55 protein-coding genes and 1 tRNA gene (1 of these 56 only partly in view) are annotated in these 56,733 nt (G+C 58.5%); 32 read left to right on the top strand and 24 right to left on the bottom strand.

Features of this window, described 5'->3' with window-relative positions; all coding sequences use genetic code 11:
- The 7 genes from FHW68_RS14800 to FHW68_RS14770 all read left to right on the top strand — a co-directional run.
- On the top strand, window positions 1-603 hold the 3' portion of the coding sequence (locus FHW68_RS14800; protein ID WP_095634192.1) for an ABC transporter ATP-binding protein. Its footprint begins 171 nt before the window's first position; 603 of the gene's 774 nt are visible here — the last part of the coding sequence; the start codon falls outside the window, past its left edge; it ends in the stop codon at window positions 601-603.
- 13 nt (window positions 604-616) lie between these two features.
- Entirely contained in the window at window positions 617-1,363 is a 747-nt protein-coding gene (locus FHW68_RS14795) for an ABC transporter substrate-binding protein (protein ID WP_095634191.1), read from the top strand.
- Between the two features lie 78 nt (window positions 1,364-1,441).
- Window positions 1,442-2,134: an ABC transporter permease gene (locus FHW68_RS14790; RefSeq protein WP_095634190.1), complete on the top strand. Its 693-nt coding sequence runs from the start codon at window positions 1,442-1,444 to the stop codon at window positions 2,132-2,134.
- Window positions 2,134-2,823 (top strand): ABC transporter permease, encoded by a 690-nt coding sequence (locus FHW68_RS14785; protein ID WP_095634189.1) that lies wholly within the window; start codon window positions 2,134-2,136, stop codon window positions 2,821-2,823. Before FHW68_RS14790 ends, FHW68_RS14785 begins: the two co-directional genes overlap by 1 nt.
- Window positions 2,804-4,033 (top strand): methyltransferase, encoded by a 1,230-nt coding sequence (locus FHW68_RS14780; RefSeq protein WP_183681041.1) that lies wholly within the window; start codon window positions 2,804-2,806, stop codon window positions 4,031-4,033. Before FHW68_RS14785 ends, FHW68_RS14780 begins: the two co-directional genes overlap by 20 nt.
- Before the next feature lie 343 nt (window positions 4,034-4,376).
- Complete coding sequence (locus FHW68_RS14775) at window positions 4,377-5,201, top strand: FkbM family methyltransferase (RefSeq protein ID WP_183681039.1); 825 nt, start codon at window positions 4,377-4,379, stop codon at window positions 5,199-5,201.
- 78 nt (window positions 5,202-5,279) lie between these two features.
- Window positions 5,280-5,355: transfer RNA gene (locus FHW68_RS14770), tRNA-Thr, on the top strand.
- A gap of 182 nt (window positions 5,356-5,537) precedes the next feature.
- Here the strand turns inward: FHW68_RS14770 and FHW68_RS14765 are convergent.
- A complete protein-coding gene (locus tag FHW68_RS14765; RefSeq protein ID WP_095634186.1) occupies window positions 5,538-6,431 on the bottom strand; it encodes an NAD(P)/FAD-dependent oxidoreductase in 894 nt (297 codons plus the stop codon).
- A gap of 108 nt (window positions 6,432-6,539) precedes the next feature.
- On the opposite strand from FHW68_RS14765, the gene FHW68_RS14760 reads away from it, so the two are divergent.
- Both FHW68_RS14760 and FHW68_RS14755 read left to right on the top strand, forming a co-directional pair.
- Window positions 6,540-7,187: a TetR/AcrR family transcriptional regulator gene (locus tag FHW68_RS14760; RefSeq protein ID WP_183681037.1), complete on the top strand. Its 648-nt coding sequence runs from the start codon at window positions 6,540-6,542 to the stop codon at window positions 7,185-7,187.
- Window positions 7,188-7,599: 412 nt separating this feature from the next.
- The gene (locus FHW68_RS14755; RefSeq protein ID WP_063341871.1) at window positions 7,600-7,923 is read left to right on the top strand and encodes a hypothetical protein; all 324 of its coding nucleotides are present in this window, start codon (window positions 7,600-7,602) and stop codon (window positions 7,921-7,923) included.
- A gap of 66 nt (window positions 7,924-7,989) precedes the next feature.
- Here FHW68_RS14755 and FHW68_RS14750 read toward each other — a convergent pair whose 3' ends face one another.
- Window positions 7,990-8,700: an SDR family NAD(P)-dependent oxidoreductase gene (locus FHW68_RS14750; RefSeq protein ID WP_095634184.1), complete on the bottom strand. Its 711-nt coding sequence runs from the start codon at window positions 8,698-8,700 to the stop codon at window positions 7,990-7,992.
- Between the two features lie 40 nt (window positions 8,701-8,740).
- Window positions 8,741-8,962, bottom strand: a complete 222-nt coding sequence (locus FHW68_RS14745) for a 4-oxalocrotonate tautomerase family protein (protein WP_007897514.1) — start codon at window positions 8,960-8,962, stop codon at window positions 8,741-8,743.
- Window positions 8,963-9,603: 641 nt separating this feature from the next.
- Here FHW68_RS14745 and FHW68_RS14740 point away from each other — a divergent pair.
- Entirely contained in the window at window positions 9,604-10,530 is a 927-nt protein-coding gene (locus FHW68_RS14740; RefSeq protein ID WP_183681035.1) for a LysR family transcriptional regulator, read from the top strand.
- Here the strand turns inward: FHW68_RS14740 and FHW68_RS14735 are convergent.
- From FHW68_RS14735 to FHW68_RS14715, 5 genes are all read right to left on the bottom strand, one after another.
- Complete coding sequence (locus tag FHW68_RS14735) at window positions 10,447-10,764, bottom strand: AzlD domain-containing protein (RefSeq protein ID WP_183681033.1); 318 nt, start codon at window positions 10,762-10,764, stop codon at window positions 10,447-10,449. The genes FHW68_RS14740 and FHW68_RS14735 overlap by 84 nt on opposite strands.
- Window positions 10,743-11,459: an AzlC family ABC transporter permease gene (locus FHW68_RS14730; protein WP_095634181.1), complete on the bottom strand. Its 717-nt coding sequence runs from the start codon at window positions 11,457-11,459 to the stop codon at window positions 10,743-10,745. The genes FHW68_RS14735 and FHW68_RS14730 overlap by 22 nt, the downstream gene beginning before the upstream one ends.
- A complete protein-coding gene (locus tag FHW68_RS14725; protein ID WP_183681448.1) occupies window positions 11,456-11,869 on the bottom strand; it encodes a GNAT family N-acetyltransferase in 414 nt (137 codons plus the stop codon). Before FHW68_RS14725 ends, FHW68_RS14730 begins: the two co-directional genes overlap by 4 nt.
- A 46-nt stretch (window positions 11,870-11,915) precedes the next feature.
- Entirely contained in the window at window positions 11,916-12,662 is a 747-nt protein-coding gene (locus FHW68_RS14720; protein ID WP_183681031.1) for a 2OG-Fe dioxygenase family protein, read from the bottom strand.
- A 182-nt stretch (window positions 12,663-12,844) separates the two neighbouring features.
- Window positions 12,845-13,501, bottom strand: coding sequence for a DsbA family protein (locus FHW68_RS14715; RefSeq protein WP_183681028.1), 657 nt, complete (start codon window positions 13,499-13,501; stop codon window positions 12,845-12,847).
- Between the two features lie 254 nt (window positions 13,502-13,755).
- Here FHW68_RS14715 and FHW68_RS14710 point away from each other — a divergent pair, with 254 nt between their 5' ends.
- The gene (locus tag FHW68_RS14710; protein ID WP_183681026.1) at window positions 13,756-15,843 is read left to right on the top strand and encodes a TonB-dependent siderophore receptor; all 2,088 of its coding nucleotides are present in this window, start codon (window positions 13,756-13,758) and stop codon (window positions 15,841-15,843) included.
- A 191-nt stretch (window positions 15,844-16,034) separates the two neighbouring features.
- Here FHW68_RS14710 and FHW68_RS14705 read toward each other — a convergent pair whose 3' ends face one another.
- From FHW68_RS14705 to FHW68_RS14690, 4 genes are all read right to left on the bottom strand, one after another.
- Complete coding sequence (locus FHW68_RS14705; protein ID WP_030129326.1) at window positions 16,035-16,247, bottom strand: hypothetical protein; 213 nt, start codon at window positions 16,245-16,247, stop codon at window positions 16,035-16,037.
- Window positions 16,248-16,493: 246 nt separating this feature from the next.
- Window positions 16,494-17,600, bottom strand: coding sequence for an agmatine deiminase (aguA, locus tag FHW68_RS14700; protein WP_095634177.1), 1,107 nt, complete (start codon window positions 17,598-17,600; stop codon window positions 16,494-16,496).
- Between the two features lie 3 nt (window positions 17,601-17,603).
- Window positions 17,604-18,482: an N-carbamoylputrescine amidase gene (gene aguB, locus FHW68_RS14695; RefSeq protein ID WP_095634176.1), complete on the bottom strand. Its 879-nt coding sequence runs from the start codon at window positions 18,480-18,482 to the stop codon at window positions 17,604-17,606.
- A gap of 314 nt (window positions 18,483-18,796) precedes the next feature.
- Window positions 18,797-21,709 carry an aminotransferase gene (locus tag FHW68_RS14690; RefSeq protein ID WP_183681023.1) on the bottom strand — a complete coding sequence of 971 codons (2,913 nt, stop codon included), beginning with the start codon at window positions 21,707-21,709 and terminating at the stop codon, window positions 18,797-18,799.
- 220 nt (window positions 21,710-21,929) lie between these two features.
- On the opposite strand from FHW68_RS14690, the gene FHW68_RS14685 reads away from it, so the two are divergent.
- The 5 genes from FHW68_RS14685 to FHW68_RS14665 all read left to right on the top strand — a co-directional run bounded on the left by FHW68_RS14685 (window position 21,930) and on the right by FHW68_RS14665 (window position 26,923).
- On the top strand, window positions 21,930-22,454 hold the full coding sequence (locus FHW68_RS14685) for a DUF3916 domain-containing protein (RefSeq protein ID WP_095634174.1): 525 nt from the start codon (window positions 21,930-21,932) through the stop codon (window positions 22,452-22,454).
- 119 nt (window positions 22,455-22,573) lie between these two features.
- Window positions 22,574-23,119, top strand: coding sequence for a dTDP-4-dehydrorhamnose 3,5-epimerase (gene rfbC / locus FHW68_RS14680; protein WP_183681022.1), 546 nt, complete (start codon window positions 22,574-22,576; stop codon window positions 23,117-23,119).
- A gap of 105 nt (window positions 23,120-23,224) precedes the next feature.
- A complete protein-coding gene (locus tag FHW68_RS14675; protein ID WP_183681020.1) occupies window positions 23,225-25,033 on the top strand; it encodes an ATP-binding protein in 1,809 nt (602 codons plus the stop codon).
- A complete protein-coding gene (locus FHW68_RS14670; protein WP_183681018.1) occupies window positions 25,030-26,424 on the top strand; it encodes a sigma-54 dependent transcriptional regulator in 1,395 nt (464 codons plus the stop codon). The genes FHW68_RS14675 and FHW68_RS14670 overlap by 4 nt, the downstream gene beginning before the upstream one ends.
- Window positions 26,425-26,464: 40 nt before the next feature.
- Window positions 26,465-26,923 (top strand): YiiD C-terminal domain-containing protein, encoded by a 459-nt coding sequence (locus FHW68_RS14665; protein WP_095634171.1) that lies wholly within the window; start codon window positions 26,465-26,467, stop codon window positions 26,921-26,923.
- A 99-nt stretch (window positions 26,924-27,022) separates the two neighbouring features.
- Here FHW68_RS14665 and cysQ read toward each other — a convergent pair whose 3' ends face one another.
- A complete protein-coding gene (gene cysQ / locus FHW68_RS14660) occupies window positions 27,023-27,856 on the bottom strand; it encodes a 3'(2'),5'-bisphosphate nucleotidase CysQ (RefSeq protein ID WP_095634170.1) in 834 nt (277 codons plus the stop codon).
- A complete protein-coding gene (gene nudE, locus FHW68_RS14655) occupies window positions 27,853-28,419 on the bottom strand; it encodes an ADP compounds hydrolase NudE (RefSeq protein WP_095634169.1) in 567 nt (188 codons plus the stop codon). The genes cysQ and nudE overlap by 4 nt, the downstream gene beginning before the upstream one ends.
- Before the next feature lie 233 nt (window positions 28,420-28,652).
- On the opposite strand from nudE, the gene yrfG reads away from it, so the two are divergent.
- On the top strand, window positions 28,653-29,315 hold the full coding sequence (yrfG, locus tag FHW68_RS14650; protein ID WP_095634168.1) for a GMP/IMP nucleotidase: 663 nt from the start codon (window positions 28,653-28,655) through the stop codon (window positions 29,313-29,315).
- 129 nt (window positions 29,316-29,444) lie between these two features.
- On the opposite strand, the gene lysM is transcribed toward yrfG, so the two are convergent.
- Window positions 29,445-29,885, bottom strand: coding sequence for a peptidoglycan-binding protein LysM (gene lysM / locus FHW68_RS14645; protein WP_183681016.1), 441 nt, complete (start codon window positions 29,883-29,885; stop codon window positions 29,445-29,447).
- A gap of 137 nt (window positions 29,886-30,022) precedes the next feature.
- Between lysM and FHW68_RS14640 the strand changes: the two genes are divergently transcribed.
- The 4 genes from FHW68_RS14640 to FHW68_RS14625 all read left to right on the top strand — a co-directional run bounded on the left by FHW68_RS14640 (window position 30,023) and on the right by FHW68_RS14625 (window position 35,083).
- Window positions 30,023-30,910: a LysR family transcriptional regulator gene (locus tag FHW68_RS14640; RefSeq protein ID WP_095634166.1), complete on the top strand. Its 888-nt coding sequence runs from the start codon at window positions 30,023-30,025 to the stop codon at window positions 30,908-30,910.
- Window positions 30,911-31,063: 153 nt separating this feature from the next.
- A complete protein-coding gene (gene fdhD / locus FHW68_RS14635) occupies window positions 31,064-31,903 on the top strand; it encodes a formate dehydrogenase accessory sulfurtransferase FdhD (RefSeq protein ID WP_183681014.1) in 840 nt (279 codons plus the stop codon).
- Window positions 31,900-34,248 (top strand): FdhF/YdeP family oxidoreductase, encoded by a 2,349-nt coding sequence (locus tag FHW68_RS14630; RefSeq protein ID WP_183681012.1) that lies wholly within the window; start codon window positions 31,900-31,902, stop codon window positions 34,246-34,248. Before fdhD ends, FHW68_RS14630 begins: the two co-directional genes overlap by 4 nt.
- A 346-nt stretch (window positions 34,249-34,594) precedes the next feature.
- The gene (locus FHW68_RS14625) at window positions 34,595-35,083 is read left to right on the top strand and encodes a glycine zipper domain-containing protein (RefSeq protein ID WP_095634163.1); all 489 of its coding nucleotides are present in this window, start codon (window positions 34,595-34,597) and stop codon (window positions 35,081-35,083) included.
- A 69-nt stretch (window positions 35,084-35,152) separates the two neighbouring features.
- Here the strand turns inward: FHW68_RS14625 and FHW68_RS14620 are convergent, their stop codons facing one another.
- From FHW68_RS14620 to FHW68_RS14610, 3 genes are all read right to left on the bottom strand, one after another.
- On the bottom strand, window positions 35,153-35,584 hold the full coding sequence (locus tag FHW68_RS14620) for a thioesterase family protein (protein WP_095634162.1): 432 nt from the start codon (window positions 35,582-35,584) through the stop codon (window positions 35,153-35,155).
- A gap of 77 nt (window positions 35,585-35,661) precedes the next feature.
- Window positions 35,662-36,888: a 3-hydroxyacyl-CoA dehydrogenase gene (locus FHW68_RS14615; RefSeq protein ID WP_183681010.1), complete on the bottom strand. Its 1,227-nt coding sequence runs from the start codon at window positions 36,886-36,888 to the stop codon at window positions 35,662-35,664.
- Window positions 36,889-37,006: 118 nt separating this feature from the next.
- Entirely contained in the window at window positions 37,007-38,935 is a 1,929-nt protein-coding gene (locus FHW68_RS14610) for an ATP-dependent DNA helicase RecQ (protein WP_183681008.1), read from the bottom strand.
- A 266-nt stretch (window positions 38,936-39,201) separates the two neighbouring features.
- On the opposite strand from FHW68_RS14610, the gene FHW68_RS14605 reads away from it, so the two are divergent.
- The gene (locus FHW68_RS14605; protein WP_183681005.1) at window positions 39,202-40,233 is read left to right on the top strand and encodes a S8 family peptidase; all 1,032 of its coding nucleotides are present in this window, start codon (window positions 39,202-39,204) and stop codon (window positions 40,231-40,233) included.
- A 73-nt stretch (window positions 40,234-40,306) separates the two neighbouring features.
- Here FHW68_RS14605 and FHW68_RS14600 read toward each other — a convergent pair whose 3' ends face one another.
- Window positions 40,307-40,810, bottom strand: a complete 504-nt coding sequence (locus FHW68_RS14600) for a polysaccharide deacetylase (RefSeq protein WP_183681003.1) — start codon at window positions 40,808-40,810, stop codon at window positions 40,307-40,309.
- Between the two features lie 311 nt (window positions 40,811-41,121).
- On the opposite strand from FHW68_RS14600, the gene FHW68_RS14595 reads away from it, so the two are divergent.
- From FHW68_RS14595 to FHW68_RS14575, 5 genes are all read left to right on the top strand, one after another.
- Window positions 41,122-41,382, top strand: coding sequence for a hypothetical protein (locus tag FHW68_RS14595; protein WP_095634157.1), 261 nt, complete (start codon window positions 41,122-41,124; stop codon window positions 41,380-41,382).
- A gap of 114 nt (window positions 41,383-41,496) precedes the next feature.
- Window positions 41,497-42,624 carry a hypothetical protein gene (locus FHW68_RS14590; protein ID WP_183681001.1) on the top strand — a complete coding sequence of 376 codons (1,128 nt, stop codon included), beginning with the start codon at window positions 41,497-41,499 and terminating at the stop codon, window positions 42,622-42,624.
- Window positions 42,625-42,968: 344 nt separating this feature from the next.
- A complete protein-coding gene (locus FHW68_RS14585) occupies window positions 42,969-43,268 on the top strand; it encodes a hypothetical protein (RefSeq protein ID WP_183680999.1) in 300 nt (99 codons plus the stop codon).
- Between the two features lie 98 nt (window positions 43,269-43,366).
- Window positions 43,367-43,870, top strand: coding sequence for a hypothetical protein (locus FHW68_RS14580; protein WP_409258747.1), 504 nt, complete (start codon window positions 43,367-43,369; stop codon window positions 43,868-43,870).
- A 204-nt stretch (window positions 43,871-44,074) separates the two neighbouring features.
- Entirely contained in the window at window positions 44,075-44,440 is a 366-nt protein-coding gene (locus tag FHW68_RS14575; RefSeq protein WP_183680997.1) for a DUF1493 family protein, read from the top strand.
- Window positions 44,441-44,569: 129 nt separating this feature from the next.
- Here FHW68_RS14575 and FHW68_RS14570 read toward each other — a convergent pair whose 3' ends face one another.
- The 3 genes from FHW68_RS14570 to FHW68_RS14560 form a co-directional block, all read right to left on the bottom strand.
- Window positions 44,570-46,111, bottom strand: coding sequence for a phosphoenolpyruvate carboxykinase (locus tag FHW68_RS14570; RefSeq protein WP_095634152.1), 1,542 nt, complete (start codon window positions 46,109-46,111; stop codon window positions 44,570-44,572).
- A 179-nt stretch (window positions 46,112-46,290) separates the two neighbouring features.
- Complete coding sequence (hslO, locus tag FHW68_RS14565; protein ID WP_095634151.1) at window positions 46,291-47,193, bottom strand: Hsp33 family molecular chaperone HslO; 903 nt, start codon at window positions 47,191-47,193, stop codon at window positions 46,291-46,293.
- A 225-nt stretch (window positions 47,194-47,418) separates the two neighbouring features.
- Complete coding sequence (locus FHW68_RS14560; protein ID WP_183680995.1) at window positions 47,419-47,826, bottom strand: RNA-binding S4 domain-containing protein; 408 nt, start codon at window positions 47,824-47,826, stop codon at window positions 47,419-47,421.
- A 232-nt stretch (window positions 47,827-48,058) separates the two neighbouring features.
- Here FHW68_RS14560 and FHW68_RS14555 point away from each other — a divergent pair, with 232 nt between their 5' ends.
- A complete protein-coding gene (locus FHW68_RS14555) occupies window positions 48,059-48,520 on the top strand; it encodes an ATP-dependent zinc protease (RefSeq protein WP_173667533.1) in 462 nt (153 codons plus the stop codon).
- The gene (gene rimK / locus FHW68_RS14550) at window positions 48,517-49,422 is read left to right on the top strand and encodes a 30S ribosomal protein S6--L-glutamate ligase (protein WP_095634149.1); all 906 of its coding nucleotides are present in this window, start codon (window positions 48,517-48,519) and stop codon (window positions 49,420-49,422) included. The genes FHW68_RS14555 and rimK overlap by 4 nt, the downstream gene beginning before the upstream one ends.
- Before the next feature lie 46 nt (window positions 49,423-49,468).
- Here rimK and FHW68_RS14545 read toward each other — a convergent pair whose 3' ends face one another.
- Together FHW68_RS14545 and ompR are read right to left on the bottom strand one after the other, a co-directional pair.
- The gene (locus tag FHW68_RS14545) at window positions 49,469-50,782 is read right to left on the bottom strand and encodes an ATP-binding protein (protein WP_095634148.1); all 1,314 of its coding nucleotides are present in this window, start codon (window positions 50,780-50,782) and stop codon (window positions 49,469-49,471) included.
- A gap of 114 nt (window positions 50,783-50,896) precedes the next feature.
- On the bottom strand, window positions 50,897-51,637 hold the full coding sequence (gene ompR, locus FHW68_RS14540; RefSeq protein ID WP_007903084.1) for a two-component system response regulator OmpR: 741 nt from the start codon (window positions 51,635-51,637) through the stop codon (window positions 50,897-50,899).
- A 360-nt stretch (window positions 51,638-51,997) separates the two neighbouring features.
- Between ompR and FHW68_RS14535 the strand changes: the two genes are divergently transcribed.
- The 3 genes from FHW68_RS14535 (at window position 51,998) to gshA (ending at window position 56,607) form a co-directional block, all read left to right on the top strand.
- On the top strand, window positions 51,998-54,322 hold the full coding sequence (locus tag FHW68_RS14535; protein ID WP_095634147.1) for a Tex family protein: 2,325 nt from the start codon (window positions 51,998-52,000) through the stop codon (window positions 54,320-54,322).
- The gene (locus tag FHW68_RS14530) at window positions 54,322-54,705 is read left to right on the top strand and encodes a PaaI family thioesterase (protein ID WP_007903088.1); all 384 of its coding nucleotides are present in this window, start codon (window positions 54,322-54,324) and stop codon (window positions 54,703-54,705) included. Before FHW68_RS14535 ends, FHW68_RS14530 begins: the two co-directional genes overlap by 1 nt.
- A 318-nt stretch (window positions 54,706-55,023) precedes the next feature.
- A complete protein-coding gene (gene gshA / locus FHW68_RS14525; protein WP_095634145.1) occupies window positions 55,024-56,607 on the top strand; it encodes a glutamate--cysteine ligase in 1,584 nt (527 codons plus the stop codon).
- Window positions 56,608-56,733 lie beyond the last annotated feature (126 nt).

The raw sequence follows: 56,733 nt of genomic DNA, 5'->3' as shown, positions 1-56,733 counted from the left end.
AACCCGCACCAGGGCCAGATCCTGGTCGCCGGCGAAGAACTCAAGCTCAAAGCCGCCAAGAACGGCGAACTGGTCGCTGCCGATGGCAAACAGATCAATCGCCTGCGCAGCGAGATTGGTTTTGTATTTCAGAACTTTAATCTCTGGCCGCACATGAGCGTGCTCGACAACATCATCGAAGCCCCGCGCCGCGTGCTCGGCCAAAGTAAGGCCGAAGCCATTGAAGTCGCCGAAGCCTTGCTGGCCAAGGTCGGTATCGCTGACAAGCGCCACGCCTACCCGTCGCAACTCTCCGGCGGCCAGCAGCAACGCGCGGCCATCGCCCGCACCTTGGCGATGCAGCCCAAAGTCATTCTGTTCGACGAACCCACCTCCGCCCTTGACCCGGAAATGGTCCAGGAAGTACTTAATGTCATCCGCGCATTGGCCGAAGAAGGCCGCACCATGCTGCTTGTGACCCATGAAATGGGCTTTGCCCGTCAGGTGTCCAGCGAAGTGGTGTTCCTTCACCAAGGCCTGGTCGAAGAACAAGGATCGCCGCAGCAGGTGTTTGAAAACCCGCTTTCGGCACGCTGCAAACAATTCATGTCCAGCAACCGCTAACGGAGCTACCCGCATGCAGAACTACAAAAAAATCTTCCTGGCCGCTGCTGTCACCCTGGCCTTCAGCGCCGGTGCCGCCGCCGAGACCTTGAAGATGGGCATCGAAGCGGCCTACCCGCCGTTCAATAACAAAGATGCCAGTGGCAATGTCGTCGGCTTCGACAAAGAAATCGGTGACGCCCTGTGCGCCAAGATGAAAGTCGAGTGCACCGTGGTCACGTCCGATTGGGACGGCATCATCCCGGCCCTGAACGCCAAGAAGTTCGACTTCCTGATCTCCTCGATGTCGATCACTGACGAACGCAAGCAAGCGGTGGACTTCACCGCCCCGTACTACTCCAACAAGCTGCAGTTCATCGCACCGAAAAACGTCGACTTCAAAACCGACAAGGAGTCGTTGCAGGGCAAAGTGATCGGCGCCCAACGCGCGACCCTGGCCGGCACCTGGCTGGAAGACAACATGGAAGGTGTCGAAATCAAACTCTACGACACCCAGGAAAACGCCTACCTGGACCTGACTTCGGGACGTCTGGACGCCATCCTCGCCGACAAGTACGTCAACTACGAATGGCTCAAAAGCGACGCCGGCCGGGCTTACGAATTCAAGGGCGACCCGGTTGAAGAAAGCGACAAGATCGGTATCGCTGTGCGCAAGAACGACCCGATTCGCGAAAAGCTGGACAATGCGCTGAAAGAAATCGTCGCTGATGGCACCTACAAAAAGATCAACGACAAGTACTTCCCGTTCAGCATCTATTGATGCTGACCTGCCTGGCCGGCGCCGTCCTGTGACGGTGTCGGTCCTTCGCCTTGCCTGCCGCGATTTGAATAGAAATCCATGATTATCGACCTCTACGGATTCGGCCCGGCGCTCGCCGCTGGCGCGCTGATGACTGTGAAACTGGCACTCTCGGCCTTGTGCCTGGGGCTGGTGCTCGGTCTGCTCGGCGCCTTGGCCAAGACCTCCCCCTACAAGCCGCTGCAATGGCTTGGCGGTACTTATTCCACGCTGGTTCGCGGTATCCCGGAGTTACTCTGGGTGCTGTTGATCTACTTCGGCACAGTCAACCTGATGCGTGCCTTGGGTGAGTTTTTCGGCAACCCCGACCTCGAACTCAACGCCTTCGCCGCTGGCGTCATTGCGCTGGGACTATGCTTCGGCGCCTACGCCACGGAAGTGTTTCGCGGTGCGATCCTGGCAATTCCAAAGGGTCACCGTGAAGCCGGCGTTGCCCTGGGCTTGTCGAAATTTCGCATCTTTACCCGACTGATCATGCCGCAAATGTGGCGCATCGCCCTGCCGGGCCTGGGCAACCTGTTCATGATCCTGATGAAAGACACCGCGTTGGTCTCTGTCATCGGCCTGGAAGAAATCATGCGTCACACACAAATCGGCGTGACCATCTCCAAGCAACCGTTCACCTTCTACATGGTGGCCGCCTTCATGTATCTGGGCCTGACCATTCTGGCCATGACCGGCATGCACTTTATGGAACGACGCGCCGCTCGCGGCTTCGCGAGGAACACTTAATGAACTGGGAAGTCATCATCAAGTGGCTGCCAAAACTGGCTCAGGGCGCGACGCTGACCCTGGAGCTGGTGGCTATCGCCGTGATCGCCGGGTTGCTGCTGGCGATTCCACTGGGCATCGCTCGCTCGTCACGACACTGGTACGTGCGGGCGTTCCCCTACGGCTATATCTTCTTTTTCCGGGGTACACCGTTGCTGGTTCAGCTGTTCCTGGTCTACTACGGCCTGGCGCAGTTCGACGCGGTGCGTAACAGTTCGATGTGGCCTTACCTGCGCAGTCCGTTCTGGTGCGCCACCGCGACCATGACCCTGCACACCGCGGCCTACATCGCCGAGATCCTGCGCGGCGCAATCCAGGCCATTCCACCGGGCGAGATTGAAGCGGCGCGGGCATTGGGCATGTCCCGGGCCAAAGCGCTGTTCTACATCATGTTGCCACGGGCGGCGCGCATCGGCCTGCCGGCCTACAGCAACGAAGTGATTCTGATGCTCAAGGCCAGTGCCCTGGCCAGTACCGTGACCTTGCTGGAATTGACCGGCATGGCCCGCACCATCATTGCCCGTACCTACCTGCCAGTGGAGATCTTCTTCGCCGCGGGCATGTTCTATCTGCTGATGGCTTACGTGCTGGTTCGTGGCTTCAAGCTGCTGGAGCGCTGGTTGCGCGTCGATGCCTGCCAAGGGCGTTGATGCCTGCGTGCTGACGGGCGAGGCCCTGCTCGCCCGTTTCACCGCGCTGGATGCTTTTCTGATCAAGCATCAGGCACTGTGGAAACCTCGACCGTTTACCCATCTGCAAATGCCTTGGGAAGCGTCCTGCCCGGAGTTGGCGTTTTGGCTACGCGGTCGGTCGCTGGAGGATGCGGAAAACACTCATAACCAACCTTGTTTGCTTGATGCGCCGGAGCCGTTTGCTTCATTGGCGGCGAAGTCTGCTGAACTGAGCGCGGTGGATGAATTACCGGCTCGTGAACTTGAAGCGGCAGGTCATCGCTTGAATGTGGATGTCCCGGGACGTAAATGGCAGCAGATTCAAGCGTTCGCCAGTCGCCTGCAGTTTGTTCATGCACCGACGCATTGGCTGGATTGGTGTTCGGGCAAGGGGCATTTGGGGCGGCGCCTGCTGCAAACGGGGCAACAACTGACGTGCCTGGAATTCGACCCGGCGCTGGTTGCCAGCGGCCAGGCACTCAGCCAGCGTCATCAATTGCATGCGCTGCACATCGAGCAAGATGTGCTCGCCCCTGACGCAGCCTCTTTGTTGAACGCCGAAAACACGACCGTAGCGCTGCACGCGTGCGGTGATCTGCATGTGCGACTGATCCAGCTCGCCAGTGCCGCCGGTTGCAAACAACTGGCCATCGCACCGTGCTGCTACAACCGGATCAATCTGGACACCTATCAGGCGCTTTCCTGTGCGGCTGAACGTTCCGAGCTGCGTCTGTCCCTTGATGATCTTGCCCTGCCGATGAGCGAAACCGTCACCGCCGGCGCTCGCGTCCGACGCCAGCGCGACACCTCCATGGCCCGGCGCCTGGCGTTCGACTTGCTGCAACGGCAACTGCGCGGCGTCGACGAATACCTGCCAACCCCTTCCCTGCCCAGCGCCTGGCTGGACAAACCTTTCGCCGATTACTGCCGCGACCTGGCAGCACTCAAAGACTTATCCACAGTCGGCGCACCAGACTGGACGACACTCGAAGCCGCCGGTTGGCGGCGATTGGCGCAAGTGCGCAATCTGGAACTGCTGCGAGGCCTTTTCCGACGGCCTCTGGAGCTGTGGCTGGTCCTCGATCGGGCACTTTTCCTCATCGAACAGGGTTACACCGTTCGCCTCGGCACCTTTTGTGAAACCCAACTCACACCGCGTAATTTCCTGCTCCTGGCAGAACGCCCTTAAACAACCCCAGCCTGTGGATAACTCTGTTGATGGAATTATCATGGATCCAATATCCACGCTGTTTTACGCCCCAAACACCACTGGTCATTTTTTGTTCATACCAATAAAAAACCGGTAAAACAGGCATTTGCAAACAAATGAGAACGAGTTCACAAAATCGTAAGGAACAGGCCATCGCCTCCAGGGCAATGTGCATAAACATTTAATCAAAACGACATAACCGCCGAACATCGGGACATCCATGGCGAAAAATTGCGCCTCGCAACGTCCCTTGCTATACACGCCTACAAGGACGCCGCCAATGCGGCCATGAACAAGAAAAATCTGACGACAGGATGCGACCGTGACGTTCATTTCTTACGCACAGAATTTCGAAGACATCCGCCTGTGGCGCGCCCTCAAATACGTCGAAAATGGCTTTTATATCGATATCGGGGCCAACGACCCCACCCAGGATTCCGTCACCAAAGCTTTCTATGACCGCGGCTGGACCGGCATCAACGTCGAACCCATGCCAAATTATTACCACGCCCTGTGCGAGCAACGCCCCAACGACATCAACCTGCAATGCGTGGCCGGCGAAAGTGCCGACGACCTGACCTTCTACGGCATCGCCGGCACCGGCCTGTCGACGCTCGACCCCGCCCTGGCCCAGCAACATAAAGACGCTGGCATGGACGTGCGCAGCCAAACCGTCAAATCCCGCACTTTGGCCTCCATCTGCGAACAACACGCCGGAAACCGCCCGATTCACTTCCTGAAAATCGACGTCGAAGGCCACGAAGAAACCGTCCTGCGCGGCATGGACTTCACCCGATGGCGACCGTGGATCATCCTCATCGAAACCCCATGGGAACGCGACCAGACCTGGGAAACCCTCGTCACCGGCGCCGGCTACCAGTCCATCCTGTTCGACGGCATCAACACTTACTACCTCGCCGAAGAACATCTGGCCCTCAAACCCGCCTTCGACATCCCGCCCTGCAACCTGGACGAATTTCAGTTCTGCCGCGGCCACAACTTCAGCCATCCCATCACCGACGCTGAAAACCACCTCGCCGCCGCCCTGCAACGCGCCGAACACGCCGAAGCGCAGTTGCGGGCGATGCAAAACAGTCGAGCCTGGCGCGCTCTGCAAAAACTCAAGAAAGTGCTGATTCGCGCCTGACCAAACGCCTGCGTAAAAATAGTCTGAATTCAGGGGTTTACAGAACCAATCCAATCGCTATAATCGTCGCCCTAACACGCCGGTATAGCTCAGTTGGTAGAGCAACTGACTTGTAATCAGTAGGTCCCGGGTTCGACTCCTGGTGCCGGCACCATACAAAACAAAGCCCTCGCAGAAATGCGAGGGCTTTGTTGTTTCCGGGTTTTGGAAACTCCCTGGAAGCTGCCTCATTGCCGCGATAAGACCAACAAAGCCTTATCTCCATCGACAGACCAAACGTTCATGGATCAGCAGGAACTAGAAGCCTGCGACAACCGAAGAAGGGAATCTGTGCTCTCAAACCAGCATCGACTGCTGGGCGAAGATACCCGCCATCGCGCCTTGCCATGATGCCGTGGTGACCGAGGGCATGAGGGGATTGGCGAGGTCGCCGGCGGCGTAGACGCCGGGCACGCTGGTTTCGCGACGCTCGTCAACCTTGAGGGCGATGCCCTGGGGCGTATCGACCGTGGCGAGGCCCAGCGATTCATGCAGACGTGCGGACGGCTTGTTGCGCGGATGCGCGAACAGGATGTCGACCGCGACAGCGGGGCCGGCGTCGAGCCTGACGGTGGTGTTATGGCTCTCGTCATGGTCGATTTCGGTGATCCGGCCATCGACGACAGGGATGCCGCGGCGCGCCAGATCGGCCCGGATGTCGGGTGGAATGTCGTGACCATTGGCGAAGACCGTCAAAGTGTCGGTCCAGTCGTGGTACAGCTTGACGTAGTTGTGCGACGGCGGGCCGGACCAGATGAGGCCCCAATGCCGACCGGCAACTTCAAAGCCGTCGCAATAGGGGCAGGGCACGATGGAGGTGCCCCAGCCTTCGGCGAAGCCGGGAACTTCAGGCATCTGGTCGGCGACGCCATAGCTCAGGATCAAGCGGCGCGCCCTGAGGCTTTCGCCATCGCCAGTAAGGACGGAGAAATCGTCGATGGCGCCGGAGATGCTCTCGGCCCGGGCAGTGACCAGCCTGACCATTGGATAGCGCGCCAGCTGCTGCCGCGCCTCGGCCAGGATCTCAAGCGGTGGTTTGTGGTCGTGGCCGAGCAGGCCATGCGAATGGTCGGCGAAGCGATTGCGCGGCAGGCCGGTATCGAGAACGGTGACCTTTCGGCGGGCACGGCCGAGCTGCAGGGCGGCGGCAAGCCCGGCGAAGCTGCCGCCGATGATGATGACGTCATTCATGGTGATGGGCTCCATGCATGGATGAAGGGAGATTGGCTTGTACTTTTAAGATACTTTGAAGTACCCTAATTCAAGAATTAGAATACTGTCAAGTACTGGAATTTTTTTATGACCGAAAATAGCCAGGGCCGGCGTGGCCGGCCCGCCAACGAGGCGCTTGGCCAAACGATAGTCGACGCCGCGTGCGAACTTTTTGTGGAATTGGGTTTTCAAGCGACGACAATGGACAAGGTCGCCCAGCGGGCGAAGATATCCAAGCTAAGCATCTATCGGCACTTCGAGAACAAGGAGGCGCTGTTCGGCGCGGCCATCGCGGCCCACTGCCATCAGTTTGCACCACAAGCCCTTATTGAAGGCGTCGACGGTTCGGCGGCAGATCAGCTCATGGCGGTGGGAACATTCCTGCTTCGCACGTTGTTGAGCCCGGACGTGCGCAGTGTCGAAGCCATGATCATGGTCGACAAGACGAATCAAAAGTCGTTAAGCAAGCTCCATTACGAAGCCGGCCCCGCCTATGTCATCGCCCAGATCGAGGCCCTGTTGCGTCAGTTGCACGCGAAGGCGGTGCTGAACGTGCCCGATCCTCTGGGGTCCGCCCGCTTGTTTGCCGCGCTTTTCAAAGGGTCCGATCTCCTGATGATCGCCCGCTTCGATGAGGCGAAAGCAGAGGACGACAATGAAGTCGAATCCTATTGCCGGTCGGCCGTCGCCATGTTCATCGCCGCGCACGGTGGCAACGACCACGCGGGCGAATAAGAATTTAATTGCTCCGGGCAGCTTGGCCGGGCGCCTCGTCATATTGGACTGGCGCGCGCCAATATGGCGACATTATCGAAATACTGCTTTGGTGGAGCACCTTCAGCATTTCACGAACTAGCAACTCCGTGACTGGGTCGAGCGCTCTGTCTCTGAAGGCACGAGTAACGAATTCGTCTGCTGCTGATCGGCGCGAAGAAGCCGCGCAACTTCTCTGGAGGCATCTGGAAGAAGTGGGCTGACTCAAGACCGTTTCATCCGCACAAGGTGCGCGCTGACAGCATAGCCTGAACAGCCAGCAGATCTCCCTCTGCTACGCTTCACAAGCCACTGCTTTCCTCAGTTGTGATTTCCGGTAAGTACGTGGCACCAAACGACCGAAAAGAAACACCAACGAGTAAGGAACACTCACATGACTCTTCACAAAATAACCCTGGCAGGTGCGCTGTTGTTCACTCTGGCGGGCTGCAACTCCATCGCCAGCAGTACCAACACGCTAACCGATGAGCAGATCAAATCTCAGAGCGCCGGCGCGTTGGGCTATTCACCTTCTGACTTGAGTATTGTCAGCCGTCGTACTGAAGGCACGAATACTTATGTCGCGCTGAAAACCAATGATAACCAGCAGTTCAATTGCATCATTAACGGCGGCAACCTGCTGACACTGGGTATGACCAATCCGCCGTCATGCGCGAAAAAGGGTGAACCGATCAAGGTAGCGCCGTTCGGAGGCTAATGACTCAAGGATGAGAGCGCTGGTCGTCGTCCTTGCTGTGAACAGCGCCCTACTCCTGAACCGCTCTTAGTGCCCCGCACTCTGCCCACCGTCAACATGCAGGATCTCGCCGGTGACAAAGTTGGCACTGTCCAGATACATCACAGCCTGAGTAATATCGCTGATCTCTCCCATGTGCCCGACCGGGTGCAAACTTCCCAGTGCTTCGTGGGTTTCTTCACCATGCATCGGCGTCTTGATGATGCCCGGGGAAACCGCATTCACCCGAATGCCACGCTTGGCGTACTCAATGGCCAGGGATTTGGTCGCCGCGTTCAAGCCACCTTTGCTCAACGAGGCCAATACCGACGGCACACCGTCAATCGCGTGGTCCACCAGGCTGGTGGTGATGTTGACGATGTGGCCGCTGCCCTGTTTTTCCATCTCGGTAATCGCGAGTTGGGTGATGTAGAAGAAACCATTCAGGTTCACCGACAGCACAGCGGCATAGTCCTCGGGGGTGTAGGCAGTGAATGGTTTGGCGATGAAGATCCCGGCGTTATTGACCAAGGTGTCGATACGGCCGAAACGTTCGATCGTTTCATGGATGACTCGCTGGGCGGTCGCCGGGTCGCCGATGTCACCGGCAACGGTAAGGATGTCCGGGTCGGTGGATGGCTGGATCGAACGCGAAGTGGCGACCACCCGGTAATCGAGATCACGGAAGGCTTTGACCATGCCTGCGCCCAGACCTTGAGAAGCGCCAGTAATAACGATGACTTTTTTCGAATTGCTCATGATGAACCCTCTACTGAATGATGGTTTTTGACCCACGCGGTCATGACTGCCCTTGCGCCTCGGCCAATTGCTTGCGGTATTGGGTAGTGGTGATTCCGGCATAGCCCCAGTTATCGGTGTCGACTTCTTCGATCACGATGTGGGTCAGATCCGGGCGTTTGTTGAGGACGCGTTCCAGGGTTTCAGTGATTTCGGCGATCACCTGAGCTTTCTGCTCTGAGGTAACGCCATCGCGTGTAATGCGAACGCTGACAAAAGGCATGATGAATTCTCCAGTGACCTTCTCATCGGAATGATGGGGAGGCGTTGGAGAGGACTGTATGAGGTTGGGTCAGGGGGATAAAGGTGGGGACGGGAACATCATTAGTGACGTGGTGTAATGAGTTTATTTTGCTGATGCCGTGAACAAAATCGCATCCACAGACAGCCAGGAAAGACGCGACATACGGTCAAACACACCCGTTGACAGCCGTCTCATGCGGACAGAAAATTTAATCGAGAGCGCGAAACCGACTGCCTTCAGGTGGCAATAGTCGACGTTAGGAACCCCGTTGATGACCTGGAAATCAGCGTTCGGGTAAACCTCTCCTCCCCTGCTTGAGGGAGCACAATATCAAGCACCTATTCACCGAAGCAGCCTGATCAGGCTGCTTTTTTTTGCCTTGGCAAAAGGTTTCCCGTCACTTGGGAAAACCCACGAGCGATTTTTCGCTCCTGATCATCCAGACGCCATCAAAAACCTTAATCCTGTGTAAGCCTTAAACCATCGGACGCAGAATCATTTCGCTACTAAACTCGGGACAAGCATGCTCAGGTGCAGGATCATAGCCAGCACGCGACCGACGCCCATCCGGCGGCCAGGTACACAACAATAGCCAGCCCACTTCAGAGGGCATTACCCAAATGGATAGCAGAACCTTACGTAACCTCATGCGCATTGTGCAGACCGGCTCATTGTCGGCGGCGGCAGAGCATTCCTGTTTGACCGTGCAGGCATTGGCCGCACAGTTGAACAAGGTTGAAGAGCAGTTCGGTTTTCGGTTGTTTCGTCGCTCCAACAAGGGGCTGACCCTGACAACGCAGGGCACGGAGCTCACGCCCTACATGGACAAGGTGTTGGTCGCCACGCGGCAACTGGAAGAGAAAGTCGCCGCGCTGAAGGTGCCTGGACAACGCACGCTCAAAGTTGCGCTTAACACCACTCTCTCAGTCGACTTCAACCGGCGAATGATCGGACGCCTCATTGAAGTGTTTCCTGATTATCAACTGGAATTCAGCTACGCCGAGTCGATGGAAAACCTCAGCAAATTGAAGAACGAGGATTTCGACCTGGCCGTGCTGATCGGCCCGCAACAACCGGGCTTACCCAGTATTGCCCTGCCCCACGTCCAGGTGCAGGTGGTCGGTGCTCATTGCGGTCAGGAAAACGATCCGCTGATGCTGCTCGGCAACAAGTTTCAGGTTCGACCTGCCGATGATTGTCCGTATTCCCACAGCTTCTTGCGTTTTCTCGACGCCGGCCTTGGTAATTACGAGTCAGGCAAACGGATGATCTATTCCTGCAGCGAGACCCTGACCCTGTCGTTGATCACGCAAATGGATGGCCTGGGCATGGTTTCCCGTGAGGCGGCCCTGCGTAATGGCCTGACCATTTTCCCCGGTTTCGAGGATTCCCTTGAAGTGCGGTTGGCGGTCAATAATTCCGAGTTATCGGGCCAGGCCTTGAACGACGTGGTCGCTCTGTCGCTACATGAACGACCCGAGCGCAATATACCCAGCCGTCCCAACCGCCACACTGAGAAAGAGGTTTTTGCTGAAATACGCACATAACAACGTCGGAATCGCTGCATAGAATTCCGGGCGATCGAGCTGCACTTGCTGATCCTTGATCAACAGCGGCGTGAGGCTGATGGCAGCGACGATCGCCACCGGCAAGTATTCCAGCGCCCTGGCGACGAACGGCGGCCAATGGTCGGTGTTCACTTGCAGCGGCAAGGCACGCGGCAGGAACGTCACGGCCATCATCAGCGCGACGACCAGGATCAGGAACGTTTGGTCAGGCATACACCCACTCCGCAGCCCACGAATGTGGCGATGAATACGTTGAAGGGTGAATTGCCGATCAGGCTCAGGACGCCCATGCAGGCGACCGCAGCCAGTGCGGCGATCAATTTATTGCGGGTGGTGCACAGCGATACCAGCACATAGAGCATCATCGCGGTCAGCGCATAGTCGAGCTGATATTGGATCAGGTGCGCCGCGTACTGCGCGCAGATTGCTCCCAGCAAACCACCCAGTACCCACGACGTGTGGCAATACAGATTGAAGCCAATCAGATAACGCACATTGACCGGCGTGCCCTTGCCCAGTTTGACGCTGTGGAAGGCGAACGATTCATCGGTGAGCCCGCCGGCATAACACCAGCGCTCGAGACGACTGAGCCCCATCGCCTGCAAGGCCTTGGCCATGTAGACCGACATCAGCATGTGCCGGGCATTGATCAGAAACGTCGTCAGGATGATGGTGGTCAGCGATGCACCGCTGGAGATCAGCGCCAGGGCGGCGAACTGCGAAGCACCGGCATAGACAAACAGGCACATCGCGACCGGCAGCCACACGGGCATTCCGGCATTGACGGCCATCAAACCGAACACAAACGACACGGTGAAGTAGCCCGCAATTACCGGGCTGGCTTCAGCAAATGTGCGCGAGGGCTGGGGCTCGACCATCAGCGGCTGGCTGCTGGACGTCTCATTCATAAGTCCCTCTCAAAGGTCGTTTCGCCACGCGGCTCGCAAAAGCCCTGGGCACTCCAAAAACGTTTGCCGGCAAGATTAGCATCGTCGACAAACAGGAACATCCGCAGCACACCGACACGTTTCATGTCTGCCGATGCCGCTTCGACCAGGCGCTGACCCACGCCCTGGCTGCGATACACCGGGCTTACCGCCAAATGATTGATGGTGCCACGGCTGCCGAGCATACCGCCCAATACCGCGCCGATCACTTCGCCACTGATATCGAGTGCAAGGAAAGCAGCGGTGGTTTTTTGCATCAACACACCGCGCAGGCATTTGGTGTCCTGCCATTCGCAGAACGACACTTCTTTGAATTGCCGAAAGAAGCGTTCCAGGCGCTGGGCATCCTTGGCTGTCGCGCGCTGCAGCATCACCGGTGCAGGGCACTCGGCGATATGCATCATGGGGTCTAGCTGTTCAGCGAACAATGTCGAAAGCGGTCCCGGGCCGCGAGAAAGAAATGGCCAGAATCTGCCGATAGGCCATTTCGTGAGCATGGGTGTTGCGTGCCGGTGTCACGTAGTGACGCATGTCGCGATCGAGGAAATAAGTGGTGTCGAGGATTTCCAGATAGGTCGTCGCCGCCAATTGTTCCTCTTGGGGCGAATACAAACGGCTCTCTGCCCCGTCCACGTTGTTGCGGCCCCAGAAATGCACACCGCTGAACGGATAACCGTCGCAGTGAATACCTTCAGGGGTGATTTCCAGTTGCTTGCCCGGCTTGATCTCGATGCGGATCTGATGGATCTGGCATTGCCAGATTTCGTCGTGCAACTCCGGCGGCAGTACGTGTTTGTACACCTCGAAATCCGCATCGATGAGGCTGCGCATCACCGGCGAATTGATCACTTCATTGGAGAAGTCCTGGAAGTGCCGCTCGAGTCCGCCAACATAGCTGTTGTTGGCCTTCGATTGCACATAAGCGCGGTGTTCCAGCTGCGTCAGGTCACGGGTGACCGGGTTGTACTCAAAATCGCTGTAACGACGAAAACGCATGCCCGCATCGGCCTGGCCGTAATAACTGTCCGGCTCCATGTTTTCCCAACTTTTGGTCAATCTGACGAAGTCGGAAAAATGACCGAACAGATTGAAGTCAGCGCCCTGGACGTTGACATACTTGTCGCGCCGTAGCGATTCACCAACTTCTCTGTTTAAAACGATCATTACTAGGTCTCCGCTGCATTTAGCGGCCTAATCTAGTAGTTGCAGGTTTTGCAGCCCATGAGAAAGAATTTCAGGCATATCAAGCGTTGATTGAAACGCGGTATGAAGTTGCTTTAATTCGACTTTTTGCGATCGGAAACAGCTATTTTTTGTCTTTTCCTACGGTCATGAGTCGAAAAAAGCTAACCAACCGGGGTTTTAAACACGGATGAAGACTCTTTTGCCATAACCGACTGGCTCAACCACTGGGCGAAGGCTTGCGGCTTGCCGAGCCAAGGGCCGATGTCGACCAGGGTGAACTGGCCACTCTGTTCCAGCGCAAAAGTCGGGAAACCCTGTCCACCGACCTTGGCCAGGAGTGCGCGACTGTCCTTGATATGGCGCTCGGTGTCGGCTTCATTGAATGCCTGTTGGAACGCCTCGGGTTCAAGGCCTGTTTGTGTGGCCAGTTCCAGCAGCACGACGTTATCAGCGATGCGTCGACCCTCCACGTAATGAGCCGTCTGCAAGCGCCCCAATAGTGCTAGCCCGCGGCCAGCGATCTGTTCGGCTGCCAGCACGGCGGCAATCGGCGGCGCTGAATCGAACACTGCCGTCTCATCGCGCAGCAAACCCTCAAAATAGGCATCACCAAACGGTTGGCCAGTGTATTCGGCGATGCGTCGATCATGAGGCATCACGTAGTTGCGCAGTTGTGGCGAAACTGTCTGGCGATTGGTGCCGCTCATCATGCCGCCACCATGGGCGATGACAGGCAACACAGCTTGGGCAGCCTGGACCAGCGGTTTGGCGCCGTAGCACCAGCCACATAAAGGGTCGTAAATGTAATGAAGGATCATGGGAAAACTCCGGCAACAAAGTAGGAAAACTCAATGCCGGCAGGTTAATCCCCCAGGCAGTTTCGGAAAAACGCTGGAATGGCTTTCAGTCTGTTTCATGAATCGGTCGAATGCGACCCAATGTTTCTGTAGCAATCACGACACAATTTGAAACAATCAAACAAAGACACCCTTCAAGAATAATTAACGAAAGTAAATAACAAGCATTACCATTCGCGCCCTCGAATATTTCTACCCTTCCGGATGCGCTTCAAATGCCTGCCCCTTCCCGCCTTACGCCCATCACCCTTGGGCTCTCTGCTTTCCTGTCTGCAGGTTTTACCTGTGCCGCCACGACCGTTTTACCCCAGACCTCGATCAGCGCCGACGCACAAGCTGACGATCCACGCGTACAGGAAACCAGCACCGCGACTCGCACGGCTACACCGGTACGTTACGTGCCGCAGGCCATCGATTCGGTAAAAACTGCAAACGTGGTGGATTACGGCACCAACGATCTGGGCACGGCACTCAGTGGCATCCCCAACGTCAGCAGTGGCGCCGACACCCGCTTCGACAGCCTGCGCATCCGTGGTTTCGACGCCAGCAACGACTTCTACCTCGATGGCATTCGTGATGACAGCCAGTACGTGCGCGACTTGCACAACATCGAACGCATCGAAGTCCTCAAAGGCCCGGCGGCGGTGTTGTATGGCCGTGGCAGCCAGGGCGGGATCGTCAACCGGGTCAGCAAGCTGCCGGAGTTCGGTCGCCGCTCGACTCTTGAAGCTCAAGGTGGCAGCGATGATCTGCGCAGCCTGTATGCCGACCTCAGCACCGACCCGAGCGAGAACATCAGCCTGCGCCTGAACATGGGCAACATGGATCAGAACAGCTTTCGCGATGGCGTCAGTGGCAATCGCCAACTGTTCGCGCCGTCCATGAACTGGCAACTGACGCCCGACCTCAACTGGCTGGTGCAGTACGAATACAGTCGCTACAACCGTACGCCGGATCGCGGCATTCCCGGGGTCAACGGGCGCCCGGCGGACGTAGGGCCGGAGACGACCTATGGCAGCGAGCACGATTTCATCGACGACAAGTCACAATCCTTGCGCTCGAAACTCAGCTATGAACTCAGCGACAACTGGCAGCTGCGTCATACCTTGGGCGTATTCAAGCTCAACAGCGATTTCGACAACACTTACCTGACCGGTTATACCCCCGCGACCAACAAGGTGACGCGCCAACACTGGCAGCAAGATCTGACCACCCGCAACGTCTATAACAACATTGAACTGGAAGGCGGCTTCGATACATTCGGCCTGGAGCATCGCCTGCTGACCGGTATCGAGATCGGCAGCCAACGGCGCGATCCGACGTTGTATAACGCAGCGACCTCGGGGCGCGGCAGTTCGCCGGTTCCGGCGCTAGACCTGTACAATCCCAATCGCGACTTGCGCCATACCGGACGCATGCAGGTGTCGAGCAGCACTCACACCGAAGTCGAAAGCCGTGCGGTGTACGTACAGGACCAACTGCGCCTGAACGACCAATGGCAATTGCTCGCCGGTTTGCGTTACGACACCTTTGATATCGAATCGACCAACAAGCTGCGGGACATTTCCGAAGATCGTGACAGCCACAGCACCAGCCCGCGTGTAGGCGTGGTCTGGACACCGTTGCACAATCACTCCTTCTACGCCTCCTGGACCAAGACCTTTTCCCCGGTCGGTGGCGGCTTGATCGGCATCACCCCAGGCGTGGCCAGCAACTACCTGAGCCCTGAGCTGACCAAACAGAAGGAAATCGGCGTGAAGAGCGACTGGCTCGACGATCGCCTGAGCACTACGCTGGCGATCTACGAACTGGAACTTTACAACCGTCGCACCAGCGACCCGAACGATCCGACCGTGACCTTGCTCACCGGCCTGCAACGCTCCCGCGGAATTGAATTGACCGGCACTGGCAAGCTCGCTGGCAACTGGTACGTGCGCGGTGGCGTCGGCGTGCAGGACGCAACAATCGAGAAGGACAACAATGGCTTCGAAGGCAAACGCATCAGCAATGTGGCCAAGCACAACGGCAGCCTGTTCCTGACCTGGAAACCGGAAATGGGCTGGTACGCCGAAACCGGTTTGACCCTGGTCGGTCAGCGTTACGCCGACAACCTCAACACCACTGTGCTGCCAGGCTACGGCCGTTGGGATGCATTGGCCGGGTTCCGGCAGAAAGATTGGGATTTGCGGGCGGCATTGAACAACATCACCGATCGCGAGTATTACTCGTCGGCCACCAGCGCGGCGCAGATTCAACCAGGCGCACCGCGGAGCCTGGTCGTCACCGGTACTTACAGCTTTTAAGAGCAAGATGATCGTAATGATCGTTCCCACGCTCTGCGTGGGAATGCAGCCAGGGACGCTCTGCGTCCCCTATGGACGCGGAGCGTCCGGTGAGGCATTCCCACGCAGAGCGTGGGAACGATCAGAACCTTCGCCCCAAAAAAAAGCGCCGCCTTCCCGGCAGCGCTTTTATCAATCCGTTGTTTTTCTTCTTATCCTTCCATTACATCCCACAGTGCTTCCAGTTCTGCCTCGCTGAATAAACCAGCGGGGTAGCGCTCGATCATCATCCGGCGCGGATCAGGCTCCCTGATCTGACGCGTTCCATTGGACTTCAACCATTGCGCCAAGACCTGGAGCGATTCGCTGTTAACTGCCAGAGGATGCAGTGCCCGCTCGCTCACGACGTTCATTTCGGCGTTCATCTCAGCGCTCTCTCCTGGTTTGTGAGCGGCTAACTTATCCAAGGTTTATGACAGAACATCGAAGTTCTCTCCCCTCCCCATGTTGCGCCATCGAAGATACAAGAGCTGTGCCAATACTTTCGAAGTGTCGATAAGTGGATACAAAAAAGCCCGCAGTCCTGATGGGCTGCGGGCTTGCTGTGAAACGACGAGATTAAATCGCTGCTCAATCGATTCTTCAATCAACTCAAGCTGTTACGACCTCACTCACTCCTTGTGCGGGGCGGGCTGTTGTTGGGTAAGGCAGTGGATATTACCGCCCCCCAGTAACAGTTCACGACCCGGCACCATGACCACTTCATGCTGCGGGAATACAGTCTGCAAAATCTCTTTGGCCGGACCGTCCAATGGATCGTCGAAGCTCGGGGCGATGATGCCGCCGTTGACGATCAGGAAGTTAACGTAAGAACCGGCCAGACGAACCGTTGGATTGCGCTCCTGAGTGCCATCCACCGGATCGACACCAGCGCACTCTTCTTCGGTCGCGTACAACGGCCCTGGAATCGGCATCTTGTGCACTGTGAACGGGCGCCCCTTGGCATCGGTGCTGTTTTGCAGCACGTTCATTGCCGCCTGGCAGCGCGGGTAGTTCGGGTCTTGCGGGTCATCAGTCCAGGCCAGCAGCACTTCGCCCGGACGCACGTAGCAGCAGAAGTTATCCACATGACCGTCAGTTTCGTCATTGAACAAACCGTCGGGCAGCCAAATGATCTTATCCACAGCCAGATTGGCGCTGAGTACCGCTTCGATCTGCGCACGGTCCATGTGCGGGTTGCGATTGCGGTTGAGCAAGCACTCTTCGGTGGTGATCAGGGTGCCTTCACCATCGACATGGATCGAGCCGCCTTCGAGCACAAAACCTTCGGTGCGGTAGCGCGGGCTGCGCTCGATTTCGAGGATTTTGCCCGCCACCTGCGAATCACGGTTCCACGGCGAATACAGACCACCGTCGAAACCGCCCCAGGCATTGAAGTCCCAATCCACACCTCGGACTTCTCCGCGGTTGTTGATGATGAACGTCGGGCCGGTATCCCGAACCCAGGCGTCATCGCTGGACATCTCTACCAAACGAATATTCGGCACGTCGAGGCGGGCACGAGCATTTTCGTACTGGCCAGCGGAGACGGCCACGGTCACCGGTTCGAAACGCGCGATGGCCTTGGCCACCGCCACATGCGCCGCTTGCGCCGGTTTGCCGCCCAGGCGCCAGTTGTCCGGACGCTCGGGCCAGATCATCCAGGTCTGGGTCTGGGGCGCCCATTCGGCGGGCATGTAAAAACCGTCAGTGCGAGGCGTGCTGTTCAAAGTGGTCATGGTTCAGGACTCCAGGGAACCGTCGAGGGTTTTGATCGCGCCGTACAGGTTCGGGCGACGGTCACGAAATGAGCCCCATGCGCTGCGGATATGCTCCAGCTCATCGAGGTCGAAACTGTGAACCAGGATGCCTTCTTCTGTTTCATTCAGCTCCTGGACTTTCTCGCCAAACTGGTTGGCGATGAACGACGAGCCATAGAAAGTGATGTCGTAGCCATCTTGCTCTTCGTTGCCGACGCGGTTGCTGGCGATCAGCGGCATCAGATTGGCACCGGCATGGCCTTGTTGCACGCGTTGCCAATGGTCGCGGGACGAAATGGTCTTGTCGTGTGGCTCGCTGCCGATCGCGGTCGGGTAGAACAGGATTTGCGCGCCTTGCAGCGCCATGCTGCGGGCGCACTCAGGGAACCACTGATCCCAGCAGATGCCCACGCCGATTTTCGCGTAACGGGTGTTCCAGACTTTGAAGCCGGTATCGCCCGGGTTGAAGTAGTACTTTTCGTGATAGCCAGGGCCATCCGGGATGTGGCTTTTACGATAAATCCCGAGGTTGCTGCCGTCGGCATCGATGATCGCGATGCTGTTGAAACGTGCGCGGCCGGCCAGCTCGTAGAAGCTGATTGGCAGAACGACTTGCAGTTCTTTGGCGATTTTCTGGAAATGCTTGATGGCGACGTTGTCTTCGACCGTCGTGGCCAGCTGCAGGTAATCAGGGTTCGGCTTCTGGCAGAAGTACGGCGCCTCGAACAGCTCCTGGATCAGGATGATTTGCGCGCCTTTCGCCGCAGCCTCACGGACCAGCTTCTCAGCGGTCTCAATGTTGGCTTCAAGGTCCCAGGAACAGGCCATCTGGGTAGCGGCGACGGTAACGATACGGCTCATGAATCATCTCCTGGGCAGGTGTTGAGGGTCGAGGTTGGCATCGACTGATGACAGAAAGAGACTGCACGGGGCGTGAGTCATCCACACCGGGGCAATGGCGACTTTATAACCGATAAAAATCGGCTTTAAAAGCGATAAATGTTCTTTCTGTCGAAAAATTCTCCAATTAAAACCGATAACAATCGAGGTTTATATTCGTCTTTATGACGCCTTCGCGGGCAAGCCTCGCTCCTACGGATTTACGTCGTTCGCGGAATATGCGCACGACACGGACCTGTAGGAGCGAGGCTTGCCCGCGAAAGCGATATCGAGTCTTACAATTCTTCGTCCAACACCTTCGACAGCATGTCGACAAAGAAATCCACGCTTTGACGGGATGTAACCATCGGAGGCTTGATCTTGAGAATGTTCAAGTAATCGCCGGTTGGCTGCATGAAGATCCCCAACTCACGAAGGCGATCGCACAATGCCGTGGTTTCTTCGGTCGCGGGCTCCAGGGTTTCTCGATTGCGGATCAACTCCACGCCCAGGTAAAAACCGGAGCCATGCACCGCCCCCACCAGGGGATGCCGGTCAATCAATGCTTCAAGGCGCTCCTTGAAATACCCACCCACGACCTGGGCGTTCTCCCAGAGTTTTTCTTCTTCCATCACATCCAGCACCGCCATGCCAATCTGGCAACTGACCGGGCTGCCCCCGGCCGACGAGAAGAAGTAGCCCTCGGCCTCCAGCGCTTCGGCAATTTCCCGACGGGTAATGACTGCGCCCAACGGTTGGCCATTACCCATGCCTTTGGCCATGGTGATGATGTCCGGCACCACGCCTTGCTCTTCGAAACCCCAGAAGAATTTGCCCATGCGGCCGTAACCGACCTGCACCTCATCGGCAATACAGACACCGCCTTGAGCGCGGACCAGCGCATAGACCTGCTTCAAATAGCCCGGCGGCAGAGAAATACCGCCGGCATTGCCATACACCGGCTCGCAGATGAAACCGGCCAGTTGGCGTTTCTGCTCGGCGATTTTCGCCAGGTTGTGTTCGACGCTACGCACGTAGTCCGGTGCGCTGTCGATGCCACGAAATTCACCGCGATAGGTGTTCGGCGCAGTCACTGGATGCACCCAGTCCGGACGGCTGCTCAAGGCCTTGGGGTTATCGGCGATCGAGGTCGAAACCGCGTCCGCCGCCACTGACCAGCCGTGATACGCCTCCAGCACGCTGAGCATGTCGCGACCGCCGCTGTAGGCCCAGGCCAGGCGGATCGCCAGGTCATTGGCTTCGGTGCCGCTGTTGACCAGAAATACGCGATCCATGTTGTCCGGCGCCAGTTTCAGCAAGCGCTCGGAAAACTCGGCAATCGCCGCATAGTGAAAACGCGAATTGGTATTGAGCAACGACCACTGCCGGCTGGCGACGGCGGCCATGCGCGGATGACCATGCCCCAGGACCGCGACATTGTTCAGCATGTCGAGGTAAGAACGACCCTGCATGTCGATCAGATGATTGCGCCAGCCGCGCTCGATGCGCGGCGGGTCGACGTAATAGTGCTTCTGGGAGCGAGCGAAACTCGCGTCACGGCGGGCGAGCAATGTCTGCGAGTCGAGCTCTTCCTGGGCATCACAGGCCAGCCCCAACAACATGGCAGGTGAAGGACACAACGCCTGCCAGGCTGCCGCGCGCGAAGGCGTGCAAAACAACGGTGCGTCGAGTTGAGCGCTTCGACACAATTGCACGATCAACGGCCCGCTGACCGAACCCAGCACCTGACCTTTGACCAGCGCCGCGCTACTGCGCACCGATGGGGTCACCCCCCACAAACGGACGCTGAGCTCCGGGCCGTCCAGTTGCAGCAAGTTCTCCCCTTCGATATGGATAACCCCGGCAAATGGCGCTTCGACCGCCGTGCCGTCGGGAACTCGCAATGCAACATGTAACGGGAACGTATCCGGTTCACCGGCGCTGTCCGGCCGAGTGCGGGACAGACGATACTGACCATATCGACTGGCTGCCAGACCGTGAGCTGCGGCGGCCTCAGTCAGCAGACGCAGGTCGATCCCCTCCTGCTCCCAGTTCCCCGCCTCGAAATGCGCACTGAGCACGCCCAGATCGATCAAGGCAAATTCACGCCCTACAAGACTCGGCAACAATGGCGCGAAACCTTCACTGCCGATGCCCGGCAGGCTTTGACCGACGGCGGTCAGGATCGCCGCCTCCATCAACTCCAATGGCACCGACGTGGCAACACGGAAAATTTCCCATTCATGGGTCAGGTTGTCGCGACTGTACTCATTGCCCGGATCAATGCTGACCTGTTGCTCGCCACTGAGCACCAGCACTGCCGAGCGGGCGACGATCAGCGGCCAGAGTGCCAGCAACTCTTCATGCTGCAACGGATTGACCGCGTGATAAGCCCGAACCGCCGGCAAAATGTAGAACGGATCCCCATCGGCATGGTGCAGTAGCGCGGCACAGGTCACCGACAGGTCCGTGATCCGCCAGGTTCGGACCAGGTCGCCGAAATCGATCACGCCCTGCAACTGCCATTGGCGCTGCGAATCCCGCTGCCAGACCACATTGTCATCCGTGATGTCCATGTGGATCGCCTGCACCGGCAGCGTGTCCATCAAGGGCTGCAAATGGCGCTCGGCGTGTTCGGCGGCTTCGGCGATCAGCTTTCGTTGCCGGTCATCCTGGATCACCGGCAGCAAATGAGCGATCAATGCGTTGGCATGGCGAGCGTCCCATTGCAAGGTGCGCTCCAGGCCCGGGTGATTGAAACCGGCCAGCGCCAGGTCCATTTCGCCGCAGAGCCGGCCAAAACCGGCGACCACTGAATGGCTCAGGTGAGCGAGGTGCGTCAGGGACTGGCCGTCGATGTAATCAAGCAGGCGCACGTGCACCGCTTGGCCGTCGACCTCAAGCGAGAGCAAGTCTGCCCCATTTTTGGCCGCGATCACTCCAGGCACCGGCACGCCGGAATGTTCAGCCAGATGCTTGAGCCCTGCGTGTTGGGCTTGCAACTCCAGCGCCGAATAATCACCACGGCAGATTTTCAGGACAAAACGCCCCTGCTCGCTGTCGACGCGGAAATTGAGATCCTGCTGGCTCCCAAGAGCCTGCAACCGCCCGCTCAACCCGTAATGCTCTTTCAACAGCTCAAGCGCTTGCGTCGCAGACACTTGCGGGCTGGGCAGACTGGCGCGGTGAATCAACGTGGCGAGCGGCATACAACGACCCCTGAAATTTTATTAGGCGCTTATATCGCCATTGCTTGGGGCGATACGCAACCCTCTTATACCCGTCTAAGGGTCGGCATTGGGGATGGTTTCCGGTCAGCGACTATTCAGATGAACTTTCCTACAGCAATCTCGGATTGCCTTTCACTGTTCCTGATTCCAACCTATAGCCACAAAGGACTCTTCAACCGCCCAGGATAAAGTCGCCACCATGACGATGCGCCGCCTTGCACTCTCAAACAAAAAAATCCGAAACATCCCACGTCGATTGAAAGGCCTCGCAGCCTGGGCCTCTCGCTTCGAGGGTTATTTTCCGGACGATCTGACTCTCGAACAGAAATACTGCAACTGGAAAATTCCGGTTATCACGACACTGGTAGAGGGTAAACAAGCCACCACTGCCATACGCAAAGAATGCGCTCAACAAATGATCAATGCCGCGCATCACATACGCCAGGCCAGGCCGGAAAATGCCATCGACTGTCGAGTAATCACGGTTATCTGCCTGCCAGACATGTTCACCAGCGAAATCTGCATTTACACCAATCTGGACTACCACCGAAGTCACATCCCGCTAATCGATAGTGAATACTGCCCAGCGGATAAAAGCCTCGCAGCGCAATGGGGTCTCGTCCTTCCAGACGGGATGGAAGAAAGAGGTTTGCGCTTTACCGCTGAAGATTGTGACGGACAACCCTATGAGGCAGAGCAGTGGTATTTCGGTGAGGTCGATTAACAGGTGACAGATCACGCAGCGACCTCACGAATTTTATCCCCTGAACCACCGCCCCACTCGCACCCGCCGTCACTTTGCGTAAGAATGTCGACCATCACGCCTATTGCCGGAGAAACACCATGAATGTAGTCACCACCGACCTGCCCGGTGTTCTGATCATCGAACCCAAGGTATTTGGTGACGAGCGCGGCTTCTTCTATGAGAGCTTCAACGCCAAGGCTTTCGAAGAGGCAACCGGCCTGAACACCCAATTCGTTCAGGACAATCACTCCCGCTCGCAAAAAGGTGTACTGCGCGGTTTGCATTACCAGTTGGAGAACACTCAGGGCAAACTGGTGCGGGTCACCGCCGGTGAGGTGCTGGACGTGGCGGTGGATATTCGTCGCAGCTCGCCGCATTTCGGCAAATGGGTGGCGGTACGTCTGTCTGCCGATAACCATCGCCAACTTTGGGTACCTGAAGGTTTTGCTCACGGTTTCGTGGTACTGAGCGATTACGCCGAGTTCCTCTACAAGACCACCGACTACTACACCCCGTCGGCCGAGCGCAGTATTCGCTGGGACGATCCGGACCTGGGCATCGACTGGCAGCTGGACGAAGCACCGAAACTGTCAGCCAAGGATCAGTCCGCCGCGCTCCTCAAGGACGCTGAAGTTTTTTCCTGAATACCTGTGTGAATGTTCACCGCCAGTGCGCACTTGATCCCGGTGCGCAGACTGCGCCCGCAAGCCTAGGCATAATGCGTCTATACCCATAGGCGCTTGATGCTCATGACACCCACTCTCCCCCGCAGACCCCGTTGGCGCAGCCTGGCGCTACTCGCGTTGTGCCTGGCGCCCTTGCTGTGGCCGCTGGAGCATCTGGCCGAGCGTTACTACCGCAGCGAACTGGCCGGGCAGAACCGTCAAACCCTCGACCTTTATGTCGCCAACCTGTTGGGCACTCTGCATCGGTATGAAGTGTTGCCGCAGATTCTCGGCGAGCTGCCCGCCCTGCGCGCGACATTGGCCGCGCCCGACGAGGGCGTGATTCAAGGCAATGCCAATCGCCTGCTGAAAAACATCAGTGCGCAGACCGGCGCCGAAGTCATGTACCTGATGGACACCACCGGCAAGACATTGGCAGCCTCCAATTGGGACAAACACGACAGTTTCGTTGGCCGCAATTTCGCTTTTCGTCCTTATTTCAGTGAAGCCATGGCTGGGCGTCTGGGACGCTTCTTCGGCCTGGGCACCACCTCGGCCAAGCGCGGTTACTTCTTCGCGGCGGCGATACGTGATCGCGAAAAAATCATCGGCGTGCTGGTGGTCAAGGTCGACCTCGACCATACCGAAAGTCTTTGGGGTAAAACCCCGGAACAACTGTTGGTGACCGATCACAATGGCGTGGTTATCCTCACCTCACGGCCCGAGTGGCGTTTCCGCTCGACCCGTCCATTGAGCGAGGCAGAGCGCGAGGCCATCACCGCGATTCAACCCTACCCGACCCGCGATCCCCAGCCATTGAATCTCGACGCCAACGCCTGGCTGACGCAAACCCGGCAGATCGAAGAAACCGGCTGGAGCGTCAGCATCCTTGCACCGCGCACCCTGATCGATCGCCCGGTACGCACGGTCGTGGCCATTGGCGGTGCAACGTTGCTGGTAGTGATGCTGCTGCTGGGCCTGATGATGCAACGCCGGCGCCATTATCTGGAGCGGATCGCCTTCGAAGGCAAGGCCCGCCAGGAACTGGAAGGCCGGGTCGCCGAACGGACCAGCGACCTCGAAGGCCTCAACCGTCGGCTCAAGCAGGAAGTGCTGGAGCGCGAACACGCCCAGCAGGAACTGGTGCGCGCGCAGGATGACCTGGTGCAGGCCGGCAAGCTCTCGGCGCTGGGGACGATGTCGGCGAGCATCAGCCACGAGCTCAACCAACCGCTGGCGGCGATCCGCAGTTATGCGGAAAACGCCGAAGTGCTGCTCGATCATCAGCGCACCGAGGATGCTCGCGGCAACCTCAAGCTGATCAGCGAATTGACCGGGCGCATGGCCTCGATCATCGCTCACCTGCGCGCCTTCGCCCGGCGTGATCGCCACGCCCCGGAAAGTGTGGCCCTGCAACCGGCACTGGACGACGCACTGGCGTTACTGGCCAAGCGTCGGCGTAGCATGGAAGTCGAGCTGATCCGTGACCTGCCCGCCGCCACCCTATGGGTCGAGGCCGGAGAAACGCGCCTGCGTCAGGTACTCGGCAATCTGCTGGCCAATGCTCTCGACGCCCTGACGGAAAAAGGTCCGCCGCGTAAACTCTGGTTGAGTGCCGAGTCCACCGTCGACGGCGTCAATCTGTACATTCGCGACAACGGCCCCGGGTTTTGCCTGGAAGCGCTGGGTCGCGCCGGCGAGCCCTTCTACACCACCAAGACCCGCACTCAGGGCCTTGGCTTGGGGCTGGCGATTTGCGACACCTTGATGCGCGCCTTCGGGGGTGAACTGTCGTTCTCCAACCACAAGGAAGGTGGCGCCCTGATTACCCTGAAGTTGCGCGCAGGCGCACCGGGCGTGAGCCTGCAACCGTCCGAGGACCGAAGTGCATGACCATCGACAACCGCATCCAGGTCGTGTTGATCGACGACGATCCGCACCTGCGCCAGGCCCTGAGCCAGACCCTGGACCTGGCCGGCCTGAAGATTCTGCCGCTGGCTGAAGCCAAAGGCCTGGCCGGGCAACTGGAGCGTGACTGGTCGGGCGTGGTGGTCAGTGACATCCGCATGCCAGGCATGGACGGCCTGGAATTGCTGACCGAACTCCACGCCCAGGACCCTGAGCTGCCGGTGCTGCTGATCACCGGCCACGGCGATGTGCCGCTGGCCGTTCAAGCCATGCGCGCCGGGGCCTATGATTTTCTGGAAAAACCTTTCGCCAGCGACTCCCTGCTCGACAGCGTACGTCGTGCCCTGGACCTGCGCCGGCTGGTGCTGGACAACCGCAGCCTGCGTCTGGCCCTGAGCGATCGCAACGAACTGAGCGCGCGGCTCGTCGGGCAATCAGCACCGATGCTGCGCCTGCGTGAGCAGATCGGTGCATTGGCGGCGACCAAGGCCGACGTACTGATCCTCGGCGAAACCGGTGCGGGCAAGGAAGTGGTGGCGCGCGCGCTGCACGACCTGTCGAGTCGGCGTAACGGTCCATTCGTGGCGATCAACGCCGGGGCCCTGGCCGAATCGGTGGTGGAAAGCGAGCTGTTCGGTCACGAGCCCGGTGCGTTTACCGGCGCGCAGAAGCGTCGCATCGGCAAGTTCGAATTCGCCAACGGCGGCACGTTGTTCCTCGATGAAATCGAAAGCATGAGCCTGGACGTGCAGGTGAAATTGCTGCGCTTGCTGCAAGAGCGGGTCGTCGAGCGCTTGGGCGGCAACCAGCTGATCCCGCTGGATATCCGCATCATTGCCGCGACCAAGGAGGACCTGCGTCAATCCGCTGATCAGGGCCGCTTCCGTGCCGACTTGTATTACCGCCTGAACGTCGCGCCGCTGCGCATTCCGCCGCTGCGTGAGCGGGGCGAAGATGCGCTGATGCTGTTCCAGTATTTCGCCGATGAAGCCAGCGCCCGCCACGGTTTGCCACCCCACGAATTGCAGCCGGGACACCGGGCGCTGCTATTGCGCCACACCTGGCCAGGCAATGTACGTGAACTGCAGAACGCCGCCGAACGCTTTGCCTTGGGTCTGGAACTGGCGCTGGACAACAGTGCGCCGGATGGTGGCGTCGGCAGCACGATTGAAGTGGTCAGCGGCGGCCTGAGCGAGCAAGTGGAGAATTTCGAGAAGAGTTTGATTGCCGCCGAACTGGCGCGCTCGCACAGCTCCGTGCGCAGCCTCGCCGAAGCCCTCGGCATTCCGCGCAAAACCTTGCACGACAAACTGCGCAAGCATGGTCTGAACTTCGCCGACAGCGGCGCCAGCAGCCCCACCGACGACCTTGATTGAGCTACCGTAAAATCATCCCCTTCAAACAAAAGGCCCTTGAATGAACCGCGACAGTCGTCATCTGGAATCGATCCTCCATTCTGACATCCCCCTCACGCGGGACATGGGCCTCAAAGTGCTCGACTGGCACGACCAACAGCTGCGCCTGCACCTGCCGCTTGCGGCCAACGTCAATCACAAGAGCACCATGTTCGGTGGCAGCCTGTATTGCGGCGCAGTATTGGCCGGCTGGGGCTGGCTGCATTTGCGTTTGCGTGAAGAAGGCATCATCGAAGACGGGCACATCGTGATTCAGGAAGGGCAGATCAGCTACCCGCTACCGGTCACTACAGACGCGACGGCGATTTGCCAGGCACCGAGTGCGGCAGTATGGAAGAAGTTTCTGGCAATGTATGAGCGCTATGGACGGGCGCGGTTGACGCTGCATTCGCGGATTGTGAATGCCGGGAGTGAAGAGGATGCGGTGCGGTTTACCGGGCAGTATGTCCTTCACCGGTAAAGCAAAAGATCGCAGCCTCGTTTCACTCGACAGCTCCTACGGGGGGCACGTTTTTCTGTAGGAGCTGTCGAGTGAAACGAGGCTGCGATCTTTTGATCTTCAACCCCGAGCCAAAGCCAACAATTTCTCCCGCCAAGCCGCTTTAGCCGGCAGCGCCAGGAAAAACTCATTCAACAACGACTCCCGCGCCGGATAACAGAACGGCTCACCATTCAAATCCAGCACCTCACCGCCCGCACCTTCCAGCACGCCTTGCGCCGCCGCCGTGTCCCACTGCGAAGTCGGCGCCAACCGCGGATAACAATCCGCCGCCCCTTCCGCCAACAGGCAAAATTTTAGCGAGCTGCCGATGTTCGCCAGTTGCAATTCACCCAGGCTATCGCTCAACCCCGTCAGTAGCTGTTCCTGCTCAGGGCTCGAATGCCGACGGCTGGCGACCACCGTGAAAAGCTCGCCCGCAGCCGGAACCTCGCGAACCTGAATCGGCAACGGCTCGGCGTCTTTATCACCACGCCAGGCTCCCAACCCGGCACCGCCGACATAAAAACGCCCGTTGGTCGGCATCGACACCACGCCGAACACCACACGCCCCTGTTCGATCAGTGCGATGTTGACAGTGAACTCTTCGCTACCGGAGATGAACTCCTTGGTCCCGTCCAACGGATCGACCAGCCACCAGCGTTGCCAGCTGGCGCGCACGCTCTGGGGGATATTGGCGTCCTCTTCGGACAGCACCGGAATGCTCGGATCCAGCGCGGTCAGCCCGGCCAGAATTACATGATGAGCGGCCATGTCGGCGGCGGTGACCGGGGAATCATCGGACTTTGCAGTGACCGCAACGTTGACGCGCCAGAACGGCAGGATCGCCTCGCCAGCCTTCAAAGCCAGTTCAACGACTGGCGCCATCAACGGATGGGGAAAATTCAAGTTCACGGCAAAAACACCCCACGTTGAGTCATTAAGTCACGGGCCAGATACAGCGCCGCCAAGGCACGGCCCTCAGTGAATCGCGGATTCTGCGCCAAAGACGACAATTCACGCAGATTGATCTTTTCCACCCCCATCGGCTCGGGCTCGTCACCCTCCAGGCGTTCTTCGTACAGGTCGGTGGCCAGCACCACCTGGATCCTCTGGCTCATGTAGCCCGGTGACAATGACAACTCGGTCAAATGCTCAAGCTGTCGCGCGCCATACCCGGCCTCTTCCATGAGCTCGCGCTCGGCCGCCGCCAACACGTCTTCGCCCGGCTCGATCAAACCTTTGGGCAGGGACAACTCATAAGCATCGGTGCCGCCGCAGTACTCCTCTACCAACACCGCATGTTCCGCATCGAGCATCGCCACGATCATCACTGCGCCATGACCGGTGCCTTTGCTGACCAGACGCTCGTAAGTACGCTCCACGCCATTGGAAAAGCGCAACTTCAGCTCTTCGACACAGAACAAACGGCTGGTGGCGACAATGTCGCGGGCGAGTACGGTGGGTTTCTGGCGCATAGATGGCTCCTTGGCGTAAGCGGGTTACTATACAGGCTGTTTGAAAGCTGCTGCGCTCGAGATTGCTGCGTCAAAAACAGGCTCGGACGGGTCATTTACAACTCGTAAACTCCCCGTCCTCGCCTGTTTTTTCCTTGCACTCCCTTCGCTCGCGACGCTTTCCACCCAGCCTGTACCCGGCCTATCCTGATTGTTTATCCCGGATATCTTTTTTACCGCTGGAGAAGTTTTTTATGTCCCTGCTGCCCTGGCATGACATCGATACCGTTTTGCTGGATATGGACGGCACGCTGCTGGACCTGCACTACGACAACCATTTCTGGATGGAGCATCTGCCACAGCGTTATGCCGAGCTGCATGGGGTGAGCCGGGCCATGGCGGAGCTGGAGTTGCAGCCGTTGTTCGAACGCAATGCCGGACAATTGCAGTGGTACTGCCTGGATTTCTGGAGCGCCGAGCTGAAGCTGTCGGTGCGCGAACTGAAACTGGAAACCGCGCACCTGATCGCCCTGCGTCCGGATGCAGACACGTTTCTGGCGGCGATCAATCAGGCCGGCAAACGGGTGATACTGATCACCAACGCCCACCGCGATTCGCTGTCATTGAAGCTGGAACGAATTGAGCTGGCGCCGTATTTCGAGCGGTTGATCAGCTCTCATGATTACGGTTATCCCAAGGAAAGCCCGCAGTTCTGGGATGCCTTGCAAGCCGACATCGGCTTCGATCCGGCGCGCAGCCTGTTTATCGATGACACGCTGCCGATTCTGCGCAGTGCGCGCAATTTTGGCGTCGTGCATCTGCTGGCCGTGAGCCAACCGGACAGCCGCAAAGCGCCCAAGGACACCGCCGAGTTTGCGGCGGTGGGGGATTATCGGGAGCTCATTACAGGACTTTAGACCGAGTCGCCTGCATCGCGGGCAAGCCACGCTCCCACAGGTTTTGTGTCGTGTGTGCATTCTACGCGAACGACACAAAACCTGTGGGAGCGTGGCTTGCCCGCGATGGCCATCACACGGTCTCAAGTCTTACTCAGGAATCCGCAACACCTGCCCCGGATAGATCTTGTCCGGGTGCGAAAGCAGTGGTTTGTTGGCCTCGAAAATCTTGTTGTACTTGTTCGGGTCGCCGTATTCGGCCTTGGAAATCGCGCTCAGGGTGTCGCCCTTTTTCACCGTAACGAAACGAGCGGCCTTCGCCACCGGCCCGGTCACCGTGATCTGGTCATCAACACTGCCGACACCGGCGATATTGCCCAAGGCCAGCAGAATCTTTTCCTTCTCTTCCTGGCTCGCCACATCACCAGTGACGATGACTTTGTCGCCTTCAATTGTCGCCTGAACATTCGGATTGCCCAGGCCGACCTTGCTGAGGTGTTCCTTCAACTGCTCGCTGGCATTGGCATTGCCAGGTGTCAGCAGATCGATAAGTTTTTCGCCTGCTTCTTTCACAAAGCTAAAAATACTCATGGTGCACTCTCCTTGGGGTTTGGGTTCCAGACGCCAAAGACTAGACCAGCCTTGAAAAGCCCGGCTCCTTGCCGACCAATGACCCAACCCCGCGCAGGCGGTAGAATCGCAAACCTTGCCCGCGCCCTGGAGCGAAGATGGACATCAAGCAACTCAAATTCCTCATCGCTCTGGACGAAACCCGGCACTTTGGCCAGGCCGCCGCGCGTTGTCACATCACTCAACCGACCCTGTCCATGCGCCTGCGCAGCCTTGAAGAAGAACTCGACTTGCCGCTGGTCAACCGCGGCCAGCGCTTCGAAGGTTTCACCGCGCCGGGCGAACGCGTGCTGGCGTGGGCGCGTACGGTGCTGGCGGCCTACGACGGCTTGCAGGCCGAAGCGGCAGCCTGTCGCGGCAGCCTCGTGGGTACGTTGCGTCTGGGCGTGGTGCCGCTGTCGAGTTTCGACCCGGTACCGCTGATGCAGCGCCTGCACGCCGAGCACCCGAACCTGCGCTTCGAACTGTCGGCCCTGAGTTCCGAGCAGATCCTCGAACAGCTGGCAAACAACCGTCTCGACCTCGGCGTGTCATACCTGGAGCATCTGGACGGTGAGCGTTTCGATTCCCTGGCTTTCAGCGAAACCCGCATGGGCTTGCTCTACGATCAGCGTTTCTTCAGTTTCGGCGATGCGCCCTTGAGCTGGAAATCGTTGATTGAACTGCCACTGGGCATGCTCACCAGTGGCATGCATTTTCGCCAGTCCATCGACCATAACTTCCACAGTCGTGGCTTGGCCCCCCAACCGTTGCTGCAAACCGATGCGGTCCACCAATTGTTACAAGCGGTACACGGCGGCCTGTGCTGCGCCGTGATGCCATTGGAGGGGGGTCTGGAAAACCTCACCGATCACTTGCGCCTGCAACCCATTGAAAGTGCCCAGACCCTCGCCCGGTTGGGGCTGATCATGCGTCGTAGCGCTCCGCGTTCGGCGCTTGCAGAAGCCTGTTTCGCGATCTACCAACAATCAATGGCCGGCTCTTGATCGACGTCATCTATCGGCAGATCAGTAATAGCAATTAGACGCGACAGATTGACGCGCCTAGGCTTAGGTGGCGTTCTTAATGAGTTTTCCCGGCGCGGCGGAGAAACTCATTGAAAACGCCCCCTAAGCTGATTAAACCGTTGGTGATGCCTTATGAACGCCAAGCGCCCTTCCCGCGCGGCGCCTGCTGTTGAAACGCCTGCGACCGTCGCCAGTCAGACATACAGTTACTGCAACCTTGAATACACCGAATCGCCCAGCACCGCGCTGGCCGAGGAAGTCGCGTTGGCGATTGCCTATAACGGCATCAGCCAGGCCGTCATGTTGGTCACGCCAACGGATCTTGAAGACTTCATTGTCGGCTTCAGCCTTGGCAGCGGCATCATCGAAGACGCTTCAGACATCTATGACTTGCAACTCAGCGGCTCGGGTTCGGCGCAATACGCGCAAGTGACCATCGCCAATCGCGCCTTCTGGAACCTCAAGCAGCAGCGTCGGCAACTGGCTGGCACCAGCGGTTGCGGTCTCTGCGGCGTGGAAGCGGTCGAGCAAGCGCTGCCCGATCTCAAAGTCTTGGCCGGCGCACCGTTGCCCCCGGCCGAATGGCTGGACGGCCTGCGTCAGCGCATCGGTGCATTTCAGCCACTGGGCCAACATTGCGGCGCGGTGCATGCGGCGGTGTTCATGAACGGCAATGGCGAATTGCTGCTGGGCCGTGAAGACATTGGCCGGCACAACGCCCTCGACAAGCTGATCGGCGGGTTGATCCGCCAGAAGATTCCGATCACCGGCGGCCTGGCGATTGTCACCAGCCGTTGCAGCCTCGAATTGATCCAGAAAGTTTTACGCGCCGGCATTCAGACCCTGGTCAGCCTGTCGTCGCCCACGGGCCTTGCCGTGCAATGGGCCCGTCGACATAACCTCAACCTCATCCACCTGCCGCAGAAAAGTGCACCACGGGTTTACAGCCCAGCGTTGGAGAATCAAGCGTGAGTCAACACCGTCAAGCCGATCAGAAACCCGTCCCCCGCTACAAGCCCTACAAAGGCCCAGCCGGTGGCTGGGGCGCGCTGATCAGCGTCGCCCAGGCCTGGTTGACCAGCGATAACGCGCTGAAAAACCTGCGCATCATGCTCAAGACCAACCAGAACGGTGGCTTCGACTGCCCCGGTTGCGCCTGGGGTGATTCTCCGGAAAAGGGCATGGTGATGTTCTGCGAGAACGGCGCCAAAGCGGTGAACTGGGAAGCGACCAAGCGGCGCGTCGATGCTGCATTCTTTGCCAAACACAGCGTCACCTCGCTGCTGGAACAGAGTGATTACTGGCTTGAATATCAGGGCCGCCTGACCGCGCCGATGAGCTACAACGCCGAAACCGATCGCTACCAGCCCATCAGTTGGGATGACGCCTTTACCCTGATCGCCAAACATCTGCGCGGCCTGTCGAGCCCGAATCAGGCCGAGTTCTATACCTCGGGCCGCGCCAGCAACGAAGCGGCGTTCCTCTATCAATTGTTCGTGCGCGCCTATGGCACCAACAATTTCCCTGACTGCTCGAACATGTGCCACGAAGCCAGTGGTGTTGCGTTGGCACAGAGCGTTGGCGTGGGCAAAGGCACCGTGACCTTCGATGATTTCGAACACGCCGATGCGATTTTCGTCTGGGGCCAGAACCCCGGCACCAACCACCCGCGGATGCTCGAACCCCTGCGCGAAGCGGTGAAACGCGGCGCTCAGGTGGTGTGCATCAACCCGCTGAAAGAACGCGGCCTGGAACGTTTTCAGCACCCACAACACCCACTGGAAATGCTCACCAACGGCGACAAGCCGACCAACACCGCGTACTTCCGCCCCGCACTGGGCGGCGACATGGCGATCATGCGCGGCATGGCCAAGTTCCTGCTGCAATGGGAGCGCGATGCGCAGAAGGCCGGTGAGCCTGCAGTGTTCGACCACGACTTCCTCAATGAACACAGCGTCAACGTTCTGGAATACCTGGGCATCGTCGACGACACCTCGTGGGAGCAAATCGTCGAACAGTCCGGCCTGACGCTGATGGAAATCGAGCAAGCGGCGCGTATGTACGTCAAAGGCAAGAACGTGATCATGTGCTGGGCGATGGGCATCACCCAGCATCGTCATTCGGTGGCGACCATCCAGGAAATCGCCAACCTGATGTTGTTGCGCGGCAACATCGGCCGGCCGGGTGCCGGCCTGTGCCCGGTGCGTGGCCACAGTAATGTGCAAGGCGACCGGACAATGGGCATCAACGAACGTCCGCCGGTGGCGTTCCTCGATGCTCTGGAGCGTCGCTTCCAGTTCAAGGCGCCCCGTGAAAACGGCCACAACGTGGTCGAGGCGATTCACGCCATGGCCGACGGCCGCTCGAAAGTCTTCATCGGCCTGGGCGGCAATTTCGCCCAAGCCACACCGGACAGCACGCGAACCTTCCAGGCTCTGGCCAACTGCGACCTGACCGTGCAGATCAGCACCAAGCTCAACCGTAGCCATTTGGCCCACGGTAAAGACGCGCTGATCCTGCCGTGCCTGGGCCGTACCGACATCGATATCCAGGCCGAAGGCGCCCAAGCGGTGACCGTGGAAGACTCGTTCAGCATGGTCCACGCCTCTAACGGTCAGCTGCAGCCACTGTCGAACCAGATGCGCTCGGAGCCTGCAATCATCGCCGGAATCGCCGCCGCGACCCTGGGCAGCAAACCGGTGGACTGGAACTGGCTGGTGGCCGATTACAACCGCATCCGCGACCTGATCGCCGACACCATCCCGGGCTTCCGGGACTTCAACGAGAAAATCCAGAACCCGGGTGGTTTCTATCTGGGTAACAGCGCCAGCGCACGTCGCTGGAATACGCCATCGGGCCGGGCCAACTTCCGTGTGAACAGGCTGCCCAAACACCTGGTCCACGAACGCACCCGCGCCACCGGCATGCTGCCGGACCTGATCATGCAGTCGATGCGTTCCCATGATCAGTACAACACCACGATTTATGGTCTTGATGACCGTTATCGCGGGGTGAAAGGCCAGCGCGACGTGCTGTTCGTCAATGAAGCCGACATCATTCGCCTCGGGTTCAAACCCGGGCAGAAAGCTGACATTGTTTCGATTTGGGATGATGGCCATGAGCGTCGGGTGAAGGGTTTCACGCTGCTGGCGTTTGATATTCCTGCCGGGCAAGCGGCCGCTTACTATCCGGAAGTGAACCCGCTGGTGCCGCTGGAAAGCACCGGGGATGGCAGCCATACGCCGACATCGAAGTTTGTGGCGATTCGCTTGGAAGTGGCGAGTGAGACGGGGTTGATCATGGCGAAATCGGCTTAATGCGGTAGCAGGTCTGGCCTCTTCGCGGACAAGCCTCGCTCCTACAGGTTTTCGCCCTGTAAAGGACACGCAATTTGTAGGAGCGAGGCTTGTCCGCGAAGACATTCGATTTGGCAACACACCTATCGACACCCCTTCGAACACTTCCAATCGCCCACAAAAAAGGCCGTTTCTGTATAAAAACGGCCTTTGCGAAGTAGTTAAAGACCGGTGAAAAACACTTAAGTTCCGCCCAAAAAACAGTAACTTATAGAATTGTGCTCAAGTCGTGTTACTCGTCGGATTTCGATTGTCACAACCATGACACAGCCTCAGGATCGCGCCGTCATCCCCTTGAGGTTCCTCTATGAAGTTCTCCTCGATTCTCTTGTTGTCCCTTGGCCTGGTCAGTGGCTTCGCTTCTGCAGGCGGCACCACCGAAGCAGGTGTGGGCGGCGCATTGGGCGGGGTTCTTGGCTCGGTCGTCGGTCAATCGTTAGGCGGCAATACAGGTTCAACCATTGGCGCGGCCCTGGGCGGCGCGGGTGGTAGCGCCGTCGGCGCAGACAAACGCAGCCGTGGCGAAGCAGCCATTGGCGGTGCGTTGGGCGCAGCAGGTGGTAACGTGGTCGGCCGTAGCGTGGGCGGCACCACCGGCAGCCTGATCGGCTCCGCAGCAGGCGGCGGCGCCGGTGGCGCGCTGGGTAACTACATGGGCAACAAGAGCGATGACGACGACGATCGTCGCTATCGTCGTGGTTATGATGATGACGATCGTGGTTACTACCGTCGCGGCCATCCAGGTCGTGGTCATGCCTACGGCCATCGCAAGCATAAACATCGCTATCACGACTGAGGCTTGAATCGCCTCGTTTGCCGGTAGATCAAAAAATCGCAGCCCTCGGGCTGCGATTTTTTTTGCCTCTCAGATCGCCAGTCGCTCCAACGCCCCGCGCAATCGGGCAGGAATTGCCACCGGCTGATTCGTGGTCCGATCCACGAACACATGCACGAAGCGCCCCGCCGCACAGGCGTCAATTTCCCCTGCCTTGAACACCGCCAATTCGTATTGCACCGAGCTGTTGCCCAACTTGCCGACCCGCAGGCCGATCTCGATCCGGTCCGGGAAAGCGATCGAGGCAAAGTAGTCGCAGGCCGAACTCACCACAAACCCCACCACCTCGCCGTCATGGATATCCAGGCCGCCGACTTCGATCAGGTAGGTGTTTACCGCCGTATCGAAAAAACTGTAGTAGGTGACATTGTTGACGTGACCGTAGGCGTCATTGTCGTGCCAGCGAGTGGTGACGGGCTGGAAGTGCGGGTAGTCGGTGCGTTGGGGCATGGGGTTGGACATCGGCGTCGATTCCTGGAATTGGATAGCGAGTCTAAAGCGAAAACCGCGTTATCGTTTTTCGCAGGCGCCTCATAAAATCACATGTCAGCAAAGCCCCTACCCTCCGCCGCCAGCTCACCAATCAATCGTGCCGGCGCCCAGTGATCGCCCTGACGGGTCTCCAGAGCCAGCAAGCGCAGATGAATATCTTCCAACCCTTGCTGATCCGCCCAGGCCATCGGCCCGCCCTTGTCCGCCGGGAAGCCGTAACCGTTGAGATAAACCAGGTCGATGTCATGCGCCGATGCCGCGATGCCTTCCTGAAGAATCTTCGCGCCTTCGTTGACCAGCGCCAGCAAGCAACGCTCCAGAATCTCTTCAGGGCTGATCTCGCGGCGCTGGAACCCTAACCCTTCACTGACTTCCAATACCAGCGCATCGACTTCCACATCGTGCTCAGCCTGGCGACTGCTAGGTTCGTAGTGGTAATACCCATCGCCACTCTTCTGACCGAAACGCCCCAGCTCGCACAAGCGGTTGTCCACTTGAACTTCCGGCGCATCCTGGCCTTTGCCTGCCAGTTCCCGCGCGCGCCACTCCAGATCGATGCCGACCACGTCGTACATGCGAAACGGCCCCATGGCGAAACCAAAACCTTGCAGCGCCGCATCCACCTGATAAGGCAAGGCGCCCTCCAGCAGCATCTTGCGTGCTTCGAGCACGTACGGATGCAGCATGCGGTTGCCAATGAAGCCATGGCAATTGCCCGACACCACGCTGACCTTGCCCATGCGCTGGCCCAGGGCCAAGGCTGCATCGAGTACCGCCGGCTCCGTCCGGGCGCCGCGCACGATTTCCAGCAGCTTCATGATGTGCGCCGGGCTGAAGAAATGCAGGCCCAGGACTTGTTGTGGACGGCGAGTGACAGCAGCCATGGCGTCGATGTCCAGTGCCGAGGTATTGCTGGCCAGAATCGCTTCGGGTTTCATCACGCCGTCGAGTTCGCCGAAGATTTTCTGTTTCAACTCAAGGTTTTCGTAAACCGCTTCGATGACCAGATCGACATCGCGGATCGCCGCATAATCGGCAGCCGCCGTCACCCGGGCAATGCGCGCATCCGCCTCGGCTTGATCGATCCGCCCCTGACGCACGTTGTGGGCGTAAGTTTCAGCCACGCTGGTCAGTGCTTGCTCCAGCATTTGCGGATTGTTATCGACCCATTGCACCGGCATCCCGGCGTTGGCCAGGCACATGACAATGCCACGGCCCATGGTGCCCGCGCCGATCACGGCGGCGCGCTGAATATCAAACGGTGTCTGGCTCATTGTTGTTCTCTTGTCAGCGATCCAAAGACAGTTCTTCACCATAGACAGGCGCTGGGCTTTTTTGAAATTTATTCCTGTGATGAGCGACATTCAGCGGATGGATGCGGGCACCTGGTATCTACAAATGGACCTCTACCCAACAACGCACGTCGCCGTACGGATAATCCTCCAACACCGCAAACCCCGGAATCGACCGCGCTTTGAGCTTGGTAAACAGCGGCACGCTGATCCCGCATAGAAATCTTGTTACGCGTTCAGCTGAAGGAAGGTTGCCCGTGTGCTGCTCGTGCCTGTGGATAAAATCACCGCACAGCGCCTCGAAGTTTTTATCCACAAGCGCTGGCAATTCCGGCGGTGCCGGCAATCGCGCCACCTGACCGTGACACACGGAACAATGCCCGCACTGCTTCGGCGCGTTTTCATCGCCAAAGTATTCCGCCAGGCGATAGCCCAGGCAATGGTCGGTAGCGAACAGATCCAGCATGGCGTGAATCCGTGCGATCTCGGTGCGCTCGTGCTGGGTGAAGCAGGCGTGCAATTCAGCGCTCAGGGTTTGGGAATCAACGTCGGGTTGCAGCAGGCTGTAAACCTCGGTCATCTGCTTGCTTTCGACCTCGATCCAGCCCTTCTCCTGAAAATAATCCAGCGCCTTGACCACCCGACTGCGCTCGGCGGAATACCGCTCATACAACGCATCGAAATTCACCGTGGCCCAGGTCCGTGCACGGCTGGAAGTCTGGATGATTGCCGAGACGAAGTCCTTGCGCTCACCTTCGAATCGGGCAAGCAATGCGTCAGGTTCCTGCAAATACTTGAAACGGTATTCGGCGTAATAGGCATAACGCGGGGCGATCATTCCACGCAGTTCCAGCTGCACCAGCAAAGTCTTGAGCGGTAACTGGCGAATGTTGCTCTGATCGGCCAAAGGTCCCAGCAGAAACTCCCATTGCCCCTCGGGCGCGGTGGCTTGCAATTCGTCGAGCACGTAGCGAATGCCGTCCCGTTCCGGCGTATCGCCGTAGACGAAGTTTTCCAGCACGTTGAGGCTGTCGCGGTTGGCCAGCACCAGGCAATCGGATGGCAGCCCGTCACGCCCGGCGCGACCGATTTCCTGGCTGTAGTTTTCGATGGATTTAGGCAGGTCGAAATGCACCACGTTGCGGATATCGCTTTTATCGATGCCCATGCCGAAGGCAATGGTGGCGACGATGCAATTGGATTGCCCGCCCATGAACCGCCGCTGAATCGCTTCCCGTTGTTCATGGGGCAAACCGGCGTGATAGGCCTCGGCCTGAATGCCGTTGCGCCCCAGATGCTCGGCAATGTGCTCAGCGGTTTTCTGCAGGGTGACGTAGACAATACTCGGCTGGCCAGGACGCTGGCTCATCCACTCGACAAGGCGTCGTCGCTTGTCCTGGCCGCGTACCGGTTCCACCCACAGATTGAGGTTGGATCGATAGAAACCGGTGGTCACCACATCCTCAGGGGCGATGGCGAATTTGGCCTGCATGTCGGCGATCACCCTGGGTGTCGCGGTGGCGGTCAGCAGCAGCGCCTGAGGGATGTTGAACTGCCGCTGATAGTCCGGCAGCTTGAGGTAGTCGGGGCGGAAGTTATGGCCCCATTCAGAGATGCAGTGGGCCTCGTCCACCACCAGCAGCGAGATCGGTACCTGCTGCAAAAAATGGCGGAAGCGCTCGTTCTTCAGACGCTCCACGGAAATCATCAGAATCTTCAATTCACCGGACTTTGCCCGCGTCATCACATCGCTGGCGTCATCGCGGCTCTGGGCCGAATCGATACTGCCCGCCGCAATGCCGTGGCGCTGCAAGAACGCTAACTGATCCTGCATCAATGCCAACAGGGGCGACACAACCAATGTCAGGTGCGGCAGTAGCAAGGCCGGCAGTTGATAGCAAAGGGACTTGCCCGAACCGGTCGGGAAAATCGCCGCCGCCGAGCGCCCGGCCAACACAGCACTGACCGCCGCCTCCTGGCCGGGTCGAAACTGTGGATAACCGAAAACCTGCTCCAGGGTGTTGTGCATAAGCTGTCACTCCGTTGACCGCTGCGAAGCCCAAAGCCTAGCCGGCGAACGCAGCGAGTCGAGAAAAGGTTGGGGCAAAAACGATACGGAATGATACAGCGTCACCCCATTGATCCCTCGCCACGGCTTGAAACAAAACGGAGCAATTCGCCACCTGACGTAAATCCCTTGCCTGCCGGTAAGATCCTCCTCCGACAAAACATTTTCCGCGAAGTATTCGTCACAGCAGGAAGCCTGATGGACGCGGATTTCACGAAGGAACGATCATGCACCGCATACTCATTATGTCTATTGTCATTGCATCCACTCTGCTGAGCGGATGCATTAATCCTCCTGAAGAACCGCCACTGCTTGCCGCGTTTGAAACCCGGGAATATCAGGCCCAGAAGGGCTTGGCGGTTATCCATGCCTCAAGTCTTTATGCTCGCGGCGGCACCGGTCAGGGCGTAGCCGTGGCTCTGATTGACTCAGGCTTGAACAGCCATCTGCCGGAGTTTCAAGGAAGGCTCCTTGACCCCGGGTTCGATTACATCGAGAAACAAGCTGGCACCTCCGACCGAATCGGTCACGGAACACAAATGGCTGGCATTCTCGCGGCTAACAAGGACGATCAGGGCATGCATGGCGTGGCCTACAATGCCCAGTTGATCCCCTATCGCTTCGGCGACAACGACGAACCCTTTTTCTTCGATAGTGAAATCGCTCAATCCTGGCAAGCAGGCTTCGACAAGGGCGCACGCATCCTTAACAACTCGTGGGCCAATGCCATTCCGGCGACCGAGATCAATGAAGCACGTTATAACCAGGTGATGCCGGAATCGCTGATGACCGCTCGAAAACTGGTTCGGGACGGCGCGGTGTTTGTGTTTCCGACCGGCAATGAGCTGAAACGAGAACCGCTGGCCGAGCCAGGATTACCCGTTGCCCTGCCCGAACTGGAGAAAGGCTGGATCGCTGTGGTTGCAGTAAAGAACGACGGCAGCAGCATCAATGCAAAATCCAATTACTGTGGTGTCGCCGCAGCCTGGTGTATCGCTGTGCCGGGTGGTGACTCTGGCGCCGAGCAAGGCCTGTTGACCACAAGCAAGGATGGCAAATACGTCCAGACGGCCGGCACTTCGCCTGCTGCTGCACTGGTCAGTGGTGCACTGGCCGCCCTGCAAAGCCGATACCCCGAACTGAGCACACAGCAGGTACGCGAACGACTGCTGGCAACGGCAAACCGCACGGGTATCTATGCCAACAGTGAAGCGTACGGCAGAGGGTTGATGGACCTTGAGGCTGCGTCGCGCCTGTGATCCCTCACTTTCTGACTGAGGGTCGGCGGCACTCATCTCGCCGCGTTGTCGACGAAGCTTTTAAACCGGCAGCCTAGGGTACAAATACTGCCACTCGTAGCTGCTCCTTTAACGCCTGCTCATGAAATGCCCGGCTCTTGCTCGCCCATACCGCATAAGCCGGGCTGATTTCGCCCGTGAACGCCGCCGCCAACTGACGCAAATCAGCGACGCTACGCACACGCGGGCAAAAGGGTTCGCTGTCACAGTTCTGGCTGGCGTCGCGGTAGGTGTCCAGCAACCGATCCCACAACCCGTCCCGCACTTGCCTGACCGACTTGAGCTGCACAGCCTGCACACCCAGTCGCTGTTTCAGACTCTGTTCGTCCAGCGCTTCGCTGGCCAGCAGCGCCTTGCCTACCATCAACACCTCGGCGCGGGATGCGGTGTCGACGTCTGCCTGAGTGGTCAGTGCCTGCGGCCAACCGTTGCGGTCCATGTTGGCGAGGACCAGCGAACTACCTGCATCGGCAGCGCCGCTAAAACGACAACCACCGACCCACAACAACAATATCGAGACCATACGTAGCCATTGCATACCTAATTCCCTTTAAGAGCCGACTCAGACGATTCGAAACGTCCTACAAAATCTGGCGCGCACCTTATGCAGATTCAGGGCGCCACGCCTGACAATCCCGTAGGAATATCGACCGCTTGGGGTAAAAGCTTAAAAAATAGTCGGAACGTGCGTAGGCAAAGGTCGATAGCGCCGGTAAACCCCCTACAAAACCTGTCCATTGACGTCTTATTGCGACGCCTCACCGCCGCCCTCTATAGTTTCCGACGCGGCTGAAAACGCTGTGTCGGCCCGCCGGCGAGCCTGCCAGATTTCCCACAGGACTGATCTCGATGAACGACCGCTATCGCCCACTCAAAACCAATTACAGCGAAACCCCCGTGCTGGTCATCGACACCCAAGCCAATCCTCACGAGATTCTCGACGCCGCCCAGCAACGCATCCGTGCCGCCAGTGATCTGCTCGAAACGCTCTATTGCCTATGCTTCAAACAGGCCGATGTGAAAGACATTCCAAATATTGTCAATGCACTTTACTTGTTGACTCAGGATGGCTGCCAACTTCTTGAAACCGCCAAACAACTCATCAAATGACACCTCAAAAAACAACAACTAACACTTCAACAAGAACAGCAACAACTCATCACTTCACTATTTAAACAACACAAACTAGCGTGTCAGCTCTTATATCAAACAAGGGCAACACGAATGACTGTCTTAACTATTTTCTTCTGCGGCACCGGCTCAACCAAATTCGACACCACTCATGAAAATTACTGGGACGGCGAACTGGTGTCGACACTGGCCTCCCACCATCCTGGCCGGGAATTTGCCGAATGGATCGTGGTCGACGGCCCCGGCACCAGCAATCTGCAGGCCGACGAGTTATTCACTCGATCCAAAGACTACGGCCTCAGCGGCACGCTATTCGGCAAGGGCTGGGAAGAGAACGTCCAGCATGCCGTCAACATCATCAAAGGTCAGTGCGGCTGGCAGCGCGAGCAGCTGACCGAGGCGGAATACAATCGTCTGAAAGCGGCCGGCATTCCCATCGAAGACGTGAAAGTTGAAGGTTCCTGGTTCTGGCGCAAATACAACTATGGCGATCGCAGCGTGACCCAACAGGCGTTACAGGAACAGATCATCAAAACCTTCCGCAAGGACGGTATTATTCCAACTCAAGTAAACCTGGTGGGTTGGAGTCGCGGTGGTATTAGTTGCCACATGTTGGCCAATGCCATGCTCAATGACACTGCACTTAAAAATATTCCGGTGAATATCTTTGCGATCGATCCGGTGCCGGGCATTGGCAACTTCCAGGATGACAAAGTCAAACTGGGCGCCAACGTCAAGGAATATGTAGGTTTCTATGCCCGGGACGAACGCTCGAAAGGCTTCTGCTGCGTCATCCCGCAAACCACCACCGCCACCAAAATCCACATTTACCCCATGGCCGGCCGTCACGCCACCTTAGTGGGCAATGCTTCCCACGATGGTGTCAGCGGCCCGAAAACCCTGGCCGAGCCAGGCCGGTTCGTCCGCCATTTTGCCGAAGTCTGGCTCAAGCGTTGGGGCGTGCGGCTGGACAAGGCGTTGAACCTGACCCCTATCGATCTGGGGAATCTTGGCAAAGCCATGGTCGACGCCGAAGCGAAGTACCGGCTGATGCACAACTACTCCTACATCTATTTCACCGAGCTGGACCAAGGCGAACGCTACGTTTCGCTGGGCAGCCAAGGGATCAACTTCTCGGCGGTGAAAGGCACAATCTATACCCCGGTAACCGGGCTGAGCACTAATGTGCTGGATGTTGCGGCGTATCATCATACTTGTTGAAAACGTTGGCTGATCGGTAGGAACGGCCTATCAAATCTTCGTCCGGGTCCTACAAGACAAGGCTCCTTGTCGGCTATCGCTGCTCTGTAGTTCAAATCTATAGTCGTGATTGTCGCTGCCAAATCAGCGGCTCGGGCTTGGTCACCCGAAAAACAGAGATAACTGACGCATGCCCTTGTATGCTGCCGACATCTTTTTTGTCGGCACGCTTTATGGCGGCTGTGTTTGGGACGCCTCGGCGTGCCGGGTTATCTCTGCCGGTTTGACCAACCTGAACACAGTCCGCCTCCACCGCTTGGTCACGGTAGCGGCGGTTCTTCCGATATATTCAGAGATAACTAACAATGAATAGCTGGGATCAGTTCACAACCAATCGCTACCGCCCACTCCAAACCAACCTAACCGATACCCTGCCCCTGATCATCGACACAGAGGCCAACCCCCAGGACATCCTCGAAGCCGCCCTCCAGCGCATCCGAGCGTCCAGCGATCTCCTCAAAACCTTGCACTGCGTTTGCTTCAAACACGGCGACGTAGAAGACATCCCCCACATCACCCACGCACTCTTCCTGCTAACTCAGGATGGCTGCGACCTGCTGAAAGTCGCCCAACAACGCATGATGGGCTGGAAAGCTCCGGCTTAAAACCACTCCCAGGCAGGCATTGTTCCAGACAAGGGCTGCCTGCCTGATCAACGATCATCAGCGCTGTATTCCCGCCTTCCAATGTGAGGAGCTGAATCTTGCAAACTATTATTGATTGCGCAGCATATGAGCCACTGTTCAACAATGGACTCACCTTCATGACAACCGAAAACATCGACCACAGCACCCTCACACGATTGCTTGAAAACGGTTCGGTAAGCAGCGCTCATATCGTCGCAAGACCAGGCGGCTGGTCGATTCAAATCCGACACGGAAGTAAAGAATGCTCGCTGACGGCACAACGCAGTCGTCAAGTGCGCCTATTCAAACGACTTGAAACGCTGGTGACTTATCTGCGAGACATGGGCATCAACCACTTCGATGTGGACGCGTCGAACTATGATCCGTTTCAAATCAAAACCTATACGCGCCCTGATCGCTCCGAGGCAATGAAACAGGCCCATGAGGCTGCGGCATATGAAGAATGGTTCAAGGAACAGGTACAAAGCAGTATTGATGATTTGAGACCGAGCGTGAGCGACGAAGAGGCCCGCCGAATATTTGCCGCCAAGCGTGATGCCATACGTCAGCGAGCGCGCTGATGAGGTTAGTCTGGCGTCCGACGGCGCTTGATGACCGAAACAAAATCATGGATCACCTCAGTCAGGACAACCCAATCGCAGCTGTTGCCCTCGATGAGATGTTTGAATTGAAGGCAGAGCACGCTCGACAGCACCCGACTCTTTAAGTATCGGCAAAGCAAACCGACTCAACCTGCCCTCCCCAAGCCAAACGGACACCCCGCAATGAACCTCGCCCCCAACTTCCCCGACGACCACGCCATTCACCTGCTCATCCAGCTGCTGCACGAAGAACTCGGCCTGCCCGAACGCAAAACCATCAGCCTCAACACCTCGATCAACTTTGACCTAGGTTGCGACGGTGCGGATGCGCGGCATTTGATGGAAGCGCTGGAGGAGCAGTTCGGGATCGACTTCGTGGATTACGATGCCTATCGCTACTTTCAGCCGGAAGGGTTTGATGTGTTTCTCAAGCGTCGAGCCAAGGGTCGTGGCGACAAAGTCCCGCTGACTATCGGAATGCTCTACAACGCGATCAAGGTGCAACGGTGGGATACTGAGAAGTTGGAAGGCATCTATTCGAACGCGTAAGTGGCATTATTCTGGCTGTTTAGCGCTTTTTCAGCTGGAATAATGGCAGTTGTATTTCTGATGGTCCGAATCGCGCCCACAAAAAAGCCGCCCTCAAAGGGCGGCTTTTTCATTCGCTAAGTCGAGGCCTTACAACTTCGGCCCAGCAGCCTTGATCGCGTCACTCACGTCGAACTTCTTGAAGTTCTCAACAAACAACCCAGCCAGTGCTTTCGCGGCTTCATCGTAAGCAGCCTTGTCAGCCCAGGTGTTACGTGGGTTCAACAGGCCAGTCTCAACACCCGGTACGGCCAGTGGCACGTCGAGGTTGATGGTGTCCAGGTGCTCGGTCTCGGCACCGATCAGAGCGCCGCTCTGGATCGCTGCGATCACGCCACGAGTGGTCGGGATGTTGAAGCGTTTGCCGACGCCATAGCCACCGCCGGTCCAGCCGGTGTTGACCAGGTAGACCTTGGAGCCGAAGCCGCGGATGCGCTTGATCAGCAGTTCTGCGTATACGCCAGCCGGGCGCGGGAAGAACGGTGCGCCGAAGCAGGTGGAGAAGGTCGACTTGATGCCGCTGCCGGACCCCATTTCGGTCGAGCCCACCAGAGCGGTGTAGCCGGACAGGAAGTGGTAGGCCGCTTGTTCTTCGCTGAGGATCGAGACGGGCGGCAGGACGCCGGTCAGGTCGCAGGTCAGGAAGATCACAGCGTTTGGCTCGCCACCGAGGTTTTTCTCGGAACGCTTCTCGACGTGCTCCAGCGGGTAGGCGGCGCGGCTGTTCTGGGTCAGGCTGCTGTCGGCGTAGTCAGCCTTCTTGGCGTCATCCAGTACCACGTTTTCCAGGACTGCGCCGTGCTTGATGGCTTTCCAGATGACGGGTTCGTTCTTCTCGGACAGGTCGATGCACTTGGCATAGCAACCGCCTTCGATGTTGAACACCACGCCCTCGCCCCAGCCGTGCTCGTCGTCACCGATCAGGTAACGGCTTTCATCGGCGGACAGGGTGGTCTTGCCGGTACCGGACAAACCGAAGAACAGGGTCACGTCGCCCGCTTCGCCGATGTTGGCAGCGCAGTGCATCGGCAACACATCGGCGGCCGGCAGCAGGAAGTTCTGCACCGAGAACATGGCTTTTTTCATTTCACCGGCGTAGCGCATACCGGCTATCAGCACTTTTTTCTGGGCGAAGTTGAGAATCACGCAACCGTCGGAGTTGGTGCCGTCACGCTCTGGTACGCACTCGAAATTGGCAACGTTGAGCACTTGCCACTCTTCACGGCCAGCTGGGTTGTACTGGGCCGGATTGATGAACAGGCAACGACCGAACAGGTTCTGCCAGGCAGTCTGGGTGGTCATCTTCACGGCCAGGTAGTGCTCTTCGGCAGCCCCTACGTGCACGTGGGAAACGAAATGCTCTTGCGCGTTGTTGAAGGCCTCGACGCGAGCCCACAGGGCATCGAACTTGTCGGCCGGGAACTTGCGGTTGATCGGGCCCCAGGCGATGGCGTCCTGGGTGGTTGGCTCTTCAACGATGAAACGATCGACTGGCGAACGGCCGGTACGGTGACCGGTGCGAACTACCAGCGCGCCGGTATCGGCAAGCTCGCCTTCACCGCGCTTCAGGGCTTCTTTAACCAGATCATCAACACTCAGATCGGTGTACACGGCGTTATTGGCTTGCGTCATGAGGTTCCCCGTCGGCCAGTGGCCGAGTGCTCCAAACGTTTTGTAGTAGAAAGTCGTGCACTACTACCGCGAAAAAAGTGGGCCGGATTATGCCAGAAAAGCCCAAAAAGTGTAGGGCCCTCCCGTCAGAACGGCGTTATTCCGGCGTTACGCAGTGAATTTACCTGCGCTGAAGCGTTTTAGTGACGGGTATCTGACGGCGTATCGACCCCTGCTCCGGCGAACAATTGGCCGATATCGGCCGCGTCGAACAGATAACGTTCGTTGCAGAACTGACAGTCGATCTCGATGCGACCACCGTGTTCGACGACCAGTTTCTGAGCATCTTCCAGACCCAGACTGACCAGCGCATTGCCCGAGCGTTCCCGGGAGCAGCTGCAACGGAAACGTAGTTTCTGCACATCGAACAGGCGCACTTGCTCTTCATGGAATAGGCGATGAAGCACGGTTTCGTTGTCCAGGCTCAGCAATTCATCGGCGGTGAGGGTGTTGGCCAGGGCGGTGATGTGCTGCCAGCTGGCGGCGCGTTCTTCATCGTCTTTCAGACGGTCGGCAGGCAGTTGCTGCAGCAACAGGCCACGGGCACGACGGCCATCGGCATAAAGCCAGAAGCGGGTATTGGTTTGTTGGGACATGACGAAGTAGTTGGTGAAGCAATCGGCCAGGGTCTCGCCGTCGAGATCGACGATGCCTTGGTAGCGCTGGCCCTGAGTGGGGTCGACAGTCAGCGCCAATACGCCATTGGGCATCAGGTCGGCGAGGGTCGCGTCAGGGGCAATCCGGTCGGCTTCGTAACGAGCCAGGCCACGGATTTCGCGCTCGCTGGAGCACTCGATCATTAGCAACGGCACCGGGCCTTCGGAACGGGCCTGAAGAATCAGCAAGCCATCGAACTTCAAGGTGCCAACCAGCAACGCTGCCGCCGCCATCAGCTCGCCCAGCAATTGCGCGACCGGCTCCGGATAGGCGTGTTTGGCGAGGACTTCGGCATAGCTACGCTCCAACCCAACCAGCTCGCCGCGGGTGTCGCTGTCATCGAAGATGAAGCGTTGGGTGTAGTCGTTATCCGATAGATGGGTCATAGGTCTGGGTATCTGAAAGGGTGACAAAAAAAGAAAATCGCGTCATTTCCGCTTTTTTGAGCGGGCAAAGTTCAGCCATAAAGGCATTTTATGAACAATCCGGGGTTGTTCCAAGCAAGGTCAAACCTCGGTTTTCGACGAACGGCATTTTCATTAGGCCGCTGTTGAGTACACCCATATGGCTGCACAGGTGCGCGATTGCAAGTCTGCCCCCGACGACGGTTCTTATTCGTCGTTGCTGTTTCCGCGAAACTTGAACAGGTCTCGGCGTTGTTTCTTGCTTGGCTTCCCGTCGGTGCTCACGCCCAACGCCCCGGCCTTGCGCATGGCTGCCGCCGCTTCGCGCTTGGCGATGCTGGCGTCGGTTTCGGCATACAGCGCCTGAGCCTCCGGCGCGCCACGGCGCACGTTCGACAGTGCCTTGATCACTACCGTGCGCTCCTCGAAGCCGGTGCGAATCTGAAGCTCATCGCCGACCCTCGGCTCCTTGCCCGGCTTGCAGCGTTCGCCCCGGCAATGCACCTTGCCACTCTCAATCGCAGCCTTGGCCAGGGTCCGTGTTTTATAGAAACGCGCGGCCCATAACCATTTATCGAGACGGATCTTGTCGTCCTCTTCGCTTTTTTGTGCCATTGGATGACCTCATTCTGAAATATCGATGAACTGTACTACCGTTTCTGTCGTGCCATGAATCACCACGCTGTGGATTAGAATGCAGGCATTCCCCCGCACATTGAGGGATGGAAATTCGGGCAGTAGATATCTGTCGCCTTTTACCCATTATTCTGCGTGAATACCGCGAATTCGGCCGCACGCGGTCTGAGCGGTTTTTGCCGGTTGAGCACTTTTGAAGACATTTGACCATTTGACCGTTATCGGTCTGCGCGAGTGGGTGGCGCTCCCGGATCTGGGAGTCGCGGGCCTTCGGGCAAAAATCGACACCGGCGCCAGCACCTCCAGCCTGCACGCCACCGACATTGAGCCATTCGAGCGCGACGGCGAGCAATGGGTACGCTTCACTGCGCACCTGGGCACGGTCGTGCAACTGCGGCACCGGCGTTGCGAGGCCCCGCTGGTAACGAGAAAAACCATTAAAAGCTCCAACGGCCATGCGCAGATGCGCTACGTGGTAAGCACCACTCTGGCCCTCGGTGATCGGGTCTGGCGGGTCGAGTTCACCCTCGCCTGCCGCAAATCCATGCGTTATCGCCTGTTACTCGGTTCCAAAGCCCTGATCGACGGCCAGTTGGTGGTCAATCCGGGCATTAAGTATGTACAAGACAAGCCGGTGTTCCCGGTATCTACCTTCTCCACAGGTGTTGCATGAAGATCGCTGTGCTGTCGCGGAACCCGCGTCTGTATTCCACCCGTCGCCTGGTCGAAGCCGGTATGGAGCGTGGCCATGAAATGGTGGTGATCGACACCCTGCGCGCCTACATGAACATTGCCAGCCACAAGCCGCAGATCCACTACCGTGGCAAACCGCTGGAAGGTTTCGATGCAGTGATCCCGCGGATCGGTGCATCAGTGACGTTTTACGGCTGCGCGGTGCTGCGTCAGTTCGAAATGATGGGTGTGTTTCCGCTTAACGAATCGGTCGCCATTGCCCGTTCGCGAGACAAACTGCGGTCGCTGCAATTGCTCTCGCGCCGGGGTATCGGTTTGCCGGTCACCGGTTTTGCCCACTCTCCGGACGACATTCCCGACTTGATCGAGATGGTCAACGGGGCGCCGCTGGTGATCAAGGTGCTGGAGGGCACCCAGGGCATCGGTGTGGTGCTGTGTGAAACAGCCACGGCCGCAGAATCGGTGATCGAGGCCTTCATGGGCCTGAAGCAAAACATCATGGTTCAGGAATACATCAAGGAAGCCGGCGGCGCGGACATTCGTTGTTTCGTGGTCGGCGACAAGGTGATCGCGGCGATGAAACGCCAGGCCAAGCCGGGGGAATTTCGCTCCAACCTGCATCGCGGCGGCAGTGCGAGCCTGATCAAGATCACACCGGAAGAACGCATGACGGCGTTGCGAGCGGCGAAGGTCATGGGGTTGGCGGTCGCGGGGGTAGATATCCTGCGCTCCAATCATGGCCCGCTGGTGATGGAAGTGAATTCGTCGCCGGGGCTGGAAGGAATCGAGATCACCACCGGAAAGAACGTGGCGGGGATCATCATCGAGCATCTGGAGAAGAATGGCGGGCCGAATATGACGCGGACCAAGGGCAAAGGCTGAAGCTGACTCGGTGATCGTTCCCACGCAGAGTGTGGGAACGATCGGGTTAGACGGCATCCCGTGGCAGCATCAACCCAAGCGGCAACCGCACCCGCGCTTCCAGTCCGCCACCGGAGCGGTTGCGCAACTCGACATTCCCGCCGTGCATCGAAGCGATCCGTTTCACGATTGCCAACCCCAAGCCGGTCCCTTTACCGCCCCGGGCCCGATCGCCACGGGTGAACGGGTTGAAGATCGCCTCCAGCTCCGACGGGTCGATGCCCGCGCCACGGTCCATGACGCTCAACACCACATACGGCGCGCTGGAATCACCGGACACATAAGCCGCCACTTCAACGCCGCTGCCGGCGTGGTGCAAGGCATTGCCGATGAGGTTGTTCAGCAGCCGTTTCATCGACACCCGCCGCAACGGGAACGGCTGAATCGGTTCCAGGCGCAAGCGCACTTTCTCTTCGTTCTGGTTATACGGCGCGGCAACTTCGCGAACCAGCTCGCTCAGGTCCACTTCTTCCACCGATTCATCACGTCCGTCACGAATGAAGGCCAGGAACTGGTCCAGAATCGCGTCCATGTCTTCGATGTCGCGGATCATGTCGTCTGTCAGGTCACTGTGGGCGCCCATCAGTTCCAGGGACAACCGCAAACGGGTCAGGGGCGTGCGCAGGTCGTGGGACACCCCCGCCAGCATCAGTTCTCGCTCGCGACCGGCCTGTTCGACGTCTTCAGCCATTTGGTTGAAAGCGCGATAAACCTCGGTCATTTCGCTCGGTGTATCGCTGATCGGCAGGCGCACGCTGCGGCCCTGACCCAGTTGCCTTGCCGCATAGACCAGGCGTTTCAACGGCTGATTGAGTTGGCTGACGAAAATCCACGCCGAGGCGGTGGACAGCAGACCGATGGCGAGGAACCAACCGAGCACATTCCAGATTTTCTGGCCGCGCAATGGGTGCGGATACAACGGTACTTTCAGCCAGCCATCACCCAGGCTAGGCGCTCGAACCCACAGCGCTGGCGGTGAGTGCATGCGTAATCGCACCTCAGTGTCGGCGCCCAGTTCGTCCTGCATCTGACGCTGGTAGATCTCGCTGTAAGGCCAGTGCTGCTCGCCTTCTGGCACACCGGCACCCACCACCCGGATCAGGGTCGCGGCATCGGCGATTTTGGTGCGGTTTTCTTCGTCGGCTGCCCAATAGGCACGCAGCGTCAGGGCGACGCCGTGGCTGTATTGGCGATCCACCAGCACATCTTCGTTCATCAACAGATAAACCAGGGTCAGCGCCTTGGAGAACAGAACGACGATCAGCACCAGCCACAGGGTGCGGGAGAAGAAGCTCTGGGGGAACCAAACAGGGGTTTTCATGAGTAACCGCTACACACTTGCAGGAGCGAGCATGCTCGCATATTGCGGATCACGGGTCTGCGGGGAAGGTCATCTGATCCCTTGCCCGCAAGACCCGCTCCTACAAATCACCGATCACTTCGTGGCGGCGCCATCCGGAACGAACACGTAACCCACGCCCCAGACGGTCTGGATGTAGCGTGGCTTGGATGGATCGGGCTCGATCATCCGGCGCAGACGGGAGATCTGCACATCAATGGAACGCTCGAGGGCATCCCATTCGCGGCCACGGGCCAGGTTCATCAGCTTGTCGCGGGTCAGTGGTTGACGCGCGTTCATGACCAACGCCTTGAGCACCGCAAACTCACCGGTGGTGAGCATGTGCACTTCGTCGCCGCGCTTGAGTTCGCGGGTGGCCAGGGACAGTTCGTAGTCACCGAAGGTCACGCTTTCGTCTTCGCTGCCCGGGGCTCCCGGCACCGGCGCCGCCTGACGACGCAAAACCGCTTTGACCCGAGCCATCAGCTCGTCCGGGTTGAACGGCTTGGCCAGGTAGTCGTCGGCACCCAGTTCCAGGCCCTTGATGCGGCTCAGCTCATCGCCCTTGGCGGTCAGCATGATGATCGGAATCTGGTTGTTCGCCGTGCGCAGGCGGCGGCAAGCGGTCAGGCCGTCTTCGCCGGGCAGCATCAGGTCGAGGACCACCAGGTTGAACACTTCACGCGCCAGCAGGCGGTCCATTTGTTCCGTGTTCGGGACGGCGCGGGCACGGTAGCCCTTGCTGACGAAAAAACGCTCCAGCAGGCTGCTCAGCCCGGGATCGTCGTCAACAATAAGAATTTTTTCGCCTTCAGCAATGTTTGCAGTGCTGCTCATTGGATGCTCCTTTGATCTCGGCGCGCATTATGGCGTAGCTGCCGTTATACGCACCGTGTGCATTGTTAGCAGATTTTTCCTTCATCGCCAGAAATCCGGGCATTGTGCCTACAACCCGCGATGCCCCCCAATGGGCAGAACGCTGGTTATAATGCGCGGCCTTTTGTGTCAGGCAACGTCTGATCGTTACTGTAAGCAGCCGCTTTTTTTTTCATGGCCCTGGCAGTAATTGTCCGATTTCACGGGTCAACGGGAAGCCTGTTGGCCAGGTAGCGGCGCACGCCAGGCCGCTCAACCAGACTCGCCGAGCCGTTATCTCTGCGCCTGCGAGCCTGCTTTCACAATTTGTCAGGTGGTTTTATGGACAGCATCAACAGCCGCATCGCCGAGGAACTCGGTGTACGCCCACAACAGGTCGAAGCGGCCGTCGCGCTACTCGATGAAGGCTCTACCGTTCCCTTCATCGCCCGCTACCGGAAAGAAGTGACCGGCAGCCTCGATGACACCCAGTTGCGTCATCTGGAAGAGCGTCTGCGCTACCTGCGAGAACTCGACGAACGGCGGATCAGCATCCTTGCCAGCATTCAAGAGCAGGGCAAACTGACCCCGCAACTCGAGCGCGACATCAAACTCGCCGACACCAAGACCCGCCTCGAAGACTTGTACCTGCCGTACAAGCAAAAGCGCCGCACCAAGGGCCAGATCGCCCTGGAAGCCGGCCTCGGCGAGCTGGCCGACGGTCTGTTCAACGACCCGACCCTGAACCCTGAAACCGAAGCCGCGCGCTTCATCGACGCCGAAAAAGGCGTGGCCGATGTCAAAGCCGCCCTTGAAGGCGCCAAGTACATCCTGATGGAGCGCTTCGCCGAAGACGCCGGTCTGCTCGACAAGCTGCGTAATTACCTCAAGCAGGAAGCCACCCTCAGTGCCCGCGTAATTGCCGGCAAGGAAGAAGAAGGCGCCAAGTTCCGCGACTACTTCGAACACGACGAACCGCTGAAAAGCATGCCATCGCACCGCGCGCTGGCGATTTTCCGTGGCCGCAACGAAGGCATTCTCAGCAGCGCATTGAAAGTCGGCGATGAACTGCCGGGCACTATGCACCCGTGCGAAGGCATGATCGGCCAGCAATTTGGCATCCAGAACCAGAACCGTGCCGCCGACAAATGGCTGGGCGAAGTGGTGCGCTGGACCTGGAAGGTCAAGCTCTATACCCATCTGGAAACCGACCTGCTGGGCGAGCTGCGCGATAGCGCGGAAACCGAAGCGATCAACGTGTTCGCGCACAACCTGCACGATTTGCTGCTGTCGGCCCCGGCCGGCCCGCGCGCCACCCTGGGCCTCGACCCGGGCCTGCGCACCGGTTGCAAGGTCGCCGTGGTCGATGCCACCGGCAAGCTGCTGGATCACGCCACGGTTTACCCGCACGTGCCGCACAACAAGTGGGACCAGACCCTGGCGATTCTGGCGGCCCTGTGCGCCAAGCATTCGGTGGACCTGATCGCCATCGGCAACGGCACCGCCAGCCGTGAAACCGACAAGCTCGCCGCTGAATTGATCAAAAAATATCCAGCCATGAAGATGACCAAAGTCATGGTCTCCGAGGCGGGCGCATCGGTGTACTCGGCATCGGAACTGGCCTCCAAGGAATTCCCGGACCTCGACGTATCGATCCGTGGCGCAGTGTCGATCGCCCGTCGCCTGCAGGATCCGCTGGCCGAGCTGGTGAAGATCGATCCGAAATCCATCGGTGTCGGTCAGTACCAGCACGACGTGTCGCAACTGAAACTGGCGCGAGGCCTGGATGCCGTTGTGGAAGACTGCGTGAACGCCGTGGGCGTCGACGTCAACACCGCCTCCGTGGCGCTGCTGGCCCGTATCTCCGGCCTAAACGCGACCCTGGCGCAGAACATCGTCAGCCACCGCGACGAGCACGGCGCATTCAAAACCCGTGCAGCGTTGAAGAAAGTCGCGCGCCTGGGTGAAAAAACCTTTGAACAGGCCGCAGGCTTCCTGCGTGTAATGAACGGCGACAACCCGCTGGATTCGTCCGCGGTTCACCCGGAAGCCTATCCGCTGGTGCAGCGCATTGCCGCTGAAACCGACCGTGACATTCGTTCGCTGATCGGCGACGCAAGCTTCCTCAAACGTCTCGATCCGAAGAAATACACCGATGAAACGTTCGGTCTGCCAACGGTCACCGACATCCTGCAAGAACTGGAAAAACCCGGTCGCGACCCACGTCCCGAGTTCAAGACCGCCGAGTTCCAGGAAGGCGTCGAAGACCTCAAGGACCTGCAACTGGGGATGATCCTCGAAGGCGTGGTCACCAACGTGACCAACTTCGGCGCCTTCGTCGACATCGGCGTGCATCAGGACGGTCTGGTGCATATCTCCGCGCTGTCGGAGAAGTTCATCAAGGATCCACGCGAAGCGGTGAAGGCCGGTGATGTGGTCAAGGTGAAGGTCATGGAAGTCGACATCCCGCGCAAACGCGTTGGCCTGTCGATGCGCATGAGTGACACCCCGGGCGAGAAAATCGACGGTGCCCGTGGCGCGCGTCCGGGTTCGGCACCACGCCAGTCCCAGAACACCGCACCGCGCAAGGAAACCACGGCAGCAGCCCCGGCCAACAACGCCATGGCCTCGCTGTTCGCGAACGCCAAACAGTTGAAAAAACGCTGATGGAGATCCCGGCCGGCTTGACCGAAAGCGCGTTTTTCAAGCTGCTGGGGTGTCGCTTGCACAGTCTGGAAACCGGGGTGGCGCAAGTCGCCCTGGGGCTTGCGCCGGAACTGCGCAATCGCGGCGGCAAACTGCACGGCGGCGCTTTGTTCAGTCTGGTTGATATTGCCATGGGGCTGGCCTGTTCCAGCACCCACGGCTTTGACCAGCAGAGCGCGACCATCGAGTGCAAAATCAACTACATCCGCGCCGTCGCCGACGGCGAGGTGATGTGCACGGCGCGGGTGATCCACCCGGGCCGGCGCACGCTGGTGGTTGAGGCCGACGTGATGCAAGGCGACAAACTGGTCGCAAAAGCACAAGGCACGTTCGCTGTCCTGTAGATGAATGCCATCAATTTGAGTTAATTTCGGCGCAATGCAACCTGTGGAACCCTGTGGCGAGGGGGCTTGCCCCCGTTTGAGAGCGTAGCACTCACAAGATTTTGGAAACTCAGAGATTTTGGGGCCGCTTCGCAGCCCAACGGGGGCAAGCCCCCTCGCCACAGGTCACTCCCACAGGGATTGTGCAATTCCTGACTGACCGGCATTAGGCCTGTGCGGCTCGAAAAAACCAGGCGAAAACGCCAGTTTCAACTTCACCCTTGTAGACCGTCTTGCCCACCCCCATATTGGGGCGACTGACGCGTGAAGGAATCCAACTTGAGCGAACTTCTCAACCGCCGCCTGGCTCTGCTCGGCGAGCGCGCAAACCTCTCTCTGCTCGAACAGTGCCTTCACGGCATCGAACGTGAATGCCTGCGCGTGACAGGCGAAGGGCGCCTGGCGCAAACGCCACACCCCAAAGCATTGGGTTCCGCGCTGACCAATGAACAAATCACCACCGACTATTCCGAGTCGCTGCTGGAGTTCATCACGCCCGCCCTGCCAGACCCGGCGGACACCCTGGCGAGCCTCGACAAGATTCATCGGTTTGCCTACAGCAAGCTCGGCAACGAGTACCTGTGGAGCCCTTCGATGCCGTGCCCGTTGCCGGCCGAAGAAGACATCCCGATCGCTTATTACGGCACCTCCAACATCGGTCAGCTCAAATACGTCTATCGCAAGGGCCTGGCCCTGCGTTACGGCAAGACCATGCAGTGCATCGCCGGGATCCACTACAACTTTTCCCTGCCGGAAAAGCTCTGGCCCCTGCTCAAAGAGGCTGAAGGCTTTGATGGCACCGACCGCGATTATCAGTCGTCGGCCTACATCGCGCTGATCCGCAACTTCCGCCGATACAGCTGGCTGCTGATGTACCTGTTCGGTGCCTCGCCGGCGCTGGACGCCGGTTTCCTGCGCGGTCGTTCGCATCAGCTGGAACAGCTGGATCCAGACACGTTGTACCTGCCCTACGCCACGAGCCTGCGCATGAGCGATCTGGGTTACCAGAGTAACGCCCAGGCCGGTTTGACACCGTGCTACAACGATCTGACCAGCTACACCGACAGCCTGCGCAAAGCCGTGGCCACGCCGTATCCGCCGTATGTCGAGATCGGAACACACCAGCACGGTGAGTGGGTTCAGCTCAACACCAACATCCTGCAGATCGAAAACGAGTACTACTCCAACATCCGCCCCAAACGCGTGACCTACACCGGCGAACGGCCAATCCAGGCGCTGATGGCCCGTGGCATTCAGTACGTCGAAGTGCGCTGCCTGGACATCAACCCGTTCCTGCCGATGGGCATCGACCTCACCGAGTCGCGGTTCCTTGATGCGTTCCTGCTGTACTGCGCGCTGAACGACAGCCCGCTGCTGACCAGCACCAGCTGCGGGAACGCGACCTCGAACTTCCTCAGCGTGGTCAAGGAAGGGCGTCGTCCGGGCCTGCAATTGCAACGGGACGGGCGTCCGGTAGACCTCAAGGAATGGGCCGGCGAGTTGCTGGAGAAGATTGCGCCACTCGCGGCGTTGCTGGATCAAAGCCATGGCGGCGATGCCCACCGCAAGGCACTGGACGCGCAACTGGCCAAGGTCAAGGACGCGTCCCTGACGCCATCGGCGCAAGTGTTGGCGGCGATGGCCGAGCACAAGGAAAGCTTTGCCCGGTTCTCCTTGCGTCAAAGTCAGGTGCATGCAGAGTTCTTCCGCAGCGAGCCACTTCCAAGCGAAGAACAGGCTAGATTTGAAGAACTGGCGCGCTCGTCCCTGGCTCAGCAGGTGGAGCTGGAACAGAACGAAGTCGGCGATTTCGATGTGTTTGTCGGGTCGTATCAGGCGAGCATTCTGGCGATCAGTAACTAAACTCTGAAGGTCCTTCGGACCTTTTCGCGGGCAAGCCTCGCTCCTACATCTATGGTTACCCCCTTTTCTGCAATACTGTTTTTGATGCGTGTTTGGCTTGCTTTCATCTATCCGGCGTCTAAGTGG

Source organism: Pseudomonas sp. Tn43 (assembly GCF_014192635.1).
Classification (GTDB): domain Bacteria; phylum Pseudomonadota; class Gammaproteobacteria; order Pseudomonadales; family Pseudomonadaceae; genus Aquipseudomonas.
Note: the sequence above shows the minus strand (reverse complement) of the source record. Positions and strands in the feature narration are given on the sequence as shown.

Excerpts from the sequence above, each read along its gene's own strand:
- FHW68_RS14795 (WP_095634191.1), top strand. The coding sequence starts at position 617 with ATGCAGAACTACAAAAAAATCTTCCTGGCCGCTGCTGTCACCCTGGCC.
- FHW68_RS14790 (WP_095634190.1), top strand. The coding sequence starts at position 1,442 with ATGATTATCGACCTCTACGGATTCGGCCCGGCGCTCGCCGCTGGCGCG.
- FHW68_RS14785 (WP_095634189.1), top strand. The coding sequence starts at position 2,134 with ATGAACTGGGAAGTCATCATCAAGTGGCTGCCAAAACTGGCTCAGGGC.
- FHW68_RS14780 (WP_183681041.1), top strand. The coding sequence starts at position 2,804 with ATGCCTGCCAAGGGCGTTGATGCCTGCGTGCTGACGGGCGAGGCCCTG.
- FHW68_RS14765 (WP_095634186.1), bottom strand. The coding sequence starts at position 6,431 with ATGAATGACGTCATCATCATCGGCGGCAGCTTCGCCGGGCTTGCCGCC.
- FHW68_RS14760 (WP_183681037.1), top strand. The coding sequence starts at position 6,540 with ATGACCGAAAATAGCCAGGGCCGGCGTGGCCGGCCCGCCAACGAGGCG.
- FHW68_RS14755 (WP_063341871.1), top strand. The coding sequence starts at position 7,600 with ATGACTCTTCACAAAATAACCCTGGCAGGTGCGCTGTTGTTCACTCTG.
- FHW68_RS14750 (WP_095634184.1), bottom strand. The coding sequence starts at position 8,700 with ATGAGCAATTCGAAAAAAGTCATCGTTATTACTGGCGCTTCTCAAGGT.
- FHW68_RS14745 (WP_007897514.1), bottom strand. The coding sequence starts at position 8,962 with ATGCCTTTTGTCAGCGTTCGCATTACACGCGATGGCGTTACCTCAGAG.
- FHW68_RS14740 (WP_183681035.1), top strand. The coding sequence starts at position 9,604 with ATGGATAGCAGAACCTTACGTAACCTCATGCGCATTGTGCAGACCGGC.
- FHW68_RS14735 (WP_183681033.1), bottom strand. The coding sequence starts at position 10,764 with ATGCCTGACCAAACGTTCCTGATCCTGGTCGTCGCGCTGATGATGGCC.
- FHW68_RS14730 (WP_095634181.1), bottom strand. The coding sequence starts at position 11,459 with ATGAATGAGACGTCCAGCAGCCAGCCGCTGATGGTCGAGCCCCAGCCC.
- FHW68_RS14725 (WP_183681448.1), bottom strand. The coding sequence starts at position 11,869 with ATGCTGCAGCGCGCGACAGCCAAGGATGCCCAGCGCCTGGAACGCTTC.
- FHW68_RS14720 (WP_183681031.1), bottom strand. The coding sequence starts at position 12,662 with ATGATCGTTTTAAACAGAGAAGTTGGTGAATCGCTACGGCGCGACAAG.
- FHW68_RS14715 (WP_183681028.1), bottom strand. The coding sequence starts at position 13,501 with ATGATCCTTCATTACATTTACGACCCTTTATGTGGCTGGTGCTACGGC.
- FHW68_RS14710 (WP_183681026.1), top strand. The coding sequence starts at position 13,756 with ATGCCTGCCCCTTCCCGCCTTACGCCCATCACCCTTGGGCTCTCTGCT.
- FHW68_RS14705 (WP_030129326.1), bottom strand. The coding sequence starts at position 16,247 with ATGAACGCCGAAATGAACGTCGTGAGCGAGCGGGCACTGCATCCTCTG.
- aguA (WP_095634177.1), bottom strand. The coding sequence starts at position 17,600 with ATGACCACTTTGAACAGCACGCCTCGCACTGACGGTTTTTACATGCCC.
- aguB (WP_095634176.1), bottom strand. The coding sequence starts at position 18,482 with ATGAGCCGTATCGTTACCGTCGCCGCTACCCAGATGGCCTGTTCCTGG.
- FHW68_RS14690 (WP_183681023.1), bottom strand. The coding sequence starts at position 21,709 with ATGCCGCTCGCCACGTTGATTCACCGCGCCAGTCTGCCCAGCCCGCAA.
- FHW68_RS14685 (WP_095634174.1), top strand. The coding sequence starts at position 21,930 with ATGACGATGCGCCGCCTTGCACTCTCAAACAAAAAAATCCGAAACATC.
- rfbC (WP_183681022.1), top strand. The coding sequence starts at position 22,574 with ATGAATGTAGTCACCACCGACCTGCCCGGTGTTCTGATCATCGAACCC.
- FHW68_RS14675 (WP_183681020.1), top strand. The coding sequence starts at position 23,225 with ATGACACCCACTCTCCCCCGCAGACCCCGTTGGCGCAGCCTGGCGCTA.
- FHW68_RS14670 (WP_183681018.1), top strand. The coding sequence starts at position 25,030 with ATGACCATCGACAACCGCATCCAGGTCGTGTTGATCGACGACGATCCG.
- FHW68_RS14665 (WP_095634171.1), top strand. The coding sequence starts at position 26,465 with ATGAACCGCGACAGTCGTCATCTGGAATCGATCCTCCATTCTGACATC.
- nudE (WP_095634169.1), bottom strand. The coding sequence starts at position 28,419 with ATGCGCCAGAAACCCACCGTACTCGCCCGCGACATTGTCGCCACCAGC.
- yrfG (WP_095634168.1), top strand. The coding sequence starts at position 28,653 with ATGTCCCTGCTGCCCTGGCATGACATCGATACCGTTTTGCTGGATATG.
- lysM (WP_183681016.1), bottom strand. The coding sequence starts at position 29,885 with ATGAGTATTTTTAGCTTTGTGAAAGAAGCAGGCGAAAAACTTATCGAT.
- FHW68_RS14640 (WP_095634166.1), top strand. The coding sequence starts at position 30,023 with ATGGACATCAAGCAACTCAAATTCCTCATCGCTCTGGACGAAACCCGG.
- fdhD (WP_183681014.1), top strand. The coding sequence starts at position 31,064 with ATGAACGCCAAGCGCCCTTCCCGCGCGGCGCCTGCTGTTGAAACGCCT.
- FHW68_RS14625 (WP_095634163.1), top strand. The coding sequence starts at position 34,595 with ATGAAGTTCTCCTCGATTCTCTTGTTGTCCCTTGGCCTGGTCAGTGGC.
- FHW68_RS14620 (WP_095634162.1), bottom strand. The coding sequence starts at position 35,584 with ATGTCCAACCCCATGCCCCAACGCACCGACTACCCGCACTTCCAGCCC.
- FHW68_RS14615 (WP_183681010.1), bottom strand. The coding sequence starts at position 36,888 with ATGAGCCAGACACCGTTTGATATTCAGCGCGCCGCCGTGATCGGCGCG.
- FHW68_RS14610 (WP_183681008.1), bottom strand. The coding sequence starts at position 38,935 with ATGCACAACACCCTGGAGCAGGTTTTCGGTTATCCACAGTTTCGACCC.
- FHW68_RS14605 (WP_183681005.1), top strand. The coding sequence starts at position 39,202 with ATGCACCGCATACTCATTATGTCTATTGTCATTGCATCCACTCTGCTG.
- FHW68_RS14600 (WP_183681003.1), bottom strand. The coding sequence starts at position 40,810 with ATGCAATGGCTACGTATGGTCTCGATATTGTTGTTGTGGGTCGGTGGT.
- FHW68_RS14595 (WP_095634157.1), top strand. The coding sequence starts at position 41,122 with ATGAACGACCGCTATCGCCCACTCAAAACCAATTACAGCGAAACCCCC.
- FHW68_RS14590 (WP_183681001.1), top strand. The coding sequence starts at position 41,497 with ATGACTGTCTTAACTATTTTCTTCTGCGGCACCGGCTCAACCAAATTC.
- FHW68_RS14585 (WP_183680999.1), top strand. The coding sequence starts at position 42,969 with ATGAATAGCTGGGATCAGTTCACAACCAATCGCTACCGCCCACTCCAA.
- FHW68_RS14575 (WP_183680997.1), top strand. The coding sequence starts at position 44,075 with ATGAACCTCGCCCCCAACTTCCCCGACGACCACGCCATTCACCTGCTC.
- FHW68_RS14570 (WP_095634152.1), bottom strand. The coding sequence starts at position 46,111 with ATGACGCAAGCCAATAACGCCGTGTACACCGATCTGAGTGTTGATGAT.
- hslO (WP_095634151.1), bottom strand. The coding sequence starts at position 47,193 with ATGACCCATCTATCGGATAACGACTACACCCAACGCTTCATCTTCGAT.
- FHW68_RS14560 (WP_183680995.1), bottom strand. The coding sequence starts at position 47,826 with ATGGCACAAAAAAGCGAAGAGGACGACAAGATCCGTCTCGATAAATGG.
- rimK (WP_095634149.1), top strand. The coding sequence starts at position 48,517 with ATGAAGATCGCTGTGCTGTCGCGGAACCCGCGTCTGTATTCCACCCGT.
- FHW68_RS14545 (WP_095634148.1), bottom strand. The coding sequence starts at position 50,782 with ATGAAAACCCCTGTTTGGTTCCCCCAGAGCTTCTTCTCCCGCACCCTG.
- ompR (WP_007903084.1), bottom strand. The coding sequence starts at position 51,637 with ATGAGCAGCACTGCAAACATTGCTGAAGGCGAAAAAATTCTTATTGTT.
- FHW68_RS14535 (WP_095634147.1), top strand. The coding sequence starts at position 51,998 with ATGGACAGCATCAACAGCCGCATCGCCGAGGAACTCGGTGTACGCCCA.
- FHW68_RS14530 (WP_007903088.1), top strand. The coding sequence starts at position 54,322 with ATGGAGATCCCGGCCGGCTTGACCGAAAGCGCGTTTTTCAAGCTGCTG.